Annotated in this window: 60 protein-coding genes, 1 tRNA gene and 1 riboswitch (2 of these 62 cut by a window edge); of the genes, 34 read left to right on the top strand and 27 right to left on the bottom strand. The window is 67.6% G+C overall.

Features of this window, described 5'->3' with window-relative positions:
* The 8 genes in view from AB0L60_RS27235 to AB0L60_RS27200 are tightly spaced (at most 5 nt apart) and all read right to left on the bottom strand, a layout consistent with a single transcriptional unit that may run on beyond the window.
* On the bottom strand, positions 1–439 hold the 5' portion of the coding sequence (locus AB0L60_RS27235; protein WP_364619118.1) for a GvpL/GvpF family gas vesicle protein. 356 nt of this gene lie to the left of the window's left edge; the window shows 439 of its 795 coding nt (coding positions 1–439); the start codon lies at positions 437–439; the stop codon falls past the left edge of the window.
* On the bottom strand, positions 436–822 hold the full coding sequence (locus tag AB0L60_RS27230; RefSeq protein ID WP_364619115.1) for a gas vesicle protein: 387 nt from the start codon (positions 820–822) through the stop codon (positions 436–438). Before AB0L60_RS27230 ends, AB0L60_RS27235 begins: the two co-directional genes overlap by 4 nt.
* Positions 819–1,154: a gas vesicle protein GvpO gene (gene gvpO, locus AB0L60_RS27225; RefSeq protein ID WP_364619112.1), complete on the bottom strand. Its 336-nt coding sequence runs from the start codon at positions 1,152–1,154 to the stop codon at positions 819–821. Before gvpO ends, AB0L60_RS27230 begins: the two co-directional genes overlap by 4 nt.
* 5 nt (positions 1,155–1,159) lie before the next feature.
* Positions 1,160–1,411 (bottom strand): gas vesicle protein GvpG, encoded by a 252-nt coding sequence (locus tag AB0L60_RS27220; RefSeq protein ID WP_364619110.1) that lies wholly within the window; start codon positions 1,409–1,411, stop codon positions 1,160–1,162.
* 3 nt (positions 1,412–1,414) lie between these two features.
* A complete protein-coding gene (locus AB0L60_RS27215) occupies positions 1,415–2,176 on the bottom strand; it encodes a GvpL/GvpF family gas vesicle protein (RefSeq protein WP_364619108.1) in 762 nt (253 codons plus the stop codon).
* A complete protein-coding gene (gene gvpJ, locus AB0L60_RS27210) occupies positions 2,176–2,580 on the bottom strand; it encodes a gas vesicle protein GvpJ (protein WP_354836732.1) in 405 nt (134 codons plus the stop codon). Before gvpJ ends, AB0L60_RS27215 begins: the two co-directional genes overlap by 1 nt.
* Positions 2,577–3,710 (bottom strand): SRPBCC family protein, encoded by a 1,134-nt coding sequence (locus tag AB0L60_RS27205; RefSeq protein ID WP_364619104.1) that lies wholly within the window; start codon positions 3,708–3,710, stop codon positions 2,577–2,579. The genes gvpJ and AB0L60_RS27205 overlap by 4 nt, the downstream gene beginning before the upstream one ends.
* Positions 3,711–3,715: 5 nt before the next feature.
* On the bottom strand, positions 3,716–4,348 hold the full coding sequence (locus AB0L60_RS27200; protein WP_364619101.1) for a hypothetical protein: 633 nt from the start codon (positions 4,346–4,348) through the stop codon (positions 3,716–3,718).
* Between the two features lie 627 nt (positions 4,349–4,975).
* Between AB0L60_RS27200 and AB0L60_RS27195 the strand changes: the two genes are divergently transcribed.
* Entirely contained in the window at positions 4,976–5,131 is a 156-nt protein-coding gene (locus AB0L60_RS27195) for a DUF6131 family protein (protein WP_364619098.1), read from the top strand.
* A gap of 727 nt (positions 5,132–5,858) precedes the next feature.
* Positions 5,859–6,584: an alpha/beta hydrolase gene (locus AB0L60_RS27190; RefSeq protein ID WP_364619095.1), complete on the top strand. Its 726-nt coding sequence runs from the start codon at positions 5,859–5,861 to the stop codon at positions 6,582–6,584.
* 28 nt (positions 6,585–6,612) lie between these two features.
* On the opposite strand, the gene AB0L60_RS27185 is transcribed toward AB0L60_RS27190, so the two are convergent.
* The 3 genes from AB0L60_RS27185 to AB0L60_RS27175 all read right to left on the bottom strand — a co-directional run bounded on the left by AB0L60_RS27185 (position 6,613) and on the right by AB0L60_RS27175 (position 8,223).
* A complete protein-coding gene (locus tag AB0L60_RS27185; RefSeq protein WP_364619092.1) occupies positions 6,613–6,975 on the bottom strand; it encodes a hypothetical protein in 363 nt (120 codons plus the stop codon).
* Between the two features lie 133 nt (positions 6,976–7,108).
* The gene (locus AB0L60_RS27180; RefSeq protein ID WP_364619089.1) at positions 7,109–7,522 is read right to left on the bottom strand and encodes a VOC family protein; all 414 of its coding nucleotides are present in this window, start codon (positions 7,520–7,522) and stop codon (positions 7,109–7,111) included.
* A gap of 56 nt (positions 7,523–7,578) precedes the next feature.
* Entirely contained in the window at positions 7,579–8,223 is a 645-nt protein-coding gene (locus AB0L60_RS27175; protein ID WP_364619086.1) for a dihydrofolate reductase family protein, read from the bottom strand.
* Positions 8,224–8,281: 58 nt separating this feature from the next.
* Here AB0L60_RS27175 and AB0L60_RS27170 point away from each other — a divergent pair, with 58 nt between their 5' ends.
* Entirely contained in the window at positions 8,282–8,818 is a 537-nt protein-coding gene (locus tag AB0L60_RS27170; protein WP_364619083.1) for a helix-turn-helix domain-containing protein, read from the top strand.
* Positions 8,819–9,187: 369 nt separating this feature from the next.
* Positions 9,188–9,814 carry a hypothetical protein gene (locus tag AB0L60_RS27165; RefSeq protein WP_364619197.1) on the top strand — a complete coding sequence of 209 codons (627 nt, stop codon included), beginning with the start codon at positions 9,188–9,190 and terminating at the stop codon, positions 9,812–9,814.
* Positions 9,815–10,089: 275 nt separating this feature from the next.
* On the opposite strand, the gene AB0L60_RS27160 is transcribed toward AB0L60_RS27165, so the two are convergent.
* On the bottom strand, positions 10,090–10,848 hold the full coding sequence (locus AB0L60_RS27160; protein WP_364619080.1) for a dienelactone hydrolase family protein: 759 nt from the start codon (positions 10,846–10,848) through the stop codon (positions 10,090–10,092).
* A 205-nt stretch (positions 10,849–11,053) separates the two neighbouring features.
* On the opposite strand from AB0L60_RS27160, the gene AB0L60_RS27155 reads away from it, so the two are divergent.
* The 4 genes from AB0L60_RS27155 to AB0L60_RS27140 all read left to right on the top strand — a co-directional run bounded on the left by AB0L60_RS27155 (position 11,054) and on the right by AB0L60_RS27140 (position 13,664).
* On the top strand, positions 11,054–11,863 hold the full coding sequence (locus AB0L60_RS27155; RefSeq protein WP_364619076.1) for a PIG-L family deacetylase: 810 nt from the start codon (positions 11,054–11,056) through the stop codon (positions 11,861–11,863).
* A 271-nt stretch (positions 11,864–12,134) separates the two neighbouring features.
* Positions 12,135–12,683, top strand: a complete 549-nt coding sequence (locus AB0L60_RS27150) for a hypothetical protein (RefSeq protein WP_364619073.1) — start codon at positions 12,135–12,137, stop codon at positions 12,681–12,683.
* Between the two features lie 68 nt (positions 12,684–12,751).
* On the top strand, positions 12,752–13,063 hold the full coding sequence (locus tag AB0L60_RS27145; protein WP_364619070.1) for a hypothetical protein: 312 nt from the start codon (positions 12,752–12,754) through the stop codon (positions 13,061–13,063).
* A gap of 247 nt (positions 13,064–13,310) precedes the next feature.
* The gene (locus tag AB0L60_RS27140; protein WP_364619067.1) at positions 13,311–13,664 is read left to right on the top strand and encodes a hypothetical protein; all 354 of its coding nucleotides are present in this window, start codon (positions 13,311–13,313) and stop codon (positions 13,662–13,664) included.
* 2 nt (positions 13,665–13,666) lie between these two features.
* Here the strand turns inward: AB0L60_RS27140 and AB0L60_RS27135 are convergent, their stop codons facing one another.
* Positions 13,667–15,211: a long-chain fatty acid--CoA ligase gene (locus tag AB0L60_RS27135; protein ID WP_364619064.1), complete on the bottom strand. Its 1,545-nt coding sequence runs from the start codon at positions 15,209–15,211 to the stop codon at positions 13,667–13,669.
* Positions 15,212–15,352: 141 nt separating this feature from the next.
* On the opposite strand from AB0L60_RS27135, the gene AB0L60_RS27130 reads away from it, so the two are divergent.
* From AB0L60_RS27130 to AB0L60_RS27115, 4 genes are all read left to right on the top strand, one after another.
* A complete protein-coding gene (locus tag AB0L60_RS27130; RefSeq protein WP_364619061.1) occupies positions 15,353–16,483 on the top strand; it encodes a helix-turn-helix domain-containing protein in 1,131 nt (376 codons plus the stop codon).
* Positions 16,484–16,781: 298 nt separating this feature from the next.
* Positions 16,782–17,306, top strand: a complete 525-nt coding sequence (locus AB0L60_RS27125) for a MarR family transcriptional regulator (protein WP_364619058.1) — start codon at positions 16,782–16,784, stop codon at positions 17,304–17,306.
* Complete coding sequence (locus AB0L60_RS27120) at positions 17,303–19,987, top strand: MFS transporter (protein WP_364619055.1); 2,685 nt, start codon at positions 17,303–17,305, stop codon at positions 19,985–19,987. Before AB0L60_RS27125 ends, AB0L60_RS27120 begins: the two co-directional genes overlap by 4 nt.
* Positions 19,984–20,805, top strand: coding sequence for a YceI family protein (locus AB0L60_RS27115; RefSeq protein WP_364619053.1), 822 nt, complete (start codon positions 19,984–19,986; stop codon positions 20,803–20,805). Before AB0L60_RS27120 ends, AB0L60_RS27115 begins: the two co-directional genes overlap by 4 nt.
* Positions 20,806–20,974: 169 nt before the next feature.
* On the opposite strand, the gene AB0L60_RS27110 is transcribed toward AB0L60_RS27115, so the two are convergent.
* From AB0L60_RS27110 to AB0L60_RS27100, 3 genes are all read right to left on the bottom strand, one after another.
* Positions 20,975–21,256, bottom strand: coding sequence for a hypothetical protein (locus tag AB0L60_RS27110; protein WP_364619050.1), 282 nt, complete (start codon positions 21,254–21,256; stop codon positions 20,975–20,977).
* Positions 21,257–21,559: 303 nt separating this feature from the next.
* Positions 21,560–22,033, bottom strand: coding sequence for a hypothetical protein (locus AB0L60_RS27105; protein WP_364619047.1), 474 nt, complete (start codon positions 22,031–22,033; stop codon positions 21,560–21,562).
* Positions 22,030–22,737: a hypothetical protein gene (locus AB0L60_RS27100; RefSeq protein WP_364619044.1), complete on the bottom strand. Its 708-nt coding sequence runs from the start codon at positions 22,735–22,737 to the stop codon at positions 22,030–22,032. The genes AB0L60_RS27105 and AB0L60_RS27100 overlap by 4 nt, the downstream gene beginning before the upstream one ends.
* Positions 22,738–22,935: 198 nt before the next feature.
* Here AB0L60_RS27100 and AB0L60_RS27095 point away from each other — a divergent pair, with 198 nt between their 5' ends.
* Genes AB0L60_RS27095 through AB0L60_RS27085 form a run of 3 tightly spaced genes read left to right on the top strand, consistent with a single transcriptional unit; the run spans position 22,936 to position 25,849 of the window.
* The gene (locus AB0L60_RS27095) at positions 22,936–23,496 is read left to right on the top strand and encodes a hypothetical protein (protein ID WP_354836783.1); all 561 of its coding nucleotides are present in this window, start codon (positions 22,936–22,938) and stop codon (positions 23,494–23,496) included.
* Positions 23,497–23,505: 9 nt separating this feature from the next.
* A complete protein-coding gene (locus AB0L60_RS27090; RefSeq protein WP_364619041.1) occupies positions 23,506–24,831 on the top strand; it encodes a peroxidase in 1,326 nt (441 codons plus the stop codon).
* Between the two features lie 4 nt (positions 24,832–24,835).
* Positions 24,836–25,849 carry a hypothetical protein gene (locus AB0L60_RS27085; protein WP_364619038.1) on the top strand — a complete coding sequence of 338 codons (1,014 nt, stop codon included), beginning with the start codon at positions 24,836–24,838 and terminating at the stop codon, positions 25,847–25,849.
* Between the two features lie 95 nt (positions 25,850–25,944).
* Here the strand turns inward: AB0L60_RS27085 and AB0L60_RS27080 are convergent, their stop codons facing one another.
* The 3 genes from AB0L60_RS27080 to AB0L60_RS27070 all read right to left on the bottom strand — a co-directional run bounded on the left by AB0L60_RS27080 (position 25,945) and on the right by AB0L60_RS27070 (position 27,441).
* On the bottom strand, positions 25,945–26,703 hold the full coding sequence (locus tag AB0L60_RS27080; protein ID WP_364619036.1) for a type 1 glutamine amidotransferase domain-containing protein: 759 nt from the start codon (positions 26,701–26,703) through the stop codon (positions 25,945–25,947).
* Between the two features lie 305 nt (positions 26,704–27,008).
* Positions 27,009–27,233: a hypothetical protein gene (locus tag AB0L60_RS27075; RefSeq protein ID WP_364619034.1), complete on the bottom strand. Its 225-nt coding sequence runs from the start codon at positions 27,231–27,233 to the stop codon at positions 27,009–27,011.
* 4 nt (positions 27,234–27,237) lie between these two features.
* Positions 27,238–27,441 (bottom strand): hypothetical protein, encoded by a 204-nt coding sequence (locus AB0L60_RS27070; protein ID WP_364619200.1) that lies wholly within the window; start codon positions 27,439–27,441, stop codon positions 27,238–27,240.
* Between AB0L60_RS27070 and AB0L60_RS27065 the strand changes: the two genes are divergently transcribed.
* The 3 genes from AB0L60_RS27065 (at position 27,389) to AB0L60_RS27055 (ending at position 29,183) form a co-directional block, all read left to right on the top strand.
* Positions 27,389–28,519 (top strand): helix-turn-helix transcriptional regulator, encoded by a 1,131-nt coding sequence (locus tag AB0L60_RS27065; RefSeq protein ID WP_364619032.1) that lies wholly within the window; start codon positions 27,389–27,391, stop codon positions 28,517–28,519. The two genes, AB0L60_RS27070 and AB0L60_RS27065, sit on opposite strands and share 53 nt — an antisense overlap.
* Positions 28,516–28,710 carry a DUF397 domain-containing protein gene (locus AB0L60_RS27060; RefSeq protein WP_364619030.1) on the top strand — a complete coding sequence of 65 codons (195 nt, stop codon included), beginning with the start codon at positions 28,516–28,518 and terminating at the stop codon, positions 28,708–28,710. Before AB0L60_RS27065 ends, AB0L60_RS27060 begins: the two co-directional genes overlap by 4 nt.
* Positions 28,711–28,796: 86 nt before the next feature.
* Positions 28,797–28,859: riboswitch (guanidine-III (ykkC-III) riboswitch) on the top strand.
* 9 nt (positions 28,860–28,868) lie between these two features.
* Positions 28,869–29,183, top strand: a complete 315-nt coding sequence (locus AB0L60_RS27055) for an SMR family transporter (protein ID WP_364619028.1) — start codon at positions 28,869–28,871, stop codon at positions 29,181–29,183.
* Between the two features lie 3 nt (positions 29,184–29,186).
* Here the strand turns inward: AB0L60_RS27055 and AB0L60_RS27050 are convergent, their stop codons facing one another.
* Positions 29,187–29,843: a hypothetical protein gene (locus AB0L60_RS27050; protein WP_364619025.1), complete on the bottom strand. Its 657-nt coding sequence runs from the start codon at positions 29,841–29,843 to the stop codon at positions 29,187–29,189.
* Positions 29,844–30,165: 322 nt separating this feature from the next.
* Here AB0L60_RS27050 and AB0L60_RS27045 point away from each other — a divergent pair, with 322 nt between their 5' ends.
* From AB0L60_RS27045 to AB0L60_RS27005, 9 genes are all read left to right on the top strand, one after another.
* Complete coding sequence (locus AB0L60_RS27045) at positions 30,166–31,539, top strand: hypothetical protein (protein WP_364619022.1); 1,374 nt, start codon at positions 30,166–30,168, stop codon at positions 31,537–31,539.
* Positions 31,540–31,993: 454 nt separating this feature from the next.
* A complete protein-coding gene (locus AB0L60_RS27040; protein ID WP_364619019.1) occupies positions 31,994–32,749 on the top strand; it encodes a hypothetical protein in 756 nt (251 codons plus the stop codon).
* Between the two features lie 3 nt (positions 32,750–32,752).
* On the top strand, positions 32,753–33,730 hold the full coding sequence (locus AB0L60_RS27035; RefSeq protein ID WP_364619016.1) for a hypothetical protein: 978 nt from the start codon (positions 32,753–32,755) through the stop codon (positions 33,728–33,730).
* 356 nt (positions 33,731–34,086) lie between these two features.
* The gene (locus AB0L60_RS27030) at positions 34,087–34,671 is read left to right on the top strand and encodes a hypothetical protein (RefSeq protein WP_364619013.1); all 585 of its coding nucleotides are present in this window, start codon (positions 34,087–34,089) and stop codon (positions 34,669–34,671) included.
* A 17-nt stretch (positions 34,672–34,688) separates the two neighbouring features.
* Positions 34,689–36,371 carry a cutinase family protein gene (locus AB0L60_RS27025; RefSeq protein ID WP_364619010.1) on the top strand — a complete coding sequence of 561 codons (1,683 nt, stop codon included), beginning with the start codon at positions 34,689–34,691 and terminating at the stop codon, positions 36,369–36,371.
* Positions 36,368–37,564 (top strand): hypothetical protein, encoded by a 1,197-nt coding sequence (locus AB0L60_RS27020; RefSeq protein ID WP_364619007.1) that lies wholly within the window; start codon positions 36,368–36,370, stop codon positions 37,562–37,564. Before AB0L60_RS27025 ends, AB0L60_RS27020 begins: the two co-directional genes overlap by 4 nt.
* 147 nt (positions 37,565–37,711) lie before the next feature.
* Positions 37,712–37,784, top strand: a tRNA-Gly gene (locus AB0L60_RS27015).
* 116 nt (positions 37,785–37,900) lie between these two features.
* On the top strand, positions 37,901–38,200 hold the full coding sequence (locus AB0L60_RS27010; protein WP_354837076.1) for a hypothetical protein: 300 nt from the start codon (positions 37,901–37,903) through the stop codon (positions 38,198–38,200).
* A gap of 99 nt (positions 38,201–38,299) precedes the next feature.
* Entirely contained in the window at positions 38,300–39,484 is a 1,185-nt protein-coding gene (locus AB0L60_RS27005) for a hypothetical protein (RefSeq protein WP_364619004.1), read from the top strand.
* A 35-nt stretch (positions 39,485–39,519) separates the two neighbouring features.
* On the opposite strand, the gene rox is transcribed toward AB0L60_RS27005, so the two are convergent.
* Together rox and AB0L60_RS26995 are read right to left on the bottom strand one after the other, a co-directional pair.
* The gene (rox, locus tag AB0L60_RS27000; protein WP_364619001.1) at positions 39,520–40,947 is read right to left on the bottom strand and encodes a rifampin monooxygenase; all 1,428 of its coding nucleotides are present in this window, start codon (positions 40,945–40,947) and stop codon (positions 39,520–39,522) included.
* Positions 40,948–41,204: 257 nt separating this feature from the next.
* Positions 41,205–42,143, bottom strand: coding sequence for a hypothetical protein (locus tag AB0L60_RS26995; RefSeq protein WP_364618998.1), 939 nt, complete (start codon positions 42,141–42,143; stop codon positions 41,205–41,207).
* Positions 42,144–42,462: 319 nt separating this feature from the next.
* On the opposite strand from AB0L60_RS26995, the gene AB0L60_RS26990 reads away from it, so the two are divergent.
* Both AB0L60_RS26990 and AB0L60_RS26985 read left to right on the top strand, forming a co-directional pair.
* Positions 42,463–43,695 carry an MFS transporter gene (locus AB0L60_RS26990; RefSeq protein ID WP_364618996.1) on the top strand — a complete coding sequence of 411 codons (1,233 nt, stop codon included), beginning with the start codon at positions 42,463–42,465 and terminating at the stop codon, positions 43,693–43,695.
* A gap of 8 nt (positions 43,696–43,703) precedes the next feature.
* Positions 43,704–44,240, top strand: coding sequence for a GNAT family N-acetyltransferase (locus tag AB0L60_RS26985; RefSeq protein WP_364618993.1), 537 nt, complete (start codon positions 43,704–43,706; stop codon positions 44,238–44,240).
* Here the strand turns inward: AB0L60_RS26985 and AB0L60_RS26980 are convergent.
* From AB0L60_RS26980 to zapE, 3 genes are all read right to left on the bottom strand, one after another.
* The gene (locus tag AB0L60_RS26980) at positions 44,216–46,048 is read right to left on the bottom strand and encodes an ABC-F family ATP-binding cassette domain-containing protein (RefSeq protein ID WP_364618990.1); all 1,833 of its coding nucleotides are present in this window, start codon (positions 46,046–46,048) and stop codon (positions 44,216–44,218) included. The two genes, AB0L60_RS26985 and AB0L60_RS26980, sit on opposite strands and share 25 nt — an antisense overlap.
* A 274-nt stretch (positions 46,049–46,322) precedes the next feature.
* On the bottom strand, positions 46,323–47,129 hold the full coding sequence (locus tag AB0L60_RS26975; protein ID WP_364618988.1) for a tyrosine-protein phosphatase: 807 nt from the start codon (positions 47,127–47,129) through the stop codon (positions 46,323–46,325).
* 152 nt (positions 47,130–47,281) lie between these two features.
* Positions 47,282–48,304, bottom strand: coding sequence for a cell division protein ZapE (zapE, locus tag AB0L60_RS26970; RefSeq protein ID WP_364618985.1), 1,023 nt, complete (start codon positions 48,302–48,304; stop codon positions 47,282–47,284).
* Between the two features lie 35 nt (positions 48,305–48,339).
* Here zapE and AB0L60_RS26965 point away from each other — a divergent pair, with 35 nt between their 5' ends.
* The 4 genes from AB0L60_RS26965 to msrB all read left to right on the top strand — a co-directional run bounded on the left by AB0L60_RS26965 (position 48,340) and on the right by msrB (position 52,675).
* Entirely contained in the window at positions 48,340–49,113 is a 774-nt protein-coding gene (locus tag AB0L60_RS26965) for a pyrimidine reductase family protein (protein WP_364618982.1), read from the top strand.
* Between the two features lie 32 nt (positions 49,114–49,145).
* On the top strand, positions 49,146–50,708 hold the full coding sequence (locus AB0L60_RS26960) for an alpha/beta fold hydrolase (RefSeq protein WP_364618980.1): 1,563 nt from the start codon (positions 49,146–49,148) through the stop codon (positions 50,706–50,708).
* Positions 50,709–50,920: 212 nt separating this feature from the next.
* Positions 50,921–52,207 carry a glycosyltransferase family 87 protein gene (locus AB0L60_RS26955; RefSeq protein ID WP_364618977.1) on the top strand — a complete coding sequence of 429 codons (1,287 nt, stop codon included), beginning with the start codon at positions 50,921–50,923 and terminating at the stop codon, positions 52,205–52,207.
* 9 nt (positions 52,208–52,216) lie between these two features.
* Complete coding sequence (gene msrB, locus AB0L60_RS26950; protein ID WP_364618974.1) at positions 52,217–52,675, top strand: peptide-methionine (R)-S-oxide reductase MsrB; 459 nt, start codon at positions 52,217–52,219, stop codon at positions 52,673–52,675.
* Positions 52,676–52,810: 135 nt separating this feature from the next.
* On the opposite strand, the gene hemQ is transcribed toward msrB, so the two are convergent.
* Positions 52,811–53,506, bottom strand: a complete 696-nt coding sequence (gene hemQ, locus AB0L60_RS26945) for a hydrogen peroxide-dependent heme synthase (RefSeq protein ID WP_364618971.1) — start codon at positions 53,504–53,506, stop codon at positions 52,811–52,813.
* A gap of 403 nt (positions 53,507–53,909) precedes the next feature.
* Between hemQ and AB0L60_RS26940 the strand changes: the two genes are divergently transcribed.
* A complete protein-coding gene (locus AB0L60_RS26940; protein WP_364618968.1) occupies positions 53,910–54,860 on the top strand; it encodes a serine/threonine dehydratase in 951 nt (316 codons plus the stop codon).
* A gap of 296 nt (positions 54,861–55,156) precedes the next feature.
* On the opposite strand, the gene AB0L60_RS26935 is transcribed toward AB0L60_RS26940, so the two are convergent.
* On the bottom strand, positions 55,157–55,216 hold the end of the coding sequence (locus AB0L60_RS26935) for a protoporphyrinogen oxidase (RefSeq protein ID WP_364618965.1). 1,287 nt of this gene lie beyond the right edge of the window; the window shows 60 of its 1,347 coding nt (coding positions 1,288–1,347); its start codon lies beyond the right edge, outside the window; the stop codon is at positions 55,157–55,159.

The following is a 55,216-nucleotide window of genomic DNA, read 5'->3' as shown; positions in this document are numbered from 1 at the left end:
ATTTGGCCTCGGCCACGGCAGCCGTGAGGGCAGCACGATCGCCATAGGCCCTGACACCCCACTCGGTACGGCCGCTCACCAACTGCAGGGCGGCGTCGAAGTCCGCTTGCCGCTCATCGAGCAGCTCACGCACGCGATTGTCGTCGTGGAAGACGGTGGCCAGCCGGAGCGGGACGGCCGGACCTCGGCGCACCATGGCGGATACGACCGCGTCGTGTGCTCGTGCTGTCGCCTCCAGCCAGTCGAGATCCTCGAAGTTGCGCCGTAGTGGTTGCTCCCCGAAAACGTCCAGCGGCACCGAGCCGACGACTGCTGTCAGGTCCCCTGCGACGACCGTCCGCACCGGTTCACCCGCGACTCCGGTCAATGTGCTCAGTTCCGCCGCGCCGTCGCGGCGGGGTGCCACCACGTACAGCCAGACTGCGAAATCACCGGTCACGATCGTTCTTTTTTCCGCTCGCGGCCGCGTTCGATGGGTTGACGGCGTTCATTTGCCGCCTCCAGTTCGGCGATCCGGTCTCGGAGTTCCCGGTTCTCGAGTTCGAGGTCGGGTTCCTTCCGTTCCAGCGCGCGGGCCTTGCTGTTGAGCCAGGGGTCGGTCTCCCACCAGTCGATGCCCACTGCCCTGGCCGTCTCCAGGGATGCGATCACCAACCGTAGCTTGATGGTGAGCAGTTCGATATCCAGGAGGTTGACCTGGATATCGCCTGCGATCACCAGACCCTTGTCGAGGACCCGTTCCAGGATGTCGGCAAGGTTGGTGGACTGGTGCCCACCCCCGTAGGGCTGGGGTGCGTAGGAGCCGCCTCCGACGACCGTCATCGCTGATTCCTGGGTTCGATGTTCGTGCTGCCGCGGGTGTAGCGTTTGATTCTGCGGCTGGCCAGCAGATTCTCGTCGAAATCGATCTCTACTTCGTAGAGTGCCATGATGTCCGCCGAGGGCGGGATGCGGCGATCCTCCAGTGCCTCGATCTCCACGAGCCAACCATCCTCCGTCGGTTCCACGCGCGTGACACCCTGGAGGTCGTTGGAAGTCAGTTCTGCGAGGCGTTCGATGGCCACCGCGGCGGCTTGCGCCGCAGTGAGCGCCGGTTGTTCATTCGATGCCGGTTGAGCATTGTCGAAGTCGTTGGAAGTGGTGTCGCGGGCCACGTCAGTCACTCCTTCCGGTCGATGGGGCCTACCCCGGAGCCGGTCATGCGCTCCAGGACCGCTCGCTGCGCTTGCTCGGCCTCTTCTACGGACAAGTCACCGCGCGCTGCGGCGCTGTCGATCTCCTCGAGTTCGCTCCGCAGTGCCACGGGATCGTGTAGCTGCCGTTCGACCTGGTCCTGGATCAGTTCGCCCACCCAGATCACACCGCGAACCGGCGCGAGGGGCAGCGAGAATATCGATGAGAACAGACCCATGTCTCAGCCCTCGGGGGCTCGTTTCGTGACGAAGTCGTAGGCCGCCATCGGTCCGAGCAAGTTCAACTCAACCCGGCCGTCCCAGTCCGCGATGAGTCGGCGCACCGTTTCCTCCAGCTCCTTTCGCCGCGCCGATTCGACCAGTACCGCTAGGTGGACGGCGTCCTCCTCATGGCTGGGTTCGCGCTGGTTGACCAGTGCTTCGAGTTTCTCGAGTTCGGAAACGACCTTTCCGGTGTCCTCGGCTCGCTTGGCCTCGATGGCATTATTGATCAGCTCGCCCAGCGCGATTCGCGCATCGCGGGTGGCGTCTTCGGGCTTGCCGCGGATCTCGTCTTTCAGTTGCGCGGCCTGGGCGTTCTCGTCGAGGAGTTCCCGCAAGATCACGTCTTCGACGTAGCGCCCTCTGATCACGAACTGGACCCGGCCCTCGAGTTCCTCCAGGGCGGCGCGGAATTCGTCCTCGTTCGCCTCGAGAAGTTCGTTCTCCACTGCCTCTGTGTCGGTCATGACCGCACCGAACCGCAATGGCAACACCGGACTGACGGCGGCCGATCCGTCCAGCAGTTTCTCGTGGGCGGTGAGGTCCTGGGGTGTGCCCAGTGGCCGGTCGGACTCGAGCGTGCTGACCAGCGCGGCGATCGCGCCGTGCCGCACCACCGTGACTTCACTCGGCGGATCGCCGACGCCGGTGGCATGTGGTTCGGTCTCGACGTCGGCGGGCACGATGCCGTAGACGTATACGGCTGTTGATCCGGGAGCCATCACTCCTCCTCACGTTCGGAAGGCCTGCGCGCTGTCTGACGCTGCTTGTTCACATCACCGAGGAAGTCCGCGACCTTCTCGCCGGCCGCCTCGAGTGCGCCCTTCGTCTTGTGTTTCGAGGCGCCTTCGGTGACATCGCCGACGATGTCGGTCAGGCCCTTGGGCTCGCTGCTCGAGATCTCGAGCCGGTTGACCGCTTCGGCGAAACGCAGATACGTGTCGACGCTGGCCACCACGACGCGTGCGTCGATGGTCACCAGTTCGATGCCGACCAGCGATACGCGGGCGAAGGCGTCGATGACCAGGCCTTTGTCGAGGATGGTGTCGACGACATCAGCCAGGCTGGAAGAGTTCGGTCGAGCCAACGTGCTGGTTGCGCCGCCGCCTGCGGGTTCGATAGTCATCGGTTTGCTCCTTCACTCTCGTGCGACCGGCGGGCCGCTGGACTCTTGCGGCGGGCGGCCGGACGATTGGGAGGCGGCTCTGGTTCTTCTTCCTCGTCCGTGGCGCGCTGATCCTCGTCCTGCTCGTCGGCCTCGTCTTCCTCGGCCTCTTCCGTTTCTTCATCTTCTTCATCGGCGCGATCTTCTTCGGATTCCTTACGCCGTGCGGTTTCGTCGTCTTCGACGACCTCGCTGTCGTGGATCTCGCCGTGCCAGCCCACGATGTCGTCACTGTGCAGCACAGCCTCGGTCATGACATGCCGCTGGAAGTGCTTGAGTTCCAGCCGGCACCGGCGACCTGCCGCGCGCCACAGATTGGCGGTCTTCTCGAAGACGCCTTGTGGGTGGTACTCGAGCACCACGAGGATGCGGGTGAGGTCCGGGGTGATCTCGTGGAAGGTGACCGCACCGTCGATGTAGCCCTTGGCACCTTTGGAGCGCCACACGATCCGCTCGAACGGCACCTGCTCGACGATCGTGGACTCCCAGGTTCGTCTGGACCAGAACACCTTGCCGGTCCAGGAGAGCTTCTCATCGGAGACCTGTTCGACCTGTTCGAGCTTCTTGGTGAATTTGGGAAAGTCCGCGAACTGGGTCCACTGGTCGTAGGCCAGATCGATCGGCACGCCGACGTCGATGTGCTCGACGATATTGGTCAGCTTCAGCTTCTTCGCGCCGCCCTTGCCCTTGCCTCCGGTCAGCGACTCCTTCACAGACTCGAACGTCTCCCGGGCCGTGTGCCCGAGCTTGCTCACGCCTCCGCTCACCGCCGCTTGCAACGGCGACGCGCCTCCAGCCAACTTCTCCACTCCGGTCACCGCCGCCAGCAGATTGCCTCCGCTACCTTCTGCGTACTCGGTGAGCCGGTCCGCGGTTCGCGATGCCCGGTCCGACAACCCTGCTACCGCGCGTTCGGCCAGGGTCCCGGCAAGGTTCTGCACGGACTGTTGCAGCAACCCCGTCGGGGTGGACGATCGAGCGGTTTTCCCGGCCTTGGCCCCCGCATGGGTCGCGGTGTCGGCAATTTTGCCGACGGCGTCGGAAGCGAGCTTGCCGACTCCATTGGTCTTGTCATGCAACGTCTTCGGCATCGATCTCATCTCCTCGTGCGGCGCACGGGCGCTTCGTCGGCATCGGCGCGACTATGGCGTCGCGTGGACGCGGCAGGCTGACGATCCGAAGATCCGGACCTACGAACCGGGGTCCGGGAGCCGGTACGCGCGCGGGTGGTTCTCGAGCTGCTCGACCGCGCCCGCGCCGCGGGCTGCTCCCTGTGCTCCTCGTCGTCGTGGTCTGTTCCGGACTCGGTTCGGTCCTCGAAATCCTCGTCCTCGCCGGCGGACGATTCCCCGGCGTCTCGGGAGGTATCGTCGCCGTCCTGGTCTTCGCCTGAATCCGTTTCGTGCGAACGGTCTCGGTCTGTTTCCGAGACGATGGCTGAGCCCTGCTGTAGCCGCGTGTTGAGTGCGTCGATACGGTTGCTCGCGGCGGTCACCGCAGCCGACCGGACCGCACCCACCAACTCGCCGCGAACCGTGTCGGTGAGCTCCGCCAGCTCAGGTGACGATTTGAGCAATTCAGTCCCTCGCCCCAGCAGCTCCCGGGGCAATCCCGAAGACCGCTTCGCCAGCGCCGCACCCGCCAGCGACAACGCAAAACGCATCTTGCGTGTGCGGCCGAGTACATAGCCGATTCCCACGCCTATCGCAATTCTTGTGCCACCTTTCATGGCTTACTCCTTGCTTGCTCGACTCCCGCTGCACCGATGTGGCCTCGGGTCGGTCGAGACCCGAGGAGTGGGGTAGGCCATATTGCGAATGGCCTCACCTGGCGTATACCCAGCAATCTCTGCCTTATCGGCCAAGATCTCGATGGCTTCAATCGAGTTCGGCCAGCGTGAAGTGCGGGGGGCAGACGGCCGTCAGGAGCCTGGCAGCAAGGGCAGAAGGCGGGTCGAGACGGCGCAGGCCGAGCAACTTGCCCGAGCGGGCGGGTCCATCCCGCGAGGCGGATTCACGAACCGACAAGGATTGGGAGCTCGCGAACAGGGTCGATCCGGACTGACGGTCCGGACTCGAAGTCCGATGAGAAGAAGCAGGGACGCCTAGTAGTGGCGTTGTTTAACTGTCCAATTCCGGGTTATCCGCCAGAAGACCGGCTGAACCGGTAGGCCGGGAGCCTTCGAAAAGAGGGGCCGTGACCATGGCCGCTCCTGGGCCCGAGGCGCCTACTGGGACAGCGGGATTGGGTGGGCGTAGTGAGGCGTGCTGGCATTGCGCACACGATCGATATCAGCACCAGCACCGGAGGGTTTCAAAGACCCTTCCAGTACAGCAGCGAAACCAGGTAGCTGACCATGATCGTTCTCGGAATCATCCTTCTTATCGTCGGGTTCATATTCAGCATCCCGATCATCTGGACCATCGGAATCGTCGTCCTCCTCATCGGGGTCGCGTTAATGCTGTTGGGGATGGCGGGCCACGCCGTCGGCGGCCGAAGTCACTATTACTGACCCCTGGATCGCGTTTGCGCTCTCATCCGGTGGCCGTCACCGCCGTCGACTCACACTCTCAGGGTCGACGGCACTCGGCCTCGTGCACAGATCGGCTCCCGCCTACATTGAATTCGACGAAGACCTGTTGAGCACCACACCGAGACCGGCCGGCTGAACAGCTACCGGTGCAACCGGCAGCAGTCATCTGGGTCGACTATCGGAAGCGGATCAGCATCCCGGCGCGATAATCGAACAAGGGTCCCGCCCCAGCGCTGGGCAGTGCACGTGGGGCGCGACCCTCGTATCGGCTCAGCCATCGAGGGTGTGCTGCGCCGACATCCAAGCGCATACCAACAGGTCGGCCTCCTCGACCGGTCGGTGCCCGATCGTGGCCGACCGACCACCACAGCGCAGCATCTTCGCCAAAGATGCTGGCAGCAAGTTACTCGCTGCATAGCCGCGGCACGACCACCGTGCGCGTCACTGGTTCAATCCCAGTATCGCGCACCAGAGTTCGACCAGATCAGGCCCGGGCTTCCGCCGGGCCCTTCTGCTGTTCTGACCTGGATGTGACGTGACCTGGACTGCTTTTGAGACGTCGTCCAACGAACGATCGGTCCGGGCTCGACTACGCCTGGAACTGCGGGCAGCAAGGCCGGTCCCGGTAGCGCCGCACAGAATCTCGGTGACCGGTTGGGCCGTGTGGTGGTAGAACGGCAGTCAGATCTTCAACGAAAGCGGGCCGATGTACTCCCTCAGGCAGATCGCACGCACAGGCATCGTCTTGCTGTGCGCGGCAACAGGATTGGTCACGGGGCACGTCGGGACCGCGGCGGCGGAAGGCGGTGACCGGGACCCGGTCCTGGTGATCGGCGGCATCTATGCGGATCAGGCGCGGTTGGAGAGCCTCCAGGGTTGGCTCGATGCACGCGGATACTCCACCTTTTCGATGGTGATGGCCGGGAATCCTACGGGGACAGCGCCGATCTCGGAGTCAGCCCAGGCCGTCGCCGACAAGGTCGCCGACATCCGTCGACAGACCGGGGCGCGACGGGTGGATCTGGTCGGTCACTCCATGGGCGGTCTCGCACAGCGGGCCTATGTGAAATTCCTCGGCGGAATCGATTCGGTCGGAACCTACATCGACTACGGCACACCCGAACAAGGTGACGACCTCGGAACCCTATGCTCCGGGGTGTCCCCGGGTTGCCAAGATCTGGTGCCGGGTTCGGCATTCCTGACTCGGCTCAATGCGGATCCCGCGGTGCCGTCGGGCCTGATCGCCTACCACTTCTCCTCCGACAGCGCTGGGACGGAGAAGAGCCCGCTGCCGGGCGCGACCAATGTCAGTATCCAATCCTTCTGCCCCGGCCGTACGGTCTCCCACGGCCAAGAGCCGATCGACGGTGCATTGCAGCAGTTGATCGATTCCGCGCTGCGTGGTGCGCCATTGGCCACCGACTGCCCCTGACCTGATTCACTGGCGCTTCGAGGGTGGATCACACTCCGGATCGGTGCATGTAGCAGTTGGTTTCGATCACTGAACCGGAGTCGAGGTGTTCGGTCCAGCCGCTGGGGCCGACCACGCGAAGTGTGTCCGTCCACGGCGAATAGGGCTTGCCCTGGGCGTCATAGCCGGGATACGGCACGTAACCCCAGTAGCAGGCGAGTCCGGCGGCCGGGGGCGAGAAGGCCCACGTGTCGGATGGGATATCCACTCCTACCGATACGTGCCGGATCTGCTGCTGTGCAAGCACATTCGGGTCGCCGTTGCTCACGTCGCCGGGGGCCGCACCCGCTACACCCACTGCCATCGCGAACGCCGCCACGCCGGCCGACCCCACCCCGAACACACGCTTCATCCCCAACCCATTCCTCTTGTCGAATCCCCGCCGCGCCCGAAACAAAGACGGCGGCGAACTTTAACAGGGACTTGGCATCTCGCAGTAGGGCATTGAATTGGTCATCGAATCCGTCATCGGTGGGATGATCCGTTCAATCGCGGTCGGTCGGGTCTGCCCCCGACAGCGAGCGGTACTGGACCAGACAGAATTCGTGCTCCTCGGGGTCAGCCATCACGACGACCACGCCCTCGTCATAGTCGTGCCGCTCCCCCGTCGACTTTCCACCGAGTGCGACAACCTGGGCGATCCCCTGATCGATATCGTCGACTGCGACATCAAGATGCACACGTACCTTGCCGTGCTTGGGCTCGGCCACCGGCTGGAAGACCAGGCGGGGCTGTGGATCTCCGGGATCCCCGAGATAGACCCAGCCGGGTTCGGAAGGCCCCCGCGGCCGGTCCAGCAACGCGCTCCAAAAGCCCGCCACCCGTTGCACGTCGACGCAGTCGATGGTCACCCCGACCCAGCGATTGGCCATCACTTCAGTGTCCTGCAACGTCACCACTGCCGGCGAGACTCGGTGCTGCCCTGCGCCCGGGCGGCACCGTCAGCTGATCCGAGCTATCGGCGCCAGAAGAAGTGGTGCGTCACGCCGCTCGGGCTCGGGATCTGCTCCAAGTGGAAGCGGTCGGTGAGTTCGTCGGGGCTTGTCCACAGTCTTTCGCCGTGGCCGAATTCGACTGGCGCGACGGCGAAATGGAGAGTGTCGATGAGGTCGGCATCGAGGAATTGGCGGACGGTGGCCACACCGCCGCCGATGCGGACGTCCTTACCGTCGGCGGCCTCGAGAGCCTGTTCCAGGGCGTCCTTCGGAGATGTGTTCAGGAAATGGAATGTGGTGGCGCCCCGGGTGATCGACGGCCGTACATGGTGGGTGAGGACGAATACCGGTGTGCGGAAGGGCGGTTCCTCTCCCCACCAGCCTTCCCACTCGTAGTTCTCCCACGGGCCGCGTTGGGGGCCGAATTTGTTGCGGCCCATGATTTCCGCGCCGATGTTGCGGTGCCATTCGCGGGTGCAGTAGTCGTCGAGGCCGTAGCTGCCGCCGGGCTCGGTCCGGGTGGGAGCGTGGGCGGTGGCGCCGGACCAGGAGAACAGCGCGGTCGCGTCGGCATCACCGAACGGGTGCGCGAGACTTTGCCCCTCGCCCGCGCCGTACCCATCGCTGGAGAGATTGAAATTGTGAACCCGAACCATCTGCGCCATTGACAATCCCTTCTGGTTGCAATCTGCAATCAGTTTGGACAGTACCTAGACTGGTCTCATGGTGCAACCAGTTGCTCATGACAAGCTGACGACGCCCCCGAGCAAGTCGGGCTGCCCGATCAATATGACGGTCGAGCTGCTCGGGGACCGGTGGAGTCTGATCGTCCTGCGCGACATCATGTTCAGCGGCGCCACCCACTTCCGCGAACTACTCTCCGGATCCATCGAGGGCATCGCCTCGAACATCCTCGCGGCCCGCCTGTCGAAACTCGTCGACGCGGGCCTGCTCACCCGCGACGACGATCCGAGCCACCGGCAGAAGGTGGAATACCACCTCACCGAAGCGGCGATCCAGCTCGTGCCGGTCATGGCTCAACTCGGCGCATGGGGCGCACGCTGGCTCGATACGACCCCGGAGCTGACCGTGCGAGCCGAACTCCTCGCCGCCGGCGGCCCCGCCCTCTGGGAGCGGTTCATGGCCGAACTCCGTGCCATCCATCTGCACGGCGCACCGCCCCCAACCGACGGCGTCCTGTCGGAACTCACTGCCGCCTACGAGGCAGCAGTCCGCCGAGAACAGGAAGCCGCGGGATAACGGCCGCGGATCTTCAGGGGTGCACCTGCAGCAAGAAACTGCATCACCAGCCAGCCGCGGTGCGGCCCGGGGTGCACCATGCCGGTTTGCACGAGAACCGTTCGCTCTCTGCCGTTTTCCACGGTCTCGCAGCTGCATTCCCCATATCGGTGGTACTGCGACCACGCCGCCTCGGCCCACATGCGCCGGAGGTCGAGATATCTGCTCAGGCACACCGGGGCGGCGCCGGGTGATCCGTTTCCGCTGTTCACCGATGGCTGCCGGGCGTTTGCCGGCGGGCTATTGCCACAGCGATCTTGCCGGGGCAGGCTGAGGGGCGTCGGTGGCGTCACCGAGGCGCTGCCCCCGCTCAGAGGAGGTGGATCGAACGTGTTCGCACGCTCTAGCACGATTCAGGCGCAGCTGTCCTCTATTGATGCCGGGATTGCCTACATGCGCGATGAAGTGATGTCCGAATTGGCGGACATGCCCGGTTGGGTGGGCCTGTCGCTCATGGTCGACCGACGCTCCGGCCGGTGCATCGCCACGACCGCGTGGGAAACGGAAGACGCGATGCGTGACAGTCAGGGTCGAGTTCGCGCGATTCGCGATCGCGCGGCCGAAATGTTCGGGGGTGGCGGACCGCTGGTCGAGGAATGGGAGATCGCCGTTCTGCATCGGGACCACCTCGCACAGGAGGGTGCCTGCGTGCGTGCGATCTGGACTCGGACCACCCCGGATCGGCTCGACTCGGCCATCAACGTCTACCGATCTGCCGCCCTGCCGGGCATGGAAGGGCTGGAAGGCTTCTGCAGTGCCAGTCTCATGGTCAATCGGACAACCGGGACCGCTGTCTCGAGTGCCTCGTTCGACAGCGCCGAGGCCATGGCTCGCAACAGCATGGAGGCCGCGGATCTCCGGGCATCCACGACCCAGCAGGCCGGCGTCGAAGTAACTGACGTCGGTGAGTTCGAACTCGCGCTCGCACACCTGCGCGTCCCCGAGTTGGTGGGCTAACCCGCACAGGGCGGCGCCGGCACTCCGGCGCCGCCCGTCCGAGCGGCCGGGCCGTCGGAGACCCGGCATCCTGCCAATATCCTCGATCACCGCCGCAGTCCACCACTTTCACCGTGCCCGCCTGGTTGATCTCCCGCCCGCCCGAACCGGCCAAAATGAGGCGGCCGGCGGTCGAGACCCGCTACCCGGCCGCAACCGCGCCGAGCACGACAGCTGGACCCGGAGCGGCCCGGAAGCGCTTGTGCCCCTGTGAGAATCGCTGGGGACGGACGTGCTCAGCGGAGGTTGCGGTCGAACAGGGTCAGTAGTTCGCGGTAGTGGCGTTCGTCGGCCTCGGCGTCGTAGGCGGAGGTGTCGGCTTGGGTGTAGCCGTGCTGTGCGCCTTCGTAGACTTCGGTGCGGTGGCGGATGCCGGCGGCATCGAGTGCCTTGTCGAACTGGGCGATATGCTCCGGAGTCATGTGGTGATCCTCGCCGGCGTGGGCGAAATACAGCTCCCCCGTGATGTTTCCGACGGTCAGGTGCGGACTTTCCGGACTGTCGGTGACGAGCGGTCCGCCGTGGAATCCGGCCACCGCCGCGACCCGGTCGGGGAACATGGCGGCGATGATCACCGCCAGCCGGGCACCCATGCAGTAGCCGGTGAGACCGACCTTGCCCGGGGTGACCTGCGGCGACGCTGCCAACCAGTCGAGGTAGGCGCCCGCGTCGGAACGCATTCGCTCCGGCGTCAGCTCGCGGATCATCGGGAAGACCTGCTGGAAGATCTCCGGCCGCTCCGACGGGTCGATGAAGTCCGGCAGCTCGATCACCGGTGCGCGCCCGTGCCGGTAGAAGGCGTTGGGCAGCAGGACGGTGTAGCCGTGGGCGGCAATACGATCGGCGAGCGCCCGCAGGCTCGGCCGCAGCCCGAACCCATCCTGGATCACCAGCACTCCCGGATGGGCCGCGCCATCGTCAGGATGGACGACGTACGCGTCCGCGACACCGTCCGGTGTCCGAATGTCGACCGACATCCCATGCACAGCAGTCATCATCGAATCCTCCTGTCGCGTGCCCCTTTCGAACGTACCTCATGCAAGATCGGCCGATTCGAGTCGGCGGCGGACAGACGCGAATGACGCGGCGGGCACATCGACCGACGTTCGGCCTCGAGGCACGGGAATCACCGCTCCGAGTCGCGGTGTTGCTTCGTAGAGTGAATGCACCTAATCTCCGAGCACACACGGATGGGGACTCATGACCGACCAACTGACGATCATGGCCGTACATGCCCATCCCGACGACGAAGTCCTCAGCACCGGTGGGATTTTCGCGCAGTATGCGGCCGAAGGAATCCGGACGGTCCTGGTGACCTGCACCAATGGCGAGCAGGGCGATGCGCCCGGCGGGATCAAGCCTGGACAGCCGGGCCACAATCCGAATACGGTACGGGCGCAACGACTTTCCGAGCTTCAAGAGTCGGCCGCACTGCTGGACATCCAGCACGTCGAGCTGCTCGGCTACCGCGATTCGGGGATGGACGGCTGGGACGCCAACCACGACCCCGAGGCCTTTTGGAATATTCCGGTCGAGCAGGCCGCCGCACGACTCGCGGACCTCATGCGGCACTACCGTCCCCAGGTGGTCGTCACCTATGACGAAAACGGCAACTATGGCCACCCTGACCACATCCAGGCCAACCGTGTCGCAGTGGCGGCGGCAGCGGCAACCGATATTCCGGACAAGCTCTACTACACCGCGCTTCCGCGCGAATCCTCCCGCGAAATGTTCGCGGATCTGCGGGTGAGAGGCCTGATCGACTTCGAGCCGCCGGACAACTTCGGCACGCCGATGGATCAGATCACCACCGTCGTGGACGTGGCCCCCTATATCCGGCGCAAGATCAAGGCGCTCGAGGCCCACGCCAGTCAGAGCGACAGCGTGCCGTTCCTCCAATTGCCCGCCGAACTACACCACACGATCTTCGCCACCGAATCCTTCGTCCGCCACTTCAACCGCGTCGCCGTGCCCACCCGGGAAACCGACCTCTTCGCCGGCCTCCGCTGACCGGCGTAGTCCCTGCTCACACCGTCACGGCGGGTTGTTCCGCCCGTCGTGACCTGGTGGACTCGGCAACATAGGCAGACGCTGTGCCCGGTACCCGCCTCACATCATTCGCCTTTTACGCAGCGGCCCGCTGCAAGTAATCTTGATTCAGGGGAACGCACGCTACCGCAGGCCGGAGGACACCTTCGGTTGTAATGCGGGGCAAGCAATTCGATAGAGATCTTCAAGGCTGCACCCGTAGATTTCGAGGGGATCGAGAGGGTGAAAGGCTATGGCGCTCCGCATATCCGGTCGCGCGATTACCAGCGATGTGACGCCCGAGACCGCGCATCTGGTGTTCGGTTCCGGCGGTGGTACGTGGGTGTTGAGCTGGCTGCCGGGGTGGGATCTGACCCGGGAGCAGGCCATCGACGGGATGGCGCTGGACGAGATCCTGAGCGACCCGTCACCCGCCGACCGGGAGTTCGCATTGGAGATGGCCGCGCTGCGGGCCGAATCGCTCGGCCTGCGGCTCGAGGAGGTCGTGGTGCGGCTGTTCGCACGGATCGCCGAACGGGATCGGCAGCAGCAGACGGGAACGGACGGGGCGGACGGTCCGCCGGGGAACGCTGAGGGACCGTGCCGCACCCGCCGCCTCGAGACGATCCGCCCCGGTGCGCTTCGGCGACACGCCGAGCCCGCGCCAGGCGGAGAGCGGCCGACAGTGCGCATCGTGGATTCACGGCGGCGAGCCGCCCATCCGATGCCCGGGAACTGCACACCATTGGGGGATTTCTCCCTAATCAGCCCCGATGGTGTGTCGTTGAGCAGATGTCGATGACCGATTTTCGGCGGGCATCGGGCAAACTCGGAGGCGCCAACCGCACACGATCTCTTGGGAGTGAATGAATGCGCAAGATCCTGCCTTCCGCCCTGCTGGCCGCCAGCGCCGTGGGCGCCCTGCTGGTGCTGCCCGCCGGCACCGCCAATGCCCTCACCCCGGCCTGCCAGGCCGCCAACGACATCCTCGCCAGCTACGGTTCGCTCGGCCCGAGCCCGCAGCAGAAGCAGGAGGTCGCCGACCGCCTGCACGCGATCGACGCCAGCGGCCAGGAGCGGTGGGCGATCGACAACTACGCCGATGCGCTGGCCAAGGGCGATGTCGCGCTGGTCGGTAACAACGCGGCGATCCTGAACGGCGTCTGCCAGACCGGCCAGTAGTTCTTTCTGCTCCGCAGCACACTTCGGGCCGGGACACGCTAGGGGTCCCGGCCCGCAGTGTGCGGGTCGGCCGGCAACGATGCACTGCCCGTTGAATGCTCGAATTCGCTTGGTTCCCAATACACCTCCGCGATAGGTTCGGACCTTCGCTCGAAGGGGAGGTCGAACGTGCGGATCGGGTTTTCACAGCGGCGCGGAGCCGCGCGGGTGCGGCGGGGACATCGGCTACGGCCTGGGCATCGCCCGAATGGGCCAGTGGCTGGGGCACAACGGAGCGGTCCTCGGATTCACCGACCAGCTGGGCTGCCTACCGGACAAACAGGCCACCGTGGCGGTCGCGGTCAATCAATACGGTGCCGGGACTTCGCAGCTGTTGCCGGTCGATGCCGCCCTGCTGTGGTTCGACCTCGTCGACGCGCTCTACCCGGGCACGGGACTGGTGCCGGCCGCGGGCGTCACGAGTTTCGGCTCGCACGCGTCGCCATTCGAGATTCCACTCGTTCCCGAAGACGGTGCCTGGCAGATCGTTCCGAGCTGGATCTGCCAGTTCTTCACCGCCGCCGAACGTCCCGCGGCCTGCGACGCATCGCCGGCCCACTAGGGTCAGTTGACCAGGCGCGCGTGGTCTCCCCAATACCGTTCGCGCAGGTCGCGTTTCAGGATCTTTCCGGCTCCCGACACCGGCATGGCGTCGACGATCTCGACGCTGCGCGGGGCCTTGTAGCCGGCGATCAGCTGCCGCGTGTGATCGCGGATCTCGGCCGGGGTCACCGAGTGGCCGGGCTTGCAGACGATGACCGCGTGGACTCGTTCACCCCATTCATCGTCGGGGACGCCGATGACGGCGACCGCGACTACGGCGGGGTGCGCGGCGACGGCGTTCTCCACCTCGGCGGAGTAGACGTTCTCACCGCCGGACACGATCATGTCCTTCAACCGGTCGACGATGTGGAGGAAGCCCTCGGCGTCGAGGTAGCCACCGTCGCCGGTGTGCAGCCAGCCCGCGCGGAGGGCGGCGGCGGTCTCGTCGGGCTTGTTCCAGTAGCCGAGCATGACGTGGCCGCCGCGGGTCACCACCTCGCCGACCGCACCCACCGGCACGTCCTGCCCTTCGCCGTCGACAATGCGGATTTCGCTGTGCGGCACCGCCTTTCCCGCCGAACGCAATCGGCCGGCCCGGTGCTCGCCCGGGCCGAGCAGGGTGATGATGGGCGAGGCCTCGGTCTGGCCGTAGGCCTGGGTGAATCCGGCGCGCGGGAACAGCCGCATGGCCCGCTCCAGCACCGCCTCCGAGATCGGGGACGCGCCGTACATGAGGTGTTCGACGCTGGACAGGTCGAATTCGGCCGCCCGTGGATGATCGGCCAGCAGCTGGATCATCACCGGCACCAGCACGCTCGAGGTGACCCGGTGCTGCCGAATGGAACTCAGCACCGCCACGGGGTCGAAGGCCGGAACCGTCACATGGGTGCCGCCGACGATGAGCACACCCAGCCAACCGGCCAGATCCGCCAGGTGGAACATGGGCGCGGCGTGCAGGAACACCGTGTCCTGGGACATCAGGTAGCCGGTGGCGACGCCGCCGAGCGCGGAGGTCATCAGATTCGCGTGGCTGAGCATGACGCCCTTGGGGAATCCGGTGGTGCCGCCGGTGTAGAAGATTCCGGCCAGCGCGTCACCGCCGCGGCGGGCGTCGGCGATGGGCTCGGCCGCGGCGATCAGCGTCTCGTAGGACTCCATGCCCTCGGGCGTCGCGCCGTCACCGCAGTGGATCACCGTGGCCAGTCCGTCGTACCGCTCCCGCAGCGCGGGCACCAGGGCCGCGAAGGCGTCGTCCACCAGGAGGACGCGGCTGTCGGAATCGGCGAGGCTGTAGGCGATTTCGGCGGCGCTCCAGCGGATATTGACCGGGTTGAGCACAGCGTCCGCCCAGGGCACCGCGAGCAGGTACTCGTGGTACCGGTCCGAGTTCAGCGACAGCATGGCCACCCGGTCCCCCGGCGCGACCCCCAGCCCGCGCAGCGCCCCGGCCAGCCGGGACACGCGATCGAGCACCTCCCGATTGGTGCGGGCCCGCTCGCCGCAGGTGGTCATGACGCCGTTGGGCCGCTGCTGGGCGGCGCGGTGCAGCCCCTGGGTCAGATACATCGGGTAACCCTTCGTCGAACAACTGTGGTCGGTGTCACGAGTATTCGCGGGCACTGTGACGTGCGCCATGGAGATGGGGTTCAATTCGAGGTCGCCGGATTGTTGATTTCTCCAAGACACCGGTCGTAGGGTCGGGACACCATGAGTTCGAGTCGCGCGCGGGCGAAACAACGGATGATCACCGGGGTCCTGGACCGGGTCCCCGAGGCGTCCGAGCGCGTGGTCGCCCGCGCCCGCGCCGAGATGCCCGACTACGCCCGCCTGTCCGCGACGACCGTTGTGCGCAGCACCGAATCCATCCTGGAGCGGCTCGCGCGGGCCCTGCACGAATCCCGACCACTCCTCGCCGACGATGTGGACGCCATCCGAGATTTCGGCGAAACCCGTGCCCGCCAGGGCATTTCACTGGCCGACGTGCAGAACGGCTGGCGCATCGCGGTGCGCGAGATCCTGGCCGAGCTGACCGCGGCCGCCCATGCCGGCAAGGTTCCCGACCGCGTGCTACTGGAGTCCATCACCGACCTTCTCGACCTCGTCGACCAGGCCTCCATCGCCTTCAGCTCGGCCCATCGCGAGGTCGAGATCGCGCTGGCCCGCCATGACGAGCAGTTCCGCGCCGAGGTCACCCGCGCCCTGCTGCTGGGCACGATCGGCCCCGCGGAGCTGCAGATTCGCGCCCAGCAGCTCGGACTCGACGCCGACGGCGAGTACCGCGCGTACCGATCCCGCGCGGACGAGGGACCGACAGCGCCTGCCCTGCAAGGGATCTCGACCGTACGTGGGTTCGCCACCACGGTGGACGGCGATCTCGCGGGCTTTGTGGAAAACTCCAGCACGCTCGAGGGGTCCCGCCTGATCGCCTACGGCCCCGCCACCCGCATCGCGGACCTGGACCGATCATTCCGCCTGGCCACCCGGGTCCTCGCCACCGCCCAGCTGTTCGACCTCACCGGCCCGCTGGACCTCGATCGCGTCGGACTGCTGCCCGCCATCGCCGCCGACACCGAGCTGGGCGCCGAACTCGTGCACCGCTACCTCGACCCGCTCGGCCCCGGCGAGGCCGCCCGCACCCTGATCGACACCGCCGAGTGCTTTCTCGACACGGGTATGCGGGTCGACGCCACCGCCGAGCGACTCATCGTGCACCCCAATACCGTTCGCTATCGCCTGTCCCGTTTCGAGGAACTCGCCGCGACCGATCTGCGCGGCGCTGGCACCGCACTACAGGTCTGGTGGGCGATCCAGCACCGCCGCGCCACCGGTCACGACTGAGCCCGCCGCCGGGGGTGCGGAAGCCATCGCGTCCGCCGCAGCGCCGGTTCCCGCGGTGCCGGATATCGGTGCCTGGCATCGACACCACTGGACTGGGCGAATAGGGTGCGCGTGCTGCCCTTACGGCGTAGCGAGGTTGCGCAGGGCGACACAGCCTGCCGTACGAATTTCGCGGCCACGCTTCTGGTTCGCGGCGATGGCCGCCTGACCCGGGACTGGAATCGAGCGAGCGAACGTGAGTATAGTTGGCACACGCAAGTAGTTGCACGTGCTAAGTAAGTGTGAGAAGGAACCGATTATGGCTCACACGACCCACGATCCCGATACCAGCACCGACCTGTCGGATGCCGGGGCTCTGGGGGATGCCGACGCGCTAGGGGCGCAACTGGTTCGGCTCCTCCGAGCCGTCGGCCGGGCCAAGCATCGGGTGATCAAACACGGTCCCGAAGGACTCGAACAGCTGGCCTACGCCATGCTGTTCACCCTGGTCCACGACGGGCCGCAACGCACCGGGAAACTCGCCGAGCTGTTGCACGCCGAGATCTCCACCATCAGCCGGCAGAGCCGGAACCTGGTGCGCCACGGGCTGGTCGAGCGCGGCGCCGATCCGATCGACGGACGCGCGTGCGTGCTCAAGGCCACCGCCGACGGGGAGCGCGTCTTCGCCGAGAACCGGCGGCTGCGCAATCTCTGGATCGCCGAAATGGTGGCCGACTGGTCCACCGCCGACCGGGCAGCGTTGACCGGTCTGCTGGCGCGACTCGTGGACGGCATCGAAAAGACCACCGCAACAATCGATTCGAAACAGGGCATCGACACATGACAACAGCGACGACCGACGCGCACGCAGGCGCACCGGCAGGCGCTCCACCCCAACTGTCGCATCGGCAGATCCTCACCATCCTGTCCGGCCTGCTGCTGGGCATGTTCCTGGCCGCGCTGGACCAGAACATCGTCAGCGTGGCGATCGTCAAGATCGCCAACAGCCTGCACGGGTTCGACCAGCAGGCCTGGGCCACCACCGCCTACCTGATCACGGCCACCATCAGCACCCCGCTCTACGGCAAGCTGGCCGATATCTACGGGCGAAAGTCCTTCTACCTCACCGCGATCGGGCTGTTCGTCATCGGCTCCGCGGCCTGCACCTTCGCCACCTCCATGTACGAGCTGGCGGGGTATCGAGCCTTCCAGGGCCTGGGCGCGGGCGGGCTCATGTCGCTGGCCATGACGATCATCGGCGATATCGTTCCACCCCGCGAAAGAGCCCGCTACCAGGGCTATTTCATGATGACCTTCGGTATCGCCACCGTGCTCGGGCCGGTGCTGGGCGGCTGGTTCTCCGGCTTCGACCACCTGTGGGGTATCGAGGGCTGGCGCTGGGTGTTCCTGGTGAACGTGCCGATCGGCGTGCTCGCGCTCGGTGTGGTGGCGCGCGTGCTCAACGTGCCGCACCAGCGGCGTGACCTGCGGGTGGACTGGGGCGGCGCGGTGGCGCTGGCCATCTGCGTGGTGCCGTTGCTCATCGTCGCCGAACAGGGCCGCGGCTGGGGCTGGGGTTCGGGCAGGGCGATGGTCTGCTACGCCATCGGGCTCGTCGGCCTGGTGTTGTTCCTCATCGTCGAGCATCTGATGGCGGACGCCGCACTGATTCCCTTGCGGCTGTTCAGGAATTCCACCTTCACGGTGTGCATCGTGGGCGGTTTCATCGTCGGCATCGCCATGTTCGGCGCGATCTCCATGGTCCCGCTGTACATGCAGGTGGTGCGCGGCTTCTCGCCCACCAAGGCGGGTCTGCTCATGCTGCCGCTGGTGGCGGGCATCATGATCGGATCGCTGGTCTCCGGTCAGGTCACCAAGCGCACCGGGCGGTACAAGATCCTGCCGGTGCTGGGCACGTTCATCATCGCCTGCGGCGGTGCGCTGTACGCGACGGTGCAGTACGACAGCGCGCTGTGGCAGCCGCTGGTCTACGGCGGCATCATCGGTCTCGGCCTGGGTGGCTGCATGCAGACGCTGATCATCGCGGTGCAGAATGCCGGGCCGCGTTCGGATATGGGTGTGTCGACCGCGGCGGCGACCTTCTTCCGGCAGGTCGGCGGCACGCTGGGCGTCGCTGTCTTCCTGACGATCCTGTTCAACCTGTTGCCGCACAAGATCACCGACGCGTTCGGCGGACACCTACCGCCCGGATTCTCGGCCGACAAGCTCTCCAGCGTGCAGTCCAATACCGCGGGCATCGCGGCGCTGCCGGCGCAGGTGCGCGACCCCATTCTGATCGGGTTCACCAACTCGATGCACGGTGTGTTCTGGGCCGCGGCGGGAGTGGCCCTGGTGGCGTGCATAGTGCTGCTATTCATGAAGGAGATCCCGCTCCAGGAGGCCCCGGCCGCTCCGGCCCCGGCCACCGATCCCCTGGCCGCGCAGTCCGATCCGGCGGTCGCGGCGCAGCAGGCCGAGGCCGAGTGGGCCGAGGACCAGGTATGGGAGGGTGCGGCCCAGGCGATCTCCCAGCCCGAGCCGGCGCTGGCCGCGGCAGCGCACAGCTCGATTGCCAACGGGCACAGCGTCATCGCGAACGGCCACGCCCTGCTCGCCGGTGAGCAGCCGGCGATGGCCGCCGACCCGATGGCGCAGCGGATCGCGACCGCCGCACTCGGCGGACCGGACGGCTCGTCGATCGGCGGCCGGATCCAGCGGACGGACGGCAGCCCCGTCCCCGCCGCGGCGCTCACTCTGATCGATCAACGCGGGCATCAGGTTTCGCGCGCCACCGGCGGTGACGACGGCCGCTATCGCATCGACTCGCCCGCTACCGGCAGCTATGTGCTCATCGCTTCGGCGAACGGGCACATGCCGACCGCGGTGAACGTGTCGATGAACGGGCGGTCGCCGGAACTGGACCTCACGCTGGAGGGTTCGGGCGAGCTGTCCGGCACCGTGCGCACCGCGGGCGGCGAACTGCTTGCGGGCGTGACCATTACGGTGACCGATCTCCACGGCGAGGTGGTCGGCGCGGCCATCTCCGGTGACGACGGTGGTTATGTCTGCCACGGCGTCGGAGCCGGTACGTACACCCTGGTGGCCGCGGCCGAACGCCTGCGCCCGACCGCCACGGCACTGGTGGTGCCAGCCGGTGGCCTGCTGCGCTACGACATCGAACTGACCCCCACGGCGGCGCTCACCGGCACGGTCCGGGGCGACGGCCGGGCAGTGGCGAACGCCGAGGTCACCGTGCTGGACGCGGCGGGGGCGCCGGTCGGGACCACCCGCACGGACGCGGACGGCCACTATACGCTCACCGATCTGGACGCGGGCGCGTACACCGTCGTCGCCCGCGGCTATCCGCCGGTGACCAGCCGGGTGACCGTGCTCGGCGGCGAGGTCGAGCACTCCGTCGAACTCGGCTACGACCTGGAAAGCACCGAGCCCGAACGGGTTCCGGCGGAACAGGGCGAAACCGAGCTCTACACAACGAGTTCCGATCCGGCCGCGGAGTTGTCGTGACCGGCCTGACCGCCGAGATCCGCAATCCGGAGGGCTGGCCGGTCGCCGAGGCGGTACTCACCGTCACCGACCTCGACGGCCACCAGCTCGCCCGGGCCGCCGCCGATGCGACCGGGGCGGCGGCCACCGCGCCGCTGCCCCCGGGCACGCACACCGCGGTCGTCACCGCACCCGGCCACCAGCCGGTCGCGCTGATCGCCCGCATCTCGGCCACCGGCGCGGGCACTCTCGGCGAAATCCGCCTGGAACGCTCCGCCGACGCGGTCACCACCCCACCCCCGGGCCCCTGGACCATCGACCCGGCGCACTCCACCGTCCTGGTCACCGCCCGCCACCTCGGCATCGCCGGCATCAAGGCCCGCTTCGCCGAGGTCGGCGGCCGCCTCGACATTGCCGAGATCTTCGAGCGCACCACCGGATACGCGGAAATCAAGGCGGCCACCGTCTATACCGGCATCGCCATGCGCGACGACCACGTGCGGTCAGCGGACTTCCTCGATGTCGAGCGCTATCCGCTGATCACCTTCCGTGGCACCGGATTACACCGCACCGGCCCTACCGGCTGGTCGATGCCCGGCGCCCTGACCCTGCACGGCCGCACCCGCCCCACCGGACTCACGGTCACCTACGGCGGCTACGGCCCCGACCCGTGGGGCGGGGTCCGCGCGGCATTCCATGCCGAAACCCTCTTGCACCGGGAGGATTTCGCGCTCGATTACAACGTCATGGTGCAAGCGGGTATCGCCGCGGTGGGCACCACCGTGCGTATCGAATTGGACATAGAGCTCGTCCAGGGAGACCGGCTACCCGCGATGTAGCGTGGACGCGTTCGATATCTCTATGGGGGCATCCCCGGCCCTGGGTCGTCGGAATCCGGGGATGCCACAGGATCCTCGCAGCTCCTTCCAACTATGCGGAGGCGTCAGCCCGTGGTCTCAGATGCACCAGACCACACTGCCCAGGGGGAAGCAGATAGCAATTGATCCATCAGCGGGAGTAACCGCAGTCGATGTCGAACTTGGCGTCGCGGCCGAAGCTGCCGGAGCTGCGATAGCGCCCAACGGCAGGGCAATAGCGATGGCGGCCACGAACTTGATCATTTTGCTGGACATATCTGTTCCTCGATGTCGAGTGACTTGTCCAGTGCAGCCGGGCAACCTCGGTGATTGCCGCCGAGCCGCTGCGCTGGTGATTGAGCGGCGAAGTCTGCTGAAGCAGACAGTGGTACGACTGCTGTCGCTCGTTTCGCCGCTCTCGGAAGCGGCTCATGACGCACTTCGTCGTTCTCGACCCCGACCGGTTGTCATGGTCCTGTTGACGAGCGATAGCCACTTGATGAAGTTGCCGAACCAGATCCTGTGTGGGAATGGTCCGGTGCCAGGCACTGTCACTACCACGTCGACCTGGCGGCTCCGGTAGCTGTGTCGACCGAAGCAACGTCCTCTCCACGGTTTTTGAGAAAGGACGATCTTCAGGCTAACCGCGATCGGCCAGCGCCCGCTAGGGGCCAGAAGTCTCCATTCGTGGGTCCAGCATGCCGACCAGCGGAGACTGCTCAACGGCCGAGACCGATCAGATCAGTGTCCGCAGGATCATGAAGACGGCGGCTGAGCCGAAGCAACCAAGTCCGACGACCCATACCTTGAACATCTGCCGCATCGGTATCAGCTTGCCCACAAGCCCCGCGTCCAGGTCGGCGATGTCTTGTCGCCGCGCGAATGCGGCGCCGTGTGCGCCCCAGGTTCCCACGTCGAGTTCGTTCTCTTCGAAACGCTCCAGCCAGAGCTCATCCTTGCGGCCGGCGAGGCGATGGCTTGCCATCAGCATGATCGAGATGATCGAGACGATCAGCGCGAGGAGCGAGGAGGCGATCCGCGCGACGGGGTCGTTGCCCGCTCCCATCGCGATACTGAACAGGAAGGCCTGAGCGGTCAGACTGAGCGCAGGCACCTGCCAGAGCAGATTTTCGTATTGCAGGTGCCGGTCCGCCACCGCGAAGTAGACCAACTCCAGATCAGGCGAACGTGGCGAAGACGGCTCGTTCACGAAAGCCTCCGGGACCGATCGCCCTCGTCGCGCCGCTCGCCGATCAGTCCGGCGCGGGCCAGGAGCAAGCAGCTGACCACGAGCACCCAGACCGGAAACACCAGGGTGAGCCACCGGCTCATCTCGCTGCCGATCAGCAGCACCAGGGCGGCCAGGTAGCTGAGAGCGACGAGCCAGCGGGGCATCAGCCTGGTCTTCAACCAAATCGTCGCGAGCGAGATCATGAACACCGCGGCCATCCGCAGTGCGTAGGTTTGGCTCGCCGAGATCACCATCATCCTGGCGAAGCTGATCACCTCGGTGCGGGCGGCCGGATCGGTGACGCTGTTGTTGCTCGTCACAAGACCGGCGATACCGGCGGTCGCGACGAACATCATCGCGACGAAGAGCAGTCCGCTGCACAGGAATACCGTCAGGAAGAACCGGTCTTCATGGCGTCCGAACCCGTCGCGGACGACGCCGATGAACCACAGGAAGCTGATTCCGGCGAATGGCATCAGCACGGTCGCCGTGGTGAGCGCGCCGCGCCTGCTCTGCAGCCATTGCGCCGAATCCTCGACGTGGTCGGGCATTTGGATGCGAATCAGAACCATCGTCGTAATGAGCAATATCGCGAAGAGCACCCCGGCCAGAGCGGCGGCGCGCGGCGTTGACAGTTGACCCAGAGGTGGCGCAGGCTTGCTCTGTTGCGACGGAGTCGGCATAGGGTCATCCTGCCAGAATGGGTTGCCTGCCCCGGAAATTCGGCGGTATCGCCACCGTGTATCACGGTCGGGCAGCCTAACAAATCGACAACAATTTCCAGCCCTGGCCTCAGCCGATTCTCGGCATCCGTATTCGGTGCCGAATACAGGTTACGACACGGTCTCAATAGGTGGACTTACTGCGAAAGGTGTGGACACATGCCATCCGCCGATCAGGACTGGAGTAAACCAGCAGCGCTGGCCATTCCCAAGGAGGGCTACTTCGAACTGCAACGCGGCAGATACGGTCCCACCTTTCCACGAACCCCGGCCTGTTACGGGTTCTCGATCATCGCGAAGGTGAAGCCCGGCCGGGAAGAGGCCATCCGCGCCCACGGCCAGCGGATCCAGGACGCGGTGGCCGCAAGCCCGGACGTATTGGCACCGCTCCGGCTGCACTATTTGCGGTGGCTGCTGTTCGACGTCGGATTCGGACTGTACTTCCAGTATCAGGGCATCTTCGATACCGATTTCGACAAGTACACCGAAGACGCCGTGACGCTGTTCTCGCAGACCGGTATCGACACGGTCTTCACGAACCTCGAGGGATTCCCGGAGGACTGGAAGGAAAATCCGGAGTCATTCGTGGAATTCGTTCGCAAACACCAGTTTCCGAGCTTCCTCGAGTACGGTGAGTACCCCTACGCCACCGCTGACGAGATCAAGAAGGCGCTGCGGGCGAAGGCGGCGTTCTCCGACATGCTCGATCAGATGCAGTAGCCCGCGGCCATGCTCGAACTCGAGGATATTCAGCACATCCTGCTGACCCGCACCCCGGCGGTGACCGGCCGCTATGAGTTCCTGTCCTTCGACGACCCCGCCGGGGGCCGGGCCTGGTTGACGCCGCTGCTGGACCGGGTGCAGTCGGCTGCCGACGTGCGCGCCACGATGGACAGTTCGCAGCGGTGGGTCACGCTGGCATTCACCTGGAATGGGTTGCGGGCGCTCGGGGTTCCAGACCAAGCGCTTGCCACTTTTCCCGACGAATTCCGCGAGGGCATGGCCGCCCGGGCCGACATCCTGGGCGACACGGGCGCCAATCATCCCGACAACTGGGTGGGCGGACTCGCCGGCGGCGACCTGCATGCCATCGCAATCCTGTTCGCCCGCACCGAGGAAGAACGCCAGCGCTGCACGGCCGAACACGAGAAACTGGTGGCCGGCTGTCCGGGTGTGCGTGTGTTGTCGTTTCTGGATTTGAACGCGACACCGCCGTTCAATTACGCCCACGACCACTTCGGGTTTCGAGATCGCCTGTCCCAGCCGGTGATCGAAGGATCGGGGGAAGAACCGACCCCGGGCTCGGGCGCGCCGCTGCAACCCGGTGAATTCATCCTGGGCTACCCCGACGAGGACGGGCCGCCCCATGGGCTGCCGCAGCCGGAGGTCTTGTCCCGCAACGGCAGCTACATGGCCTACCGGCGGCTGCAAGAACACGTGGGTGCATTCCGGGATTTCCTGCGGGAGAACGCCGACACGCCGGACGGGCAGGAGCTCCTTGCCGCCAAAATCATGGGCCGGTGGCGCAGCGGCGCGCCGCTCGTGCTGTCACCGGACCACGACGATCCCGAGCTCGGTGCAGATCCTATGCGCAACAACGACTTCAACTACAAAGAAATGGACCCGCACGGTTATGCGGTGCCGCTCGGCTCGCACGCGCGCCGACTCAACCCGCGCGACACCGCGGTGAACATGAACCGGCGCAGGATGATTCGCCGCGGCGCCACCTACGGGCCGGCGCTGCCCGAGGACGCGCCCGACGACGGTGCGGATCGGGGCATCGCCGCGTTCATCATCTGCGCCAGCCTGGTTCGACAGTTCGAGTTCGCCCAGAACGTCTGGATCAACGACAAGGCATTCCACGAACTCGGCAATGAGCACGACCCGATTTGCGGCGCCCAGGACGGCACCCTGGAATTCACCATCCCCAAGCGCCCGATCCGAAAGGTGTTCAAGGGCCTGCCCGCCTTCACCACTCTCAAAGGCGGAGCGTACTTCTTCCTGCCCGGTATCAGCGCCCTGCGCTACCTGGCCACGCTCGAAACCGAGAGGTGACCTCATGAGCAGCCTGCCGACGGCACGCACCTACAACCAGAGCCACATTCCGCGCATGGCCGACGGGCGGCGGCGGGTCAGCATCTACTGGACGTGGAGCTACCCCTGGGAAGCCCAACGCGACCCCGCCGAAATCTACAACCGCTTCTCCACGATGACCGAGGTCCGCAACGTCACCTGGCCGGCCTACGAGACCCCCGACTATGACAAGGACCATTTCCTGCAAGGTATCGCCGGCACCCTCGAGCTGTTCCACCGTTCGACACTGGACTTCCAACAGCTGGCCGGGCAGGCCACCGGCCATCCCGTCGCGGTCTTCCAGCGCATCGATCAGGCCGGCTACTTCCTGCCCATCGACGAACGCATCCTGGCCGACACCGACACCCTGATGGTGTTCGGGCTCGACCATGTCCTCGCCGAACAGCAGGCCGCGCCCGAGGAGATCGACGCCATTCGTGAGTGGCTGCAACGGGAAGGCACCTGCCTGCTGCTGGCGCCACACCACGACGTCGGCTTCACCGACGACAACGCGCAGCGACAGATCGAATACGAACATCACGGCGATCCGCTCGTGCCCCGCCAGCAGCGATTCGGTCAGTACACGCGCTCGCTGATGAAAGCGCTCGACGTGCCGGTGCACAACATCTGGGGCCTACGCCCGGCAGTCGTCGAAGGCACCGATCAGATCGCCCCCGTCACCGCGTTCCGCGACCTGGACACACCCCAACTCCTCGACCAGGTCACCACATTCAACTTCCACCCCCATCTGCCGCACTACGAACTCACCGCGCCCGAAAGCGACTCACTCCGCGTGCTGGCCAGCCAGCGCGTCGACCCCCACCGACCGCATCCCTTCACCAGCGCCGGAAACACCGAATTCAATACCTTGATCTGGATGCCGCCCGCCGGCCCGCGCGCCGGCGACATCCTGCTCATCGACTCCACCAACTTCACCACCCTCTTCGGCGGCACCGACAGCCTCAGACACCTCTGGCACAACCTCGCCACCATGAAATGACCTGGCACCACCACGATCTGCACCGCGATCGCCCCCGAAGCGGTCTTCACGGTACGCACATAGGCCATCACCGCACCCTACGACGCCCGGGTTGGTTAAGGTGCAGCCGCGGCAAGCAGGTCGAGGTAGCGGCGAGCGAAAAGGTAGGCGTCACCCGGCCATCGGGCGGACAGGTAATTGCCATCCAGGACCACGAACGCGGGGTTGTCGTCGGTGGCAGTGCCGCGTCGAACTAGTTCGATTGGCCCCCTTCGGAATTGGCTGTCGGGATGGACGAGGGCGCCGCGAACCTCGTCCTCGACGTAGGCGGGGTAGGTGCGGTAATAGCGGCCCAAGCGCCAAGCGGTGAGAAAGTAGGCGGTGCGCTCCATATATTTCGGTAGGCAGGTGGTGCTGCGGTCGGCCAGCACACTACGGCCGGTAGACGGGTCGTTGGCGCGGGCCAGCACCAGTACTCCGTGGCAGATCGCGCCGACCGGACGACGCTCCAATGCCCAGAACCGGGCGACCTGTTGTTGTAGCAGGTCGGAACCGAGGTACTGCCGCATGCGGGGTGCGTGGCCACCGGGCAGAATGAGTCCGTCGTATTCCTCGACCTCGAGGTCGGACCAGGACACCGTCGCCCGAAATTCGGGAGATTCGGTGAGTTGCTGGTAGTACTGCTTCGGCTCGTCCTCGGCCCCCAACTGCCCGAACAGCACTCCGGTCAGCAGCCGTGGATCGGCGTGGGGAACGGTGCCGGCACGCTCGGTCGCGAATACCACCTGGTGTCCGGCGTCGGTGAGAATCCGCCAGGGCACCGCCACCTCGGTGACATCGAAATCGCTGTCGGGGAGCGGCATCAGTACGCGCATGACGGCATTATTACAGGCTTCCTCTCCGTGGCCGGATCGAGCAACCTACCCGCCGAGATAGCTCTCAACGCCGGGCTGCCGCCGAATGCACTACAGCACAAGGCATTTCTATGCCCAATATTCGACATCGCCGATACGGCACAGCCATTATGTGCTTCGCAGGTCTTCGACCTGGGCACCGCCGCCGTTCATTCACAGCACTGCGATCGGTGACCAACAGACCCTGGCCGCCCCGCCGGGCCGACGCTGCCACCCGGCCCGGGGAATCGACTCATCCCTTCCTGCCTCGCCCGAGACGAGCCGGGTCAGGCGAAGCGGCGGGCCTTGGCGACGAGGGCAGCTCGGCCGCGCGGCGTGATGCGGTAGCGGCCACGCGGGCGACTAGGAGTGATGAGGCCCCGGGATTCCAGGCGGGAGAGGGCATTTCGTGTGCGCCAGCTGGTCAGAGCGGCAGATTGCTGGATCTGCGGAGCGGTAAGGGTGTGGTCGGGGTGGAGGGTGGCGAGGACGGCGATCTCGGCGGGGGTCATAGAGTCACCTGGTCGTGTGGGGGCGGTGGCGGCCGGTGGGATGGCCGGGTGGACAAGGGATGTCGAGGTGGCCGCCAGTGGACAGGGGCAGGCGGAGGGTGGTGGGGCGGGACTCGCGGCCGAGGCGGTACGAGTCCCACGCGGTGCGGGCGGTAATGGCGGTGCAGACCACGATGATGGACAGCAGCGCCCATGCGTCCCAGGGCATTTCGGACTCCCTTTTGCGAGGAATTCTTCGAGATTCGGTGTGGCGCGCCGTATTCAGTAGACACTGCGCGGGACGAATTGACACCATCGAATCGTGCAATTCATTCCGATTCGTTGGACATCCACCGAGGGCTATTCCAGTACGGAGCTTCCCAGATAGAGAGGCTAACGAAATGGCGGGATCGACATTGCCCCGCAGGGCATTTGGACGTGCGCTCCGAAGCTTTCGCCTTCAGGCCGGAAAGGGGCAACTCGCGGCCGGTCGGCATATCGAGATGTCACCCCAGAGCGTCGGACGACTGGAGGACGGCCAGCGGGTCAAGATGTGCACAGCACAGATCAGGGACCTACTCGAGTTCTACGGCGTCCCCAATCCGAGCCCGAAACGGGACGAGGTGCTGCGGTTGTGGGAGGAGGTCAAGCAACAGGATCTCATCATGAAGGCGCAGGGCGGCACCGCCGGCTGGTGGCGGGCCTACAGCGATCAGCTGGATGCGCACTTCGATCACTACCTGAGACTGGAGGAAGCGGCGGATCACCTGACATCACATCAACTTTCGCTGGTACCGGGCCTGTTACAGACCGCTGAGTACCGCCGAACCCTCATCAGCTTCGCCGAGCTGGAACTGTCCGCCGTCGATATCGAGCGCCGCCTCGAGTTCTCCGCCCGGCGGCAGGCGCGGCTCGAACAGGACGACTTCCGGCTCGACGCGCTGCTGTCGGAGGCGGTGCTGCGACATCGCCCTGGCGGGCCGTCCGTCATGGCCGCACAGCTGCGGCGGCTCAGTGAGGCCGGCGAGCGCGAGAACGTATCGATTCGAGTGGTCCCAGCCGCCACCGAAAACAACTGCGGTCTGGTGGTGCGGTCATTCACGCTGCTCGAATTCCCGCCACTCACAAACAGATTGGTCGAGCCGCCGGTCGTCTACATCGAAGGCTATGAAGGCGCGATCTATCTCGAACAGCGGGAGGTCATCGCACGGCATCGGCGGGCCATCGACACTCTCCGGCAGGTAGCGTTGAGTGAGGACGCCAGCCGCGATCTGGTGTGGCGCATCGCGAAGGAGTGCACGGCGTGAGCTTCGATCTTTCCAACGCCCAATGGTTCAAATCCAGCAAGTCCCCGAACGCTTCGGAATGTGTCGAGATCGCCTTCGCCGACGATGCCGGGCTCGTCGGGGTGCGCGATTCGAAGGATCCGGGCGGGCCGGTGCTCGTCTTCTCCGGTGAGCAGTGGGATCGATTCCTCGGTGGTGGGATCTGGCGATGAGATGCAGCTGGTGATCTCGGCGGATGGAGGCGGAGATCACCGGCCGGGAATTTGCCCTGGTCGCTGAATATTTGCCATCGTGTAGATAGCCCCCCGACTCGGGGCCCGGACGAGGGAGCCGTACCCGGTGTGCGACAAGACGGCCTTCGGAGGTTGTCATGTCGTGGCTGGTGTTGGTCGCGTCCGGGGTTTTCGAGGCCGTGTGGGCCACCGCGCTCGGGAAGTCGGAGGGGTTCACCCGGCTCGGGCCGACGGTGGTGTTCGGGGTGGCGCTGGTGGTCAGTATGGCGGGGCTGGCCTATGCCATGCGGGGGCTGCCCGTAGGGACGGCCTACGCCGTGTGGGTGGGGATCGGGGCGGTGTTGACCGTCGTCTATTCCATGGCTACCGGCGGGACCGCGGTCAGTGCGGTCAAGCTGCTGTTGCTGGGTGGGATCGTGGCGTGCGTGATGGGGTTGAAGCTGGTCGGGTAGCCACTATTTCGGGGGTTCCAGCTTGACCGCGTCCGCGGGGACGCTGGGAACCGATTGCACGGTCTGGGTTTTGGCGGCGGGGTCCGCGAGGAGCAGCCGCCAATCCTCGGACGCCCAGAGCACGGTCTCGGCGGTCGCGGTGACGCTGGCGTCGGAGTAAGTGGCATAGACGGTGAGGTCGGCGCGGACGGGGGTGTAGGCGGTGAGCCTGTAGGCCGTGATGCGCGGGGCCACCACCGGATTGGCGGGGGCGGTGATCGAGACCTGCGCGCGGGCCAGTACCCAGGAGTCCTTGGCTGGACCCGGAATCAGCGAAATGGCCGCCACCTGCGGCCATGCGCCGTCCGGGGCCAGTGACAGCCGGGTGCTGTGATTGATGGCGGCCAGCGCCGCGCCCTGCGGGGTGTGCGAGAAGCCCGCGGCGGTGGTGCCGAGTTTGCTGGGACCATCGTGACTGCCGATGGGGAGCTGGACTCCCTGGTAGTTCTCCCAGTGCACGTCGGCGGGCGCGCGGGCCGGATCGACCGGTGCGGTAGTCGTTTTCACGGCGCTCTGATCACTGACTCCGCAGGCGGCGACGCTGAGCACGACCGCGGAGGCGAGCAGGGTCGCAGCCGCGGCGGCGAAAGTTTGCGCGTAGTGTGCTGACTTGGCGCGCATGAGGATTCCTCCGAGTAGACCTGGGGGTGGCCGAGAAGTGTTGCGGTGAAGCCGGTTCGGATGACGCGCGGGCGGGCGACGGTGTCGTGATCCTACGAGTGCCTGCCGCTGATCTACGAGTGTTGCTCGGCTCGGTTTAACAATTCGTCACTCCTGTAACGGAACCGGTTGTGGGGGCCCACGATCCGGGTAAGATCAGGGCCGCAACATGATCATCGCAGGTGGTGGGGTTCATGATGGATCACCGGGACCTGGTTCCGGTGGGCCACCTGTGTAGTCGGCCAGGGGTGCGGAATGCCATGGCATCCGGGGGATTCGGGCCGTGCGCCCGGTGCTGTCCATTCGGGGAAGGGGAATTGGGGACATGAAGACCACACGAACTTCGATCCTGTTGTCGATGCTGCCCATCGCGCTGGTGGCCGGCCAGGGCGTCGCCGGCGCGGCCCCGGGCCAGCCGGGCCTCGCCGTACCCGGCGACGGGCAACCGGGCTTAAGCACCCAGCCGCAACAGCCGCCCGCGAATTCCTCACCCAGCCCGGCGGATTACATCCCGGATCCGCCGATCGCGCCCCCGAACCGTCCCCGGCCGAAGCAGCAGACAACGCCGCAGCAGGACACCATCATTCAGCCGCAGACCCAGCCACAGGTCCAGCCGACTGAACCGCAGGACACCCAGCCTGGTCAGCCCGCCGCGAATGCGCCTGAAGTGATGTCTGCGGACCCGCACAAGCTGCGAGTGGGCACGGGCGGCGTCGAGCTGCCGGACTGGATCGACACCAAAACTCGCGACAAGGCCCAGGCGTATCTCGATATGGCGGAGTGGCAGATCGCGGCCGCTTACGACCGAATGGGTTTCTCGCGAGACGATTCCGACCGAATGGCGGCCTCGAGCTCGATGGGTGCGCTTCTCGGCGCGGGCACGGTTGGCGTGGCCGCGCCAGCAGTGCTGGCGCCGATCGGCTGCGGCGTTGGCGCGGTAGTCGGAGCGCTGGCCGGTGCGGCTATCGCCGGTGTTCCAACTGCCGGGGTTGGAGCGCCTGCGGGCGCAATCGTCGGTGGCATCGCGGGTTGTGTCGGCGGCGGCTCGCTCGGCGGACTCGTCAGCGTCCCATTGGTAGTCGGCGGCGGCGCACTCGCTGCCCTCGGCGCAGGTGCACTCAGCAGCGGCGATGCGACGCAGCCAGCACCTCCTGCTCCCCCGGCTTTGATCGATACCGCTGCGCAGGTGCCGGTTTCGGATCCGGTGACGGGGTTGCCCGGGGTGCGGCCGGTTTCGGCGGTCGCCGGGTTGCCCGCGCCGATCGCGCAGGTGGCCGCGCCCGTGGTGCAGCAGGTCGCCACGACCGTCGAGCAGCAGGTCATGCCGGTGGCGCAGCAAGTTGCCACCACGGTCGAGCACCAAGTCGCGCCGGTCGCGCAGCAAGTTGCCACCGCGTTTGAACAGCAGGTCGCGCCGGTCGCGCAGCAGGTCGCCACCACGGTCGAGCAACAGGTCGCGCCGGTGGTGGAGCAGGCGGCTACCGGGATCGGCCAGCAGGTGGCCGCGGTGGCGCCGCAGGCCGCGCCTGCGGTCGAGCAGGTGGTGGACGGCGTGAACGCGCAGGTCGACTCGTTCCGCGCCGCCGTGGCGCAGATGCCCCCGCTCACCCCCGAAGCCTTCATGGCCGCCCTGCAACCCGCCCCGCCGGGTGCGTGACCGGAACGGCACGGGCAACGCCGTGACTCCAGACACCAACGCCTCCGACTCCACCCCAGGCCACTTACCTCCCGCCAGCTCCCCACCCCCGCACCCCGACCTGACCCGAACCGACCGCGCCCACGACTTCCTCGCCCTCGACCCCGATCCCGCCGTCCAGGCATCCGCCACGGCCCGGACCGAAGACCGCGCGGCCCAGGCCGAAAGCGCCGCGCCCCAAGCCAATAACGGCACATCCCAGACCCAAAGCGGCACTCGCAGGACCGAATTCGGCACCCCCCGGGTCGAAAGTGACGTCGACGGGGTTTCGGGTGAGGGTGGCGTGGGTCGGGTTGGGAGTGAAGGTATGGACGGTCGAGGTGGGGCGGGGCGGCATCGGGCTGCGGAGGAGTGGGAGGGGTTCTCGGCAGAGCGGGATGGGGGCGGCGGGAATGTGAGTGGGAGGCGGCCGGTGATGCCGGTGCTGGCTCCGGGCGCTGGGAAGCCGGTGGGGACGGTGGAGGCGGAGGCGCCGGGGTGGGCCTCGTGGCTGACGGAGGGGGCGGTGCCGGCGGCGAGTGAGGCGGGGCGGCAGTCGGTTCGGGCGGACGAGTTGCGGGCCGAGGATCCGATGGCGTCGCTGGTGTCCGAGGCGCGGCGGCGGGCGGAGCAGACGCAGCGGCGGTTGCGGATCCGCAATCGGGCGCTCGCGATTGCCGGAGTTTCGCTGGCGCTGGCGCTGGTGGCGGTGGCCGGGTGGCTGGCGCTCAAGCCGGGCGATTCACCGGCGCCACAGGCGGTTCCGGCGACCAGTGCGGCGGGCACGAGCACGTCCGGCGGGAATCAGCCGGGGCTGGTCGCCTGGTGCCAGGAAGTCAGTACGCCGCAGCGGGTGAGCGGCGACACCGCCGGCGACCTCCTCAGTGGGCCCGGCGTCATCATGCACCTCGAATACGCCTGGTACGTGCTGCGCGACGTGGGCGCGGTGCGCGCCCTGCTCACCCCGGATGCCCGCGTCGCCCCGGAACAGGCCACCCGCGACGCGATTTCGGCCACCCCGGCCGGCACCAAGCACTGCGTCACCATCACCGGCGCGGACGCCGACCGCTGGAACGTCACCGTCGACGAGAAACACCCGGACGGCAGCCAGACCTCCTGGCAGCAGGTCATCACCACCGCCGCCCGTGACGGCCAGGTCCGCATCACCTCCATCGTCGCCGGAAGCCGGTGAGCCATGGTCGACATCGACGACCGGCTCCGCTCCACTCCCCCCGGTCCCCCCGCAACCCCCACACCCCGGCCCGGTCTCGAACACCCGCACACGAGTGCGGAGGTGGAGGCGCGGCTGGTGGAGGCGGTGCGGGCGAGTGCGGCTGGGGGCGAAGGGGATTCGGGGCTCAGTGGGCTGATGCAGCCCGGGCCCGCCGGTTCGCCCACCGATGGCGTGCCATTGCGGGGCGGGCAGGGGCGGCTGGTTCGGGCCGCCTTGCCACCGGTGCTGGTTCTGGGCGGGTCGGGGGCGTCAGGAGCCAGTACGACGGCGCTGGGGCTGGCCGCGGCGGCGGCCGTGGACAGTGACGGCGAGGTGTGGCCGGTGGTGGTGGACGCGACGCTCGGGGGCGGGGACGTGGCGCTGCGCGGGTGTGATGCGGCGGCTCCGGTGGGGAGCGTGCAGAAGTGGCTCGGCACACCGTATCCGGGGCTGGCATCGAGTGTCGGGGCGTGCTCGGGGCAGACGTCGACCGGGGTGCGGGTGCTGGGGCGGACGCCGGATCCGTTGCCGCGCAGGGAATCCCTGGTGTCGGTCGCGCGGCATCTCGAAAACGCGGGACTGCTGGGGGTTTTCGATGCGGGCGCACCGGTCACGAGCCGGCTGGCCGCCCCGCTGCTGGCGGACCCCCGGGTCGGGCTGGTGATCACCGTGGCCGCACGCCCCGACGCCATCAACCGCCTCCAGCCCGCCCTCACCTGGCTGGACGAGAACTTCAGCGAATTCGTCGTCGGCGACGCTGTCATCGTCCTCACCGAACAGGTACCCGGCTCGGCCGCAGCGGTTCTCGACCATGTGCGCACTCACCTCGGTTCCTGGGTTCGCGCCGTGGTCCCGATTCCCTTCGACCTCCACCTCGCCACCGGCGGCCCCATCACCTGGCACCATCTCACGGCACCCACCCGCGACGCCTACCTCACCCTTCTCGGAGCGCTGCGATGACCACGCTCCACGACCCACGCCGCGCCTCGCAGTCCCCAGACCCAGCACCGCACCCCGCCCACACCCCGGCATCGCATGATGCCCACACCCCGGCACCGCGCGCCACCGACAACTCGGGTCCAGCAGCGCACACCGCCCACAGTCCCGTCGATGGCGACGAGACAACCTCTGGTCGGCCGTCTATGCCGAGCGCCGCATGGCAACCATTGGGCGGCGGCGAATGGCGTAGCGGCACAGAACGTTCCGACACACCCGAACCAGGGCCTGTCGCCTCACCCGCACCGGGACACTCCGATGCGCCTCGACCCGGGTACCCCGCACCAGCGGCTCCTCCCGTGCCGATGTGGCATCGAGCGGTGCCGAATCGGCCGCCGCGGCCGCCACTGGTGTGGCTGGTGGGTGTGCACGGCGGTGCGGGGGTCAGCAGTCTCGCGGCCAGTCTCAGCTGGGCGGGGGACGCGGGGCAGCGGTGGCCCGCGCGGATCGGGCCGGCGGGAGATCTGGACTCGCCGCTGGTGGTGCTCGTCGGGCGCAGTCATCTGCGCGGGGTGAATGCCCTGCATCGGGCGCTGCTGGCGCATCAGGCCCGGGCCACGCCCGCCGGCAGCCAGGTGGTCGGCGTGGTGACCGTATCGGATTCGGCTCGGCCGCTGCCGATTCCGGTCGCGCAGCGGCGCGAGGAGATGGAGGGCCTGGCCGTCGCGCTCGGCGCCCGCACCTGGCGGCTGGGCTGGCTCGAGCAGTGGCGCGCCCTCGAACCCTACGAAATGGCGGAATGGGATCCCGCCGCCGGTGGCTCACCGGTGGACGACGGGGATCCCACTCGCACTCCCCCGCAACCGGTTCGGCTTCTGGCCGAGCAGATCCTCACCGCGGCGCGCATTGCCGGGGCGCGGATCACCGAACGCGCGCAGCACGGCGCGGAATCAGCCAGTCCATAACCTGAACGAGGTGCGACGTGCATCGAAAACTGCTGTCCAGCGTGGGGTTTCGGCGTCCGGCACTCTTGACCGCGGCCGTCTGCATCGTGGCGACGGCCGCCGTCGGGCCTGCTGTGCTGAATACGGCGGAAGCCCGGGGCGGGCCGCCGGACACCACGGTCCCCATCGACAAATGCCCGGCGCTGTTCGCGCTCGGCGTCCAGGGCACCGGCGAATCCTCCCCCGACGCCGCCGTCACCACCGACACCGGCATGCTGTCGGAGGTCTTCCGGCCCATGATGGCCGCCGCCAGCGACGCCGGACTGGTGGACCGGGCCTACGTGCCCTACGAGGCGTCCTTCGGCGGCGCGGTGTCGGTGTCCACCACCACCTACAGCCAGTCCGTCACCGGCGGCCTGGACCGGCTGCGGTCCATGGCCAAACAGGTCACCGACCGCTGCCCCAGCACGAAGCTCGCCATCGCCGGATACTCGCAGGGCGCGCATGTGGCCGCGCAGTTCGCGCAGGAGGTCGGCGCGGGCCAGGGCACCGTCCCGGCCGACCGGATCGCGGCCGTCGCGCTGTTCGGCGATCCCAACCGCAATGCCAACGCGCCGCTGTTCCCGGGCAAGCCGGATCAGAAGCTGCCCACCGCCGCACCCGGCACGGACGGCAAATCGGTAGCGGCACTGGGGGATCCGCCCGCCACCAAGACCGCGTCCGGGGCGGGCATCGCCCCCGACAGCGCCACCCTCGAGAACTTCGGCACCCTGGTCGGGCGGGTCGCCGAATTCTGCACCGAGGGCGATCTGGCCTGCGATACCCCGGTGGGTGCGCCGCTGGTGCGGACCGTCGCTAATATCGCCGGGCAGGTGGAGATTTCGGCCGGTGATCCGATCGGGTCGCTGAAATCCATCGCGGAGGCGCTGGCCTACACCTCGATCAAGACCGCCACCTCGGTGGTGAACAACGACGTGTCCGGCAACTCGCTGTCGGATCTGTCGTACCAGCCGCAGAAGTCGATCTCGCAGCGCATCGCCGACGCCTCCAACCCGAACAACCAGGTCGACGTCCCGGGCGCATTCCAGGCGCTGCTCAAGGTCGGCACCATCGCCATCAATTCCATTGTGGCCGTGGTGAAGGACATCCTGACCCCGGCCAATATCACCGAGATCGCCACCGCCGGACTGGCCAACCCCCTCGCCGGGCTCGCGGTGTTCGGGGCCAAGCTGGTCGGCGCGGTCACCAACCTGGTGCCGCCCACCACCATCAGCCGGCTCACCACCCAGGCATTCACGGCCGTCACCCAGAACGTCACCGACAACAAGGATCTGCTCGACATCACCACCTGGGTGCGGTATTGGGACACCGCTCAGAAGCACGACTACACCCACGCCCAGGGCGCGGGATTCGGCGAGAGCCCGACCGACTGGGTCGGCCAATGGTTCGCGGCCGTCGCCCACGACCTGTCCGGCGCCGCCACCCCGGGCGCCGTCCCGAGCGGTGGCAGCGACAAACCCATGCTGGGAATGGATTTCGCGGGCACCTCGACGACGCTCACCAGCGTCGCACCCAACGGGCAGTTCCCGCTCGGCGGCGGCACCGACACCGGCACGCCCAGCAGCGGCGTCCCGGTACTGAGCTTCTCCCCCGCCCCGACCACACCCACCACCAGCGGGGCGCCACTGATCCCCGACCTCAGCCCGCGGGCGACGCCATGAGCACCACCGAATCGGAGTCGCGGACAACGGAATCGGAGCCGCCCACCCCGCTGCACGAGGGCGCGCAGGCGTACACGGGCAGCTGGTCGGACTGGATCACCGGTGCGGCCGGGCCGGGACGCGCCGGATACGGCGAGTATCCGGAGCAGTCCGGCGACCGCAGGGTCAGCGCGGCCCGCCACGAGAACTACGCGGCCGGTACTGACGAGTTCGAAGCCGACGATTTCGACGACGAGTACGACGATTTCGACGACGAGGACGAGTACTACGAGCCGCGGTCCGCGGAATCGAATCCCCAGCAGGCGACCGGCTGGGCCGCCGCCGTGTCGGAGTACAGCGGGCAGGGCACCCGGGCGGCCTCCGGCTCGTCCCACGCTCGGTCGATCGGCGACCCATTGGGCACCCGGCAGCCGAGCGCCGCCCACGCCCGGCTGGGCCGCGCCCGGGCAGGAGATCAGCCACGGGCGCTCAGCGCCTACGACCCGGCAAGGCACGGTGCCGCGACCGACGATCCCCCGCCGGGCTACCCGACCGCCCGCCGCCCCCTGAAGCGGGCCGCGCGGCCGACCAGGCAGCGACCGAGATTCGCACTCCCCACGCTGAACGGCGGCCAGTGGGCCGTCCCCCTGCTCGGCCTGCTCGCCGTCCTCGCGGTGACGGCGGCGATCGCGGTCCAGATCGCCAAGGTCACCGGAGGCGACGCACCCGCGAAATCCCATCTCGCGACGCCTCAGGCCACACCCGCCACATCCAAGCCCGCCGCAGCCTCACCCGTCGACCAACCCGCGTCGGGCCTGCCCGCCAACCTCTGCCCCAATGAGGTGAAGGGCGGCAATGTCCGCGGTAACGGGCCCGGCAGTACCAAGTCCGGCCCGGATGCCATTCTCGCGCTGCAGAACCGCTACTACGTCGACCGCTCGGGCAAGGCGGTCCGTGAGATGTTCGCGCCGGACGCACCTACGCCGACCGTCGACCAGATCCAGGCCGGCATCGACAGCATCCCGGTAGGAACCACCTACTGCGTGCAGATCATGCCCGGCCCCTTCGACGGCCAGCACATCATGGTCGTCACCGAACAGCATCCCGACGCCACCAGACGCACCTGGTCCCCGCAGCTGGTCATCACCACCAAGATCGGAGACGCGACCCTCGTCTCCGCCATCGTGCCCATGAACGAGGACTCCCCCAAATAGCCGCCGCGCCACAACCGGAACACAACCCCGCCCCAGCGGCACGCCGGGGCAACTCAGGGTTTGCCAGGCGTTTTGGAAATGCGGGGCGGGTGGGCTAGTGTTCTCTCTCGCAGCCGGACGGGCCGAGACGGGCCGGATGGAAGCGATGCGGATGTAGCGCAGCTGGTAGCGCATCACCTTGCCAAGGTGAGGGTCGCGGGTTCGAATCCCGTCATCCGCTCAACACAGACAACGAGACGCAGCGCCTGAGCCGCGAAAGTTGTTCTCACGCAGTAGATCCCGAGCACATTCGCAGCCATATCGGCCCGATTTCGCGGTAACCTTGTCAGAGTGACCATGTTGCTCAGCGCCTTCCACGACACTGTGCTTTCCCAGCACGCCGTGCTCGCCCAGCTCGGCAATCCGACACCGGAGACACCGCCGGTAGCGGACAAGCTCATGAAGCTCGTCCGGTACTTCACCTGGTTCGTGTTGCTGTCGGGTGTCCTGGGCATCACCTACGCCGGTGGCCGCTTCGCCTGGGAGAAGTGGTCGGGCGGCGGGCTCGCCTCCCCGAAGATGGTGGCCGGAGCGATGATCGGCGGAATCATCGCCACCAGCGCGGGCACCATCATGAATGCTGTCATCGGATCCTGACCGTTCCACGGCAATTCCGGCCGTTCAGCGCGTGGTGCGCCGTGTGTCGGTGGGCACCGTTAGGCTCGTCGAACCGATTGGCGAAGACGGGTAGGGGCCTTGACGACGAGCGATGCACGCACCGCGCGCACCACACCGCGCGACGACCCGGCCGAGGGAGTCGATTTCGGGCTGGAGCACGTCAATGAGGTGCTGGCCGCCATGGCCGGCGAGGTGGTGGCCGATCGGCCACGCGATGCCGAGCTGATCACCTGCCGGCTCGGACTGGACGGGGAGGGTCCGGAGACCCTCATGCTGCTGGGCGCGCGATTCGGGGTTTCGCGGGATCGAGCGCGACAGCTGTACACGCGGGCCGTGGGCACCATGCTGCGGCAGACGCTGGCCACCGGGCAGCACGATCTGGGGGTGTTCGCGGAACGGTATCCCGTCGGGTGGGGTGATGAGCGACTGGTGCGGACACTGCTCGCGGAAACCTATGCCACCGACGGCGATATCGCGGCACAGGACTGGGCATATCTCAAGCTGCGGCTCGCCGGGCACGATCTGCAGGACTCGAAACGACTGGCGGGCTTCGTCTTTCAGCGCATCGCGGGGTGGCAGCAGAAGGGGCGCTGGCATCTGCTGCCCCCGGCGCAATCCGATGACACACCCGACGACATGTGGAATACGTGGCTGCGGCGCGTCGAATGGGGCGACGGCAGGCCCGAGGAACTCCCGGTCCTCCCGGCCGGACGCCTCGACTACGACGATGACGGCCGCGGGCGCATGTACTCCGAAAAGCTCGGCCGCGAAGTCACTTTCGACACCGCCCTGCAGGCACGCCTGCTCCGCCTGCTGGACGCCAGCCCGCGCGTGGAATCCTTCCGCGAGCTTCCCGCCGCCGTCACCTACGAACTCGACGGCGCCGACCGCGTCCACTACCCCACCGCCGCAGCGCGATTCACCGATGGCCGCACCGTCCTCATCGACGTCCTCCCCCTCGCCCACACCGCCCTGCACCCCCAGCGCGCCCGCGCGGCAGCCTCCCGTGCCCACGCCTTCTCCCGCGGCTGGGGCTGGCTCACCTGGACCGGCAGCCGCGACGGCATCCCGGAACTGCTGTCGCGCACCGTGAATCCCCACCACGAGTCCACCCTGACGAGCCGCCTGTCCACGGGCCCGATGAGCTGGTCGGCCCTCGATGCCTACCGCACCGATACCGGTCTCGACCTCCTCGACCTCGCCGCCCTCGTCCTGCGCCACGACTGGCACTGGCACCGCGCCCCCTTCCGCCTCACCCGCTGACCCGCTTCACCGAATCAACACATGATGGCGCCGAATCAGCTTGTGGCGGTGCCGAACCAGCGCGGCAGGACTTCGAGTAGGTCCTCCTGGTCGGAGCCGGACCAGGCGATGTGACCGTCGGGGCGGAGCAGGAGGGCGGGGGCGGCGAGTTCCTCGCTGACGTCGACCACGCGGTCGACGCGGTCGGACCAGCCCTGGACCGACAGCCGGCCGGTCTGGTCGAGGAGCAGGCCGCGGCCGTGGTGCATGAGCTCGTAGAGGCGGCCGCGTTTCAGGGCCACGTCCCGCTGGCGGCGACCACGGAGGTCGTCGCCCGGGCCGAAGTCGTAGCGGACGCCGAGGGCGGTGACGCGTTCGATCAGGAACCGGTGGACCTCTTCGAATTCCATCAGGTTGGTGAGCAGGCGGCGCAGGGCCCGGGGGCCGGGTTCGAGGGAGGTGAGTTCGCTCATGGCGCGGGCGGTGTCGAGGACGTCGGCGGCCACCGGGCGGCGTTCGGATTCGTAGGTGTCGAGGAGATCGGCCGGGGCCCAGCCGTTCACGGCCGCGGCGAGCTTCCAGCCCAGATTGAACGCGTCCTGGACGCCGAGGTTGAGACCCTGACCGCCGTTGGGCGGGTGGATGTGCGCCGCGTCACCCGCCAGGAAGACGCGGCCCGATCGGTAGCTGTCGGCCAAGCGGGTGGCGTCGCCGAAGCGGGAGAGCCATCGGGGTGAGTGAGCGCCGAAATCGGTGCCCGCCACCGCCCGGACCTGACGCTTGAGCTCGTCGAGGGTGGGCGGGACGTCACTGTCCTCGGCCACGCCGTCGGCGGGGGCGCCCAGCCGGTACACGCCATTGCCCAGCGGCATCGCACCGAAGCGCCGATGCGTCTTGTGCAGTTCGGTGACCAGCGCCATCACCTCCTCCTGCGGTGTGGTCAGCTCCACCTCGCCCATCAGCGTCTCGAGCCGGGCCGGCTCGCCCGGAAACCCGATGCCGAGCAATTTCCGCACCGTGGACCGGCCGCCGTCACAGCCGACCAGGTAGCGCGAGCGCAGCCGGGAACCATCGGCCAGCTCGACCGTCACCCCGTCCACGTCCTGGCTCAGACCGGCCACCACACACCCGCGCCGGATCTCCGCGCCCAGCTCGACCGCGCGCTCGGCCAGCAGGCGATCCGTGATCGGCTGCAGCAGACCCAGCACGAACGGAAACGTGGTGTCCAAGCGCACCGGCCGCGCGGGCACGATCCCGGCGAAGAACGCGCTCGGATCGTGCTGTTTGCCCAGCGCCAGGAATCGATCCGCCACACCGCGCTGATCCAGCACCTCGACACTGCGTGCGTGCATCCCCATCGCCCGCACCACCTTGGTCGGCTCCGGGTCCCGATCCAGCACGAGCACCTCCACCCCGTGCAACCGCAATTCCGCGGCAAGCATCAGTCCCGTCGGCCCGGCACCCGCAATGATCACATCGGCCATGAATCGCCATCCTCCTGATTTCCGCAGGTAATCGCCTGTCGGCCGACGATTCTGCGGCACCCCCCGGGCCTTGCCGCAAGCCCCCCACCGCGATATACGTTGAAAGGGGAAGCCCACTCTCGGTGCTCTCAGGGGCTTCGCCCCCGAACCCTCCAGAAACGCTCGGGGGCTCCGCCCCAAACCCCCAGGGAAATAGCGGTGTACCGCAGAACCCGTGGATGCGCCGGGCTCGGCCGATTGGGTGAGGTTTCGGCGGGCTACTTCAGGACCAGGCCCGCGGCGATGAAGGTGATGATCACCATCACCGCGAACCAGGTGATCAGCTGCCAGTGCAGGATCGCGGACTTCTGACCGGCGACCGTGAGCCGCAGCGTGGCGTCGACCCGATTGTGGTCGGCGATCTTGCGGCGGGTCTGGGCCAGATCGTCGGCCTGCTGCTGGGCGGCGAGCTCCGCGCGCTCCAGGCGGTGGGTCATGCGCAACAGCTGCTTGGTCTTGTCGCGGGTGGCCTTGCGGGCCAACGCCAGAGCCGTGCGCTGATTCATGAGTTCCTGGCGCTGCCGTGCGATGACGGCCGCCTGTGTCCGAGTGTGGCGTTCCCAGTCGGTCACCGTCGCCCATCCTCCCATGTGCTCGTCGCGGCAGCCGAACGCTATCTCTCCGGCCACCCAGCCCGTTACGAATTCACGTAGTTCACAGGCGGATTGGCGAGCCGACACCACACCGCCCGGGCCGGAGGACAGCAGGCCGCCGACCACCCGGTACTCGCAGCCCTCGGCGGCGAAGTCGTCGAGACCGAGCGCGGGCAGCTGCGCGGTCCAGAAACCCGGCGGGCAGATCCACAGCACTTCACCACCACCGGCGGACCGGAGCTCGGCGGTGACCGCACGGGCGCGCGCCAACTCGGGTGGCGCACTGGACACCTCGATGACGCCGCTGCGATCACCCTTGCGCCACAGCACATCCGAGAGGCCCGCACCGACAGCGACATCCAGCTGGACATCCTCGGCGCCGGCCGCCAGCAGCCGGCCGCGCAGCCAGAACTTGAGCCGCTGCACATCCCAGCGGCAGTCCGCGCAGTCGATTTCCCGGCACCGCTCCCCCGCCGCATGGCCACGCCCATCGGCACTGCGGCCAACCGTGTCCGCGTCACCCCGCACAGACTTCTCCACCGTCCCGCGCACAGACTTGTCCACGACCGAATCCCCCACAGCCGTCTCAGGATTCGCGTGCGGATCCGGGTCGGCAAGGGCCACCGACCGCTCCCGCGGAACTTCCACTCGCCTCGTGCTCACAAGATCACCCCAGCCACCACACTCACGGAAGGACCGCTTCCGTCCTATCGGAAACCACCAGCCCGAGCCGTCACTTCCAGAGTGCCGCAGGGCATGCGTCCGAAGACACGAAAGCGACCAGATTTGTTACCCAACCGCGAGCCGCGTGTGATCAAGCGCGCCGCGGATCGTAACCCGTACCCGGGATGCCGGACCCGCCCGCCGCCGCTACTCTTTCGAAATGCCCCCGAGTCAGCCCCCGAAGCCGCAGCTCAGCGCTCTCCATCCGACACTGCGCGCGGCGCGCTCCGCGAACTCGGTGGCATTCGCGCTGCAGGGGTTCTTCCTGGCCGTGATTCTCACCGAGCTGCCGCAGCTGAAGGACAAATTCACACTCTCCGACGGGCTGATCGTGGCGATCGTCGCGCTCATCTCCCTGCTCGCGGGTGTGGGCAGCATCACCGCCGAGCGGATCGCGCTGCACTGGTCGAGCCGCACCGCACTGCGGATCGGGCTGGCGCTGATCGCGGTCTCCGGTGTGGCGATCGCACTGTCGCCGAACATCATTGCGGCCTTCGTGGCCCTGGGGATGTACGGCGTGGCCGTCGGCATCGTGGACGCCGGGACCAATATGCAGGCGGTATTCATTCAACATGGCTATGGCCGATTCATTCTGGTCTCGTTCTACGCGGCCTGGAGCGCGGGATCGATCACCGGCGCGCTGTTCGTCTCGGCGTTCGAGGCGCTGAAAGTGCCGTTGCAGGCGTCGATCCTGGTGGCCGCGGCGGTGGTGGCCATCGGCTGCCTGGCGGCGGGACCACGACTGCTGGGCACCGACGAGGCCGAAGCCGGTCCGGCCGAACACGAACCGGCCGGCTCGGTGCCGATGCGCATCTTCTGGATCTTCGGCGCGGTGATCGCCCTCGCCTTCGCCATCGACCTCGCGGTCGGCAACTGGTCGGCGCTGTACCTGAAGGACGAACTGCTGTCCTCCTCCGCGACCGCCGCGCTGGCGCTGGCCGCCTACCAGGGCGCGTCGCTGCTCGGCCGCCTCACCGGCGACCTGTGGGTACGCCGGTTCGGGCCACGCACGGTGGTGCGGGTGGCCGCGGCGGTCGGGTCGGTCGGCCTGGTGATCGTGGTCACCGCCCCCGGACCGGTGGCCGCGATCCTCGGATTCCTGGTCGCCGGAATCGGATTGCCGGTGATCGCGCCGCTGTGCTTCAGCGAGGCCGGGCAGCTCACCAGCGGGCGCGAACTGGATGCGCTCATCGCGCGGCTCAATCTGTTCAACTACGCGGGCACCCTGGTCGGCGGCGCGGTGGTGGGCGCGGTCGCCGACGCCGCCAATCTGCGTGCCGGATTCGCGATTCCGCTCGCCTTCGCGGTGGTACTGATCGGCTGCGCCCGGGTCTTCCACCGCCGCACCGACACCACCCCCGCGGCCGCCGAGCCCGCCGCGGAGCCTGCTTGACTGGAACGGTGAGCGATTCCGTAGCCATCACACCGGCGACCGCGGACGACGCCGACGAACTCGCCGTCGTCGCCGCCGCGACCTTTCCGCTGGCCTGCCCGCCCGGATCCGCACCCGAGGACATGGCCGCCTTCATCGCGGAGGTGCTGTCCGCGGACCGGTTCCGGGAGTACCTCGGCGATCCCGGCCGTGTGGTTCTGAAGGCCGTACTCGGCGGCGAGATCGTCGGCTACGCACTGCTCAATGCCATGGAACCGGCCGATCCCGCCGTGGCGGAGGTCATCACCCTGCGCCCGGTGACCGAGCTCAGCAAGATGTACGTGCTGCCCGGCCAGCACGGCAGCGGCGTCTCGGCGGCGCTGATGCGGCGCGCGCTCGAGCACTCCCGGGCCGGCAGCAGCAAAGCCGTGTGGCTGGGTGTGAACCAGCAGAACGCGCGCGCCCAGCGCTTCTACGGCAAACACGGCTTCACCGTCGCCGGCACCAAGACCTTCACCGTCGGCAACCAGCTGCACCACGACTACGTCATGCTGCACGAATTCTGAAGCTCCAGGCGGCGACCCGCGAAGCGCTGCCGCATCCGGCGATCGTGGGTCACCAGCACCACCGCACCGGGGTAGCCTTCCAGGGCCTGCTCCAGATCCTCCACCAGGGCCGGGGACAGGTGGTTGGTCGGCTCGTCGAGCAGCAGCAGATCCACCGGATCGGTGACCAGCCGCGCCAATTCGACGCGGCGGCGCTGGCCATAGGACAGCTCACCCATGCGCAGGCGCAGGTCGTCCGGCCGGAACAAGCCCAGCGCCAGCAGCGCCTCGGCGTGCTCGTCCGGATAGCCCGTCCGCCCGGAAGCGAACGCACCCAGCACCGTCAGCTCCGCCGGCCACGGTGACTCCTCCTGCCGCAGGTGCCCGGCCCGGCCGCGCACCGTGACCTCGCCCGCCTCGGCAACCAGCTCCCCGGCCAGCAGCCGCAGCAGCGTGGTCTTGCCCGCGCCATTGGCACCGGTCACCAGCAACCGTTCACCGGCCTCGATCCGCAGGCCGCCCATGCGCAAACGACCTTCCACCACAACCGAACTCACCTCGGCGAGGGGCGGTACTACCATGGCCGCGACCACCCCGACTCGGTCGCCGGACGCCGTTGGCGTCGTGCCGCTCGACGCAGTAGCGGTCGACGCGATGCCAACGGGTACGACGCCGCCCGGCACAGTGCCGCCTGGGCCGATGACACCGAGTGGGGTCTCGGTCGATCCAATTCCGGTCGTTCCGGTGCCGGTCGGTCCGGCGGCGGCTGAGAGGGGGTCGGTCGTGGATATCTCCGCGGTGAAGCGGAGCGGATCCGGTGGGGGCGCAATCGGATCCGCGGTCAGGCGGGAGACCCGCTCCTTGGCGTTGCGGATGCGGGACTGGGCGCCGTGGCCGCGGCTGCGGGTTCGGAAGGGACCGGCGGCGAAGACCGCGAGCGGGAGCTTGCGCGGAATCGCCTCCAGGCGGACGACATTCGACTCGGCCAGTCGCTCGTTGCGGGCCAGTTCGGTGCGCCAGCGCTGGTGCTCGAGCTGCTGCCGGTGCCGCTGGGCGGCCTTGGCGGTGAGGTAGCCGCGGTAGCCGTTGCCGTGGCGGGCGACCGCGCCCGCGTCCACCTCGAGCACGGTGCTGGTGATGCGTTCGAGGAAGACGCGATCGTGGGTCACTGCCACCACGGTGCCGGGGTGGTCCCGCAGCTGCCCCTCGAGCCATTCGACGGCATTGTCGTCGAGGTCGTTGGTGGGCTCGTCGAGCAGCAGCAATTCCGGTGCGGAGGCGAGGGTGGCCGCCAGCGTCAGGCGGCGGCGCTGACCGCCGGACAGCGTGCCCAGCAGGCGATTCCGGTCCAGGCCGGGCAGCCCGAGCCCGTGCAGGGCCGCGTCCACCCGGGTATCGGCCTGATACCCGCCGCGCGCCTCGAACCGGGCCGCCAGGGCGGTGTACGCCTCGAGGCGGCGGCCGAGCGGCCCGGGCGTGGCCAATTCGGCCTCGGCGGTGCGCATCCGGGCCTCCAGGTCGCGAATATCGCTGAGAGCCAGGTCGATTGCCGCGCCGACGGTGGCGGTGGGCGGCAGCTCCAGACTCTGGGCCAGGTAGCCGATGCCGCCGGGGGACTGCACGATGACCTCGCCGTTGTCAGGGACTTCGCGACCCGCGATGAACCGCAGCAGGGTCGACTTGCCGGCACCGTTGTCGCCGACCACGCCGGCCTTCTCACCGGGCCTTATGGACAGGTTCACCGCGTCCAGCACGATGCGGTCGGCATAGCGTTTGGTGACGCCGGACAGGGTCAGCTGGGAGACGGCAGGTGTTCGGACGGTAAGCACAGGGATCTCCTGTTCTCGGCTCGGCAGGAGCCGGATGGGTGGAGCCCACGCGAAAATCGAACGCCGACAGGCGGATAGGCGTGAGAGGGGATTCGACGCGGAGCAAAGCTCAACGCGGCGAAGCGATCACAAGAACAGGAAACCGATACCCATGAGGCCTGGAACATTATCGGTGCGGCACAGGGCCGTCAACCACTTTGTCGTGGATCACAAAGGCGAACGCCGGGCGGTGAAGAACCGCCCGGCGTTCGCCATCACATCGTGAACGACCTTGTCAGGCCAGCAGTTTCGCCTTCAGCGCCGCGACGTCCGCGTCGGAGAGCTTCAGGCCGTCGCGCACGTAGTCGTCGAAGCTGCCGTAGCTCTTGTTCACCTGGTCGAAGGCCGAATCCAGCGCCGAGGCGGTGACGCCGTTCATCATGTCGCCGTCCTTGGCGCCACGGTAGTAGTTGGACAGCAGGTAGTCGTAGTGGACCGTGTCCTTGTCCACACCCAGGATGGTCAGCAGCACCGCCGAGGTCCAGCCGGTGCGGTCCTTGCCCGCGGTGCAGTGGAACAGCACGCCGCCCGGGTTGTAGGCGATGTCGCGCAACACGTTCGCGAAGCCCTCGTTCGCGCCCGGCGCGGTGATGAAGGCGCGATACAGGTCGGTGCCCGCGGCCAGGGTAGAGAGCATCACCTGCGGCGGAGCCTGGCCGATGATGTCGTCGTGGTGCTCGGCGGCGCCGGCGGGGACCTTGTCCACGCCCATGAACAGCTGCTCGTAGCTGGTGCGCAGATCGTGGATGGACGCCACGTTCACCGACGCCAGCTTGGCCAGGTCGGCGTCGGTGGCCTTGCCCAGGTCGCCGGTGCGGAAGACCAGACCGGTGCGCACAGTGTGGCCGTCGACGGTCCGGTAGCCGCCCGCGTCCCGGGCGTTGAGCACGCCGGTCAGGCCGAGGGCACGGTTGTCGGTGTTGACGAGCACGCTGCCGGTGGCGGCGGGCGGGTCGCCGGCGAGGGCGGTCGCCGCCGACCCGAGGCTCGCGGACAGTGCGATGGTGACCACCGCGGCAGCTTGGACAGCACGGTTACGCAAGGTAGATCTCCTTCCGGGGCCGAAAACCGAATCCGGCCCGGCTTTCACTGACCCTCGGAATTTATTACCTAAGGAAACTATGAGAGAAACCGGTTCCTACCTGCCGGTTACACGTGAGCCAAGGCCGGCGCTACGCGTGCGCCGGACCTGCGTTACGCGTGAGCCGGGACTTCGAACCGCGACAGCGCCAGCAGACGCGAGATCGCGCGCAGGTACTTCTTGCGGTAGCCGCCGTCCAGCATCTCCTGGGTGAAGATCTGATCCAGCTTCGCGCCCGAGATGGTGACCGGGATGCCCGCGTCGTACAGACGGTCGGCGAGCACCACGATGCGCAGCGCGACCGCCTGATCGGTCACCGGGTGCACATCCGACATGTACACGGCCGAGACATCGTGGATCAGGGCGCCGTAGCGGGACGGGTGCAGCGTGCTCAGGTGCTTCACCAGCGCGTCGAAGTCGTCGAGCGTGGAACCCGGTGTGGCGGCGGCCTTCTCGGCCAGCAGCTCGGGAGCGGTGGGCTCCGGGGCGGGCGGCAGATCGCGGTGCCGGTAGTCGGGGCCGTCGACGCGGACGGCCTCGAACAGCGCGCCCAGCTTCTTGATCTCGCGCAGGAAGTCCTGGGCGGCGAAGCGGCCCTCACCCAGCTGGCCCGGCAGGGTATTGGAGGTGGCGACCACGGAGACGCCGCGGTCGGTCAGCTCGGTGAGCAGGCGCGAGACCAGCATGGTGTCGCCCGGATCGTCGAGCTCGAACTCGTCGATGCACAGCACGCTGTTACCCGCGAGCCGCTCCACGGCATTGTTGAAGCCCAGCGCGCCAACCAGATTGGTGACCTCACCGAAGGTGCCGAAGGACTTGGGCTCCGGCACGCTGTGGAAGATCGAGGCCAGCAGGTGGGTCTTGCCCACACCGAAGCCGCCGTCCAGGTACAGGCCGATGCCGCGCACCGGCTTCTTCTTACCGAACAGGCCCTTCTTGTCCGCGGCCTTGCGGAGCTTGGTCACCTGATCCGCGAACAGCTCGGCCTTCAGCACGGCCGCGGCCTGGGACGGTTCCTTCGGATCCGGGATGTAGGAACCGAAGCTCACCTCGTCGAAGGTGGGCGGGGGAACCATCTGGGCCACGAGCTGGTCTGCCGGAACCTCCGGGTGGCGATCGACGAGGCGTTGTTGCACGGCGTCAGCGTAGATGCGTGGTGGGATGGGTCCTTATGCAGCGTATGCCGAATGCGATTCAGCTCACAGATCTGACCCGCGACGACCTGGTCGAGTTGTACGCGTATCCGGTCGAGCCATCCGCACCGTACGTTCGTGTCAACTTCGTCACCAGCATCGACGGCGCGGTCAGCGTGGACGGGCGCTCCGGCGCGCTGGGCACGCCCGCCGACAAGCGGGTCTTCGGGCTGCTGCGGGATCTGGCCGACGTGGTGCTGGTCGGGGCCGGGACCGTGCGCGCGGAGAACTACGGTGCGGCACACACCGATCCGGAACTGCGCAAGCGGCTGCACCGGGAGGGGCTCGGCGGCGATCCGGACGGGACGCCGCCGCGCATCGCGGTCGTCACCGGTTCCGCGGCACTGGATCCGGCGAGCAAGCTGTTCACCGACACCGGGGCACGGCCGATCATCCTCACCACCACCGCCGCGCCCGGCGACCGCACGAAGCGGCTCCTCGACGCGGGGGCCGAGGTGATCGAATCCGACGCGCACGAATCCACCGTGACCGCCGTCCGCACTGCACTGGAGCGTCTCGGGCTGCGGCGGGTGCTGTGCGAGGGCGGGCCCTCACTGTTCGGCCAATTCCTCACCGCCGGGGCCGTGGACGAGCTGTGCCTGACCGTATCCCCGCAGCTGGTGGGCGGGACCGCGGGCCGAATCGCGGTGTCCCCCAAGGCCCTGCCCACCCCGATGAACCCCCGCCACCTGCTGCTCGACACCGACGGCACGATCCTGACCCGATGGGAACGCGCGCGGACCCGAGGCTGAAACCGCCTGCCGGACCTGGCAGGCTGTAGCGCATGCGCTGGACTCGGGCCGCTCTGCTGGCGTCGACACTGTCGATATTGGTGACCACCGCGTGTGGGGCCGGGCCGTCCGACCGGCCCGCCGTCGCCGTGGAACAGCCGCACCAGGCCGGAGTCGCCACCTCCACCGCGCCCGCCGACGCCACCCCGCCCGCACCCGAGGTGCCCAAGGCCGACCTGGCCTGGAAGGACTGCACCGCACCGACATTGAACCTGCTGTCGCTGGGCGCGCCGCCGCAGGGGCTGGTGCTCGAATGCGCCGAATACACCTCACAGGTGGATGTGGCCGGAAATGTAGCGGGCAACTTCCGCAATGCGGCCATGCGGGCCCGCTACGACCGGACGCCCAAGGATGCCGCGCCGCTCATCCTGACCTCCGGTTCCGACCGGTCCTCGACGGCCACCCTGGCCGGGCTCGCGGCCGGGCCCGCCAGCGCGCTGCTGGCCGCGCGGCCGATCATCGCGGTCGACCGGCGCGGCATCGGCAGCTCCCAGCCGGTGACCTGCATGACCGACCCGCAACGCAAGGCCATCGCCGATCAGACCCAATTCACCCGGGGCGCAACCGATGCCGTGGACACCATGAGCACCGCCGGGCGCGACGCCACCGTCGCCTGCCTGGACTTCCTGGCCCCGGCCCAGGCCACCTTCGACGCACCACACGCCGCCGACGACCTCGAGCAGCTGCGCAAGCAGTTGCAGGTGGACCATCTCGCGCTGCTCGGCACCGGAACCGGAACGAACGTCGCGTTGAACTACGCGCGGAAATACGGACAGCACCTGGGCCGGCTGGTGCTGGACTCGCCGCAGGGGGTCGGCACGGACGCCAACGGGCGCGCCGAGCAGCGGGTCAAGGGACAGGAGGCCGCGCTCACCGCATTCGGGCAGCGATGCGCGTCGCTGAACTGCTCGCTCGGGGGCGACCCGCGGGCCGCCGTCGTCGACCTGGTGAACCGGGCCGGCGCCGGACAACTCGGCGACCTGTCGGCCTCGGTGCTGGTAACCACCCTCAGCGGCTTCCTCGGCGACTCCCGGGCGACCGGCAACGCGCAGATCACCGAATTCGCCGACGCCCTCAGCGCCCTCGGCAAAGGCGATCACGGCCCGATCACGCCGTTCCTGCTGCGTGCCGCCGCGGGGATCGCCTCCGACGGTCAATTCGTCAACCGCTGCAGCGACAATCACGAGCCCTCCACCCCCGACAAGGCCAAGGAGCTCGAAACCACCTGGGGCACACAGTATCCGGTGTTCGGCAAGGTCGCGGCCATCGACCTGATGGCCTGCTCGGCCTGGCCCGCCGCCACCCCCATGACCCTGCCCGACAAGCTGAACCTGCCGGTCCTGGTCCTCGGCGGCAGCGCCGACCCCGTCACCGGCCAGGACGGCCGTCCCACCGTCACCGGGGCGCTCGGCGCGGCGGGTGCGCGCACCGCCACCGTCGTCTGGCAGGGCTGGGGGCACCCAACCTTCGCCCACTCCGGCTGCGCCCAGCAGTCCCTGGCCGACTACCTGAAGGACGCCACGCTACCCGCCGACGGCACCGCCTGCCCGGCATAGCGATACGTACGGGCACTCCGTATGCCAACGCGACAACTGATCTCGCAACGGTCGGGGTAACTCCCCGGGTACGCCCAGAATCGGTACGGCACCCAGCCGCCGGCACGGATGCGAGACTGCCGACGGCACCCGAGCTGCCCGCCGAAGTTCCGGGGAGGCGGAGCAGTGGGTCGGCGCATGTGTGACGCGGCGATTCGGTGTACCGTGCCCGAGTGTTCCTTCGACAGCTCGAGCCCCGCACTGCTCGCACCACCGCCGAGGTACTGAATTTCGCACTGTGGCCGCTCGCGATCCTCACCGTGTTGCACCGGGTGTTCATCAACGCTGTCAACTACCACGTCACCAATGACTTCACACCGGTGTACAACGCGTCCCTCGCGTTCCTCAACCACCGGCCCGTGTACAACGCGAACTTCAGCTCGACCGATCCGGCCTATCTGTATCCGCCCAGCGGCACGCTGCTCATCTCGCCGCTGGCCATCATCGATCCGGAAAAGTCGCGGTGGGCCTTCATCCTGGTCAATGCGATGGCCCTGCTGCTGGCCTGGTATCTGCTGCTGAAGCTGTTCAACTACACGCTGAACTCCGTCGCCGCGCCCGCGCTGCTGCTGGCCATGTTCGTCTCCGAGACGGTGACGAACACACTGGCCTTCACCAATATCAACGGCTGCTTGTTCATGGCCATGCTGGTGTTCATCCACCTGCTCCTGAAGCGCAGGGACCTGTGGGCCGGTGTGGCATTGGGGTTGACCATCGCGGTGAAGGGTCCATTGCTGGCGCCGCTGCTGCTGATTCCGCTGGTTCGCGGACAGTGGAAGGTGTTCATCACCGCCCTGGGCATCCCGGTGGCGCTGAACCTGCTGGCCTGGCCGCTGATCGTGGACTACAAGCAGTTCTGGACCCATACGCTGCCGTACCTGTCGGAGGCCAGGGACTACTTCAACAGCGCCATCGTCGGCAATGCCGGGTACTACGGTGTCGCCGAGTGGCTGACCTGGACGATGCGTATCACCGTCGGCGTCCTGGTGTTGATCTCGCTGTGGCTGCTGTACCGGTACTACCGCGAGGACGAGGTGTTCTACATCTGCAACACCTCCGGCATCCTGATCACCGCGGCCATGCTGCTGGGCCCGCTGGGCCAGATGTACTACTCGATGTTCCTGTTCCCCATGCTGATGACCGTGGTGTTGCGCAACTCGCTGCTGCGCAACTGGCCCGCGTGGGTGGCGATCTTCGGATTCATGTCCTACGACAAGTGGCTCTCGGACCGCTGGCAGAGCATCGGCCGCGATCTGGAGTACCTGCGCACGACCTTCGGGTGGGGGCTGCTGCTGATCGTGGTGTTCTGCGTGCTGGGCGACCGTTACCTCGCCGCCCGCCGCGAAGGCCGCCTCGAGGTCGGCAAATCCCTGGATCCGAAGTGGATGCACCCCGAATGGGTCGCCGACGAACCCGAAGTCACCATCGTGCCCCGGACGAAGGCGACCGCCTCGTATTAGCGTGGAGCCATGAGTTCCGATGCTGACAGCTCCACAGGGACCGCGGGGCTGCCCGTCCCGCGCATCCAGCTGACCCCGCAGGAATGGCGGACCAAGCTGACCCCGGACGAATACCGTGTACTGCGCGAAGCGGGCACCGAGCGGGCGTTCACGGGCGAATACACCGACACCGAGACCGAAGGCGTCTACTCCTGCCGAGCGTGCGGGGCCGAATTGTTCCGCAGCGCCGAGAAGTTCCACTCGCACTGCGGGTGGCCGTCGTTCTTCGATCCGGCGAAGTCGGAAGCCGTGCTGCTGGTGGAGGACAACTCGCTGGGGATGCGGCGCGTCGAGGTGCTGTGCGCGAACTGCCACAGTCATCTGGGGCACGTGTTCGAGGGCGAGGGATATCCCACGCCCACGGACAAGCGCTACTGCATCAACTCGATCTCGCTCCGTTTGCACCCCTCGGACAGCGCAGCTGAGTGAGTCGCAGAAACACTATGGGGCATGCGCGATTTCGCGCATGCCCCGAATTATGCGGGCAACACACCGGCGACCTTCCCGCTAATGGCATCGGGCCCGCCCGCCGTATGCGGCCGGGCCCGATCCCGATGCGGGTCGCTACGGGAGTGCGGCGATGAGCTGCTCGACCTCGACGCGCGGACCGGTGAAGAACGGAACCTCCTCGCGCACATGGCGACGGGCCTCGGTGGCGCGCAGATCGCGCATCAGATCCACGATGCGGTGCAGCTCGGGCGCCTCGAAGGCGAGAATCCACTCGTAGTCGCCCAGGGCGAACGAGGCCACGGTGTTGGCGCGCACGTCCGGGTAGTCGCGGGCCTCCTTGCCGTGGTCGGCCAGCATCTTGCGGCGCTCCTCGTCGGGCAGCAGGTACCAATCGTAGGAGCGCACGAACGGGTAGACGCAGATGTAGTTGCCCGGCGCCTCACCCGCGAGGAAGGCGGGGATGTGGGACTTGTTGAACTCGGCCGGGCGGTGCAGGGCCGCATTGCTCCAGACCGGATTGGAGATCTGGCCCAGCTCGGTGACACGGCGGAAGTCGGCATAGGCGGCCTGCAGATCCTCGATCTTCTCCGCGTGCCACCAGATCATGAAGTCGGCGTCGGCGCGCAGGCCGGCGACATCGTAGATACCGCGCACCACCACGCCGCGCTCCTCGAGCGAGTCGAAGAAGGCCCGCGCCTCCTTGATCGCCGCCTGGCGATCCTCGCCGAGCACGCCGGGCTCCACCTGGAACACCGAGAACATGAGGTAGCGGATGGTGTCGTTGAGGGCCTTGTAGTCGAGTCGCGCCATGGCCTCCATCGTGCCACTGCGCCCGAACCCGCCCGAAATGGGGCACGGCGGACTGCGTGATTCAGCTCGCGCTGGGTGATTCAGCTCGCGCCGGCGGCCCAGGAGGCGATGAGTCGGCGCGGGCCGTCGTGGAAACGCCATCGCTGGTGAACAGTTCGCTGATGACATCCAAATGGGTTGCCAGTACCGGGTATTCGTCCGGGTCGAGGGCGGCCAGGCCGGACCGGGTGCGCAGCCGGCCCGGTTTGCGGTCCCGGTGGTCGAGGCGGGGAAACGCTGCGCGGCGGAGTGCGCCGACTACAGTGGAGCAAGGGGGTCCATCGGCTCGGGGGTGTTTCGTGAGCCGTGCCGTGCGGCCGCACGGCGGGAAGAGAATCCAGCGACGGAAACGAAAGAAGCGCCAGTGCATCCGACATATGGGGACGTGACAGCGGCGGCCGACCGAATCGCCGGCCACACCCGCCCGGTGATCCTCGCCCGCGCGGACGCCGACACCGTCCCGGTGGTCGGCGAGGTCTGGTTCGCGCTCGAGCACATGCAGCACACCGGCAGCTTCAAGGCGCGCGGGGCGGCGAATTTCGTACTGGCACAGCGGGAACAGGGGCTGCTGCCCACGGTGGGGATCACCATCGCATCCGGCGGGAACGCCGGGGTGGCGTGCGCGTGGGCCGCCCGGCTGGTCGACTCCGCCGCCACCGTGTTCCTGCCCGACTCCGCACCCGCGGTGAAAGTGGCGCGGCTGCGGGCACTGGGGGCGCAGGTGCTGTGCGGCGGCGACGCCTACGCCGACGCGGCCGCGGAGTGCGAGCGCTTCGCCGCGGCCAGCGGGGCGCTGCGCTCACACGCCTACGACGACCCCTATATCGCGGCGGGCGCGGGGACACTGCTCGACGAAATCGTCGCGCAGGTACCGGAACTCGATACCGTGGTGGTCGCGGTCGGCGGCGGTGGGCTGCTGACCGGAATCACGGTGTCGGCCAATCATCACGGCGTGCGGGTGGTGGCGGTGGAACCCGAACACTGCCGCGCCTTCAACGCGGCGGTCGAGGCCGGGGAACCGGTGGACGTCGAAATCGACTCCGTCGCAGCCGATTCCCTCGGCGCACGTCGCGTCACGCCCATGGCCCTGTCCGCCGCGAACGCGGGCGATGTCCGCTCGGCCCTGGTCAGTGACAAGCAGATCATCGCCGCCCGCCAAACCCTGTGGGACTGCCGCCGGGTCGCCGTCGAGCACGGCGGTTCCACTGCCCTGGCCGCCCTGCTGTCGGGCGCCTACGTCCCCGCCCCCGGTGAACGGGTGGCGGTCATCGTCTGCGGCGCGAACACCGATCCGATCGACCTGGTACCCCGCTGATGTCGCGGTGACGGAGGGTCAGCGCCCGGTGCCGACCGGGCCGGGATGGGCCGGACGGGACTGGAGCCAGGAACGGTAGCGGCGGAGGGCGCGCCCCTGCACGATCTGGTCGGACAGCAGGGCCCGAACGGGACCGGTTGCGGGACGGGGGTTCCGGCCGCGCGCTTACATAATGTGCGCAGCGCTAACATAGGGGAGGGATGTAGGCAGTGCCAACACTTGTTTGGGTCGAACACATGCCGGCCTCGATCACGGCGACCGAGAGGGCCTCGACGGGCGAGGTCCCGGTAGGTGGGTCAGGAGAGCTGCGCGATGATGCGGGCGGCGGCTTTGGTGCCGGTCGCGGCGCAGGCGGG

It is taken from the genome of Nocardia sp. NPDC051981 (genome assembly GCF_040680715.1).
Classification (GTDB): domain Bacteria; phylum Actinomycetota; class Actinomycetes; order Mycobacteriales; family Mycobacteriaceae; genus Nocardia.
Note: the sequence above shows the minus strand (reverse complement) of the source record. Positions and strands in the feature narration are given on the sequence as shown.

Coding starts and splice junctions, on each gene's coding strand:
- AB0L60_RS27230 (WP_364619115.1), bottom strand. CDS start 822: ATGACGGTCGTCGGAGGCGGCTCCTACGCACCCCAGCCCTACGGGGGT.
- AB0L60_RS27220 (WP_364619110.1), bottom strand. CDS start 1,411: ATGGGTCTGTTCTCATCGATATTCTCGCTGCCCCTCGCGCCGGTTCGC.
- AB0L60_RS27215 (WP_364619108.1), bottom strand. CDS start 2,176: ATGGCTCCCGGATCAACAGCCGTATACGTCTACGGCATCGTGCCCGCC.
- gvpJ (WP_354836732.1), bottom strand. CDS start 2,580: ATGACTATCGAACCCGCAGGCGGCGGCGCAACCAGCACGTTGGCTCGA.
- AB0L60_RS27205 (WP_364619104.1), bottom strand. CDS start 3,710: ATGCCGAAGACGTTGCATGACAAGACCAATGGAGTCGGCAAGCTCGCT.
- AB0L60_RS27200 (WP_364619101.1), bottom strand. CDS start 4,348: ATGAAAGGTGGCACAAGAATTGCGATAGGCGTGGGAATCGGCTATGTA.
- AB0L60_RS27195 (WP_364619098.1), top strand. CDS start 4,976: ATGATCGTTCTCGGAATCATCCTTCTTATCGTCGGGTTCATATTCAGC.
- AB0L60_RS27190 (WP_364619095.1), top strand. CDS start 5,859: ATGTACTCCCTCAGGCAGATCGCACGCACAGGCATCGTCTTGCTGTGC.
- AB0L60_RS27185 (WP_364619092.1), bottom strand. CDS start 6,975: ATGAAGCGTGTGTTCGGGGTGGGGTCGGCCGGCGTGGCGGCGTTCGCG.
- AB0L60_RS27175 (WP_364619086.1), bottom strand. CDS start 8,223: ATGGCGCAGATGGTTCGGGTTCACAATTTCAATCTCTCCAGCGATGGG.
- AB0L60_RS27170 (WP_364619083.1), top strand. CDS start 8,282: ATGGTGCAACCAGTTGCTCATGACAAGCTGACGACGCCCCCGAGCAAG.
- AB0L60_RS27160 (WP_364619080.1), bottom strand. CDS start 10,848: ATGACTGCTGTGCATGGGATGTCGGTCGACATTCGGACACCGGACGGT.
- AB0L60_RS27155 (WP_364619076.1), top strand. CDS start 11,054: ATGACCGACCAACTGACGATCATGGCCGTACATGCCCATCCCGACGAC.
- AB0L60_RS27150 (WP_364619073.1), top strand. CDS start 12,135: ATGGCGCTCCGCATATCCGGTCGCGCGATTACCAGCGATGTGACGCCC.
- AB0L60_RS27145 (WP_364619070.1), top strand. CDS start 12,752: ATGCGCAAGATCCTGCCTTCCGCCCTGCTGGCCGCCAGCGCCGTGGGC.
- AB0L60_RS27140 (WP_364619067.1), top strand. CDS start 13,311: ATGGGCCAGTGGCTGGGGCACAACGGAGCGGTCCTCGGATTCACCGAC.
- AB0L60_RS27135 (WP_364619064.1), bottom strand. CDS start 15,211: ATGTATCTGACCCAGGGGCTGCACCGCGCCGCCCAGCAGCGGCCCAAC.
- AB0L60_RS27130 (WP_364619061.1), top strand. CDS start 15,353: ATGAGTTCGAGTCGCGCGCGGGCGAAACAACGGATGATCACCGGGGTC.
- AB0L60_RS27125 (WP_364619058.1), top strand. CDS start 16,782: ATGGCTCACACGACCCACGATCCCGATACCAGCACCGACCTGTCGGAT.
- AB0L60_RS27120 (WP_364619055.1), top strand. CDS start 17,303: ATGACAACAGCGACGACCGACGCGCACGCAGGCGCACCGGCAGGCGCT.
- AB0L60_RS27110 (WP_364619050.1), bottom strand. CDS start 21,256: ATGAGCCGCTTCCGAGAGCGGCGAAACGAGCGACAGCAGTCGTACCAC.
- AB0L60_RS27100 (WP_364619044.1), bottom strand. CDS start 22,737: ATGCCGACTCCGTCGCAACAGAGCAAGCCTGCGCCACCTCTGGGTCAA.
- AB0L60_RS27095 (WP_354836783.1), top strand. CDS start 22,936: ATGCCATCCGCCGATCAGGACTGGAGTAAACCAGCAGCGCTGGCCATT.
- AB0L60_RS27090 (WP_364619041.1), top strand. CDS start 23,506: ATGCTCGAACTCGAGGATATTCAGCACATCCTGCTGACCCGCACCCCG.
- AB0L60_RS27085 (WP_364619038.1), top strand. CDS start 24,836: ATGAGCAGCCTGCCGACGGCACGCACCTACAACCAGAGCCACATTCCG.
- AB0L60_RS27080 (WP_364619036.1), bottom strand. CDS start 26,703: ATGCGCGTACTGATGCCGCTCCCCGACAGCGATTTCGATGTCACCGAG.
- AB0L60_RS27075 (WP_364619034.1), bottom strand. CDS start 27,233: ATGACCCCCGCCGAGATCGCCGTCCTCGCCACCCTCCACCCCGACCAC.
- AB0L60_RS27065 (WP_364619032.1), top strand. CDS start 27,389: ATGGCGGTGCAGACCACGATGATGGACAGCAGCGCCCATGCGTCCCAG.
- AB0L60_RS27070 (WP_364619200.1), bottom strand. CDS start 27,441: ATGCCCTGGGACGCATGGGCGCTGCTGTCCATCATCGTGGTCTGCACC.
- AB0L60_RS27055 (WP_364619028.1), top strand. CDS start 28,869: ATGTCGTGGCTGGTGTTGGTCGCGTCCGGGGTTTTCGAGGCCGTGTGG.
- AB0L60_RS27050 (WP_364619025.1), bottom strand. CDS start 29,843: ATGCGCGCCAAGTCAGCACACTACGCGCAAACTTTCGCCGCCGCGGCT.
- AB0L60_RS27040 (WP_364619019.1), top strand. CDS start 31,994: ATGCCGGTGCTGGCTCCGGGCGCTGGGAAGCCGGTGGGGACGGTGGAG.
- AB0L60_RS27035 (WP_364619016.1), top strand. CDS start 32,753: ATGGTCGACATCGACGACCGGCTCCGCTCCACTCCCCCCGGTCCCCCC.
- AB0L60_RS27020 (WP_364619007.1), top strand. CDS start 36,368: ATGAGCACCACCGAATCGGAGTCGCGGACAACGGAATCGGAGCCGCCC.
- AB0L60_RS27010 (WP_354837076.1), top strand. CDS start 37,901: ATGTTGCTCAGCGCCTTCCACGACACTGTGCTTTCCCAGCACGCCGTG.
- rox (WP_364619001.1), bottom strand. CDS start 40,947: ATGGCCGATGTGATCATTGCGGGTGCCGGGCCGACGGGACTGATGCTT.
- AB0L60_RS26990 (WP_364618996.1), top strand. CDS start 42,463: ATGCCCCCGAGTCAGCCCCCGAAGCCGCAGCTCAGCGCTCTCCATCCG.
- AB0L60_RS26965 (WP_364618982.1), top strand. CDS start 48,340: ATGCAGCGTATGCCGAATGCGATTCAGCTCACAGATCTGACCCGCGAC.
- AB0L60_RS26960 (WP_364618980.1), top strand. CDS start 49,146: ATGCGCTGGACTCGGGCCGCTCTGCTGGCGTCGACACTGTCGATATTG.
- msrB (WP_364618974.1), top strand. CDS start 52,217: ATGAGTTCCGATGCTGACAGCTCCACAGGGACCGCGGGGCTGCCCGTC.
- hemQ (WP_364618971.1), bottom strand. CDS start 53,506: ATGGCGCGACTCGACTACAAGGCCCTCAACGACACCATCCGCTACCTC.